Source organism: Aeromonas sp. S12(2024) (assembly GCF_041402305.1).
Taxonomy (GTDB): domain Bacteria; phylum Pseudomonadota; class Gammaproteobacteria; order Enterobacterales; family Aeromonadaceae; genus Aeromonas; species Aeromonas veronii.
In genome coordinates, this window is sequence record NZ_JBGLRB010000015.1 from 1 (window position 1) to 56,538 (window position 56,538).

Annotated in this window: 51 protein-coding genes; 29 read left to right on the forward strand and 22 right to left on the reverse strand. The window is 60.4% G+C overall.

Annotation, left to right across the window (positions count from 1 at the left end):
• A partial coding sequence (locus ACB035_RS14510; RefSeq protein WP_371167540.1) for a transposase occupies positions 1–408 on the forward strand: 408 nt, incomplete at its 5' end.
• A 67-nt stretch (positions 409–475) separates the two neighbouring features.
• Here the strand turns inward: ACB035_RS14510 and ACB035_RS14515 are convergent.
• Positions 476–919 carry a PliI family lysozyme inhibitor of I-type lysozyme gene (locus tag ACB035_RS14515; RefSeq protein WP_371167541.1) on the reverse strand — a complete coding sequence of 148 codons (444 nt, stop codon included), beginning with the start codon at positions 917–919 and terminating at the stop codon, positions 476–478.
• A gap of 58 nt (positions 920–977) precedes the next feature.
• Positions 978–3,011 carry a M13 family metallopeptidase gene (locus ACB035_RS14520; RefSeq protein WP_371167542.1) on the reverse strand — a complete coding sequence of 678 codons (2,034 nt, stop codon included), beginning with the start codon at positions 3,009–3,011 and terminating at the stop codon, positions 978–980.
• Between the two features lie 180 nt (positions 3,012–3,191).
• Here ACB035_RS14520 and tilS point away from each other — a divergent pair, with 180 nt between their 5' ends.
• Complete coding sequence (tilS, locus tag ACB035_RS14525) at positions 3,192–4,550, forward strand: tRNA lysidine(34) synthetase TilS (RefSeq protein ID WP_042079857.1); 1,359 nt, start codon at positions 3,192–3,194, stop codon at positions 4,548–4,550.
• An 89-nt stretch (positions 4,551–4,639) separates the two neighbouring features.
• Here the strand turns inward: tilS and ACB035_RS14530 are convergent, their stop codons facing one another.
• The gene (locus tag ACB035_RS14530) at positions 4,640–5,542 is read right to left on the reverse strand and encodes a GGDEF domain-containing protein (protein ID WP_005347848.1); all 903 of its coding nucleotides are present in this window, start codon (positions 5,540–5,542) and stop codon (positions 4,640–4,642) included.
• 118 nt (positions 5,543–5,660) lie between these two features.
• On the opposite strand from ACB035_RS14530, the gene ACB035_RS14535 reads away from it, so the two are divergent.
• Positions 5,661–7,613: a cation:proton antiporter gene (locus tag ACB035_RS14535; protein ID WP_335816722.1), complete on the forward strand. Its 1,953-nt coding sequence runs from the start codon at positions 5,661–5,663 to the stop codon at positions 7,611–7,613.
• A gap of 28 nt (positions 7,614–7,641) precedes the next feature.
• On the opposite strand, the gene ACB035_RS14540 is transcribed toward ACB035_RS14535, so the two are convergent.
• The 4 genes from ACB035_RS14540 to ACB035_RS14555 form a co-directional block, all read right to left on the reverse strand.
• Positions 7,642–8,787: a patatin-like phospholipase family protein gene (locus ACB035_RS14540; RefSeq protein ID WP_005347843.1), complete on the reverse strand. Its 1,146-nt coding sequence runs from the start codon at positions 8,785–8,787 to the stop codon at positions 7,642–7,644.
• Between the two features lie 112 nt (positions 8,788–8,899).
• Positions 8,900–9,778: an alpha/beta hydrolase gene (locus tag ACB035_RS14545; protein WP_371167543.1), complete on the reverse strand. Its 879-nt coding sequence runs from the start codon at positions 9,776–9,778 to the stop codon at positions 8,900–8,902.
• 82 nt (positions 9,779–9,860) lie between these two features.
• Positions 9,861–10,457, reverse strand: coding sequence for a TetR/AcrR family transcriptional regulator (locus ACB035_RS14550; RefSeq protein WP_204479920.1), 597 nt, complete (start codon positions 10,455–10,457; stop codon positions 9,861–9,863).
• A 113-nt stretch (positions 10,458–10,570) separates the two neighbouring features.
• Positions 10,571–11,215, reverse strand: a complete 645-nt coding sequence (locus ACB035_RS14555) for a response regulator transcription factor (protein ID WP_005338467.1) — start codon at positions 11,213–11,215, stop codon at positions 10,571–10,573.
• A gap of 171 nt (positions 11,216–11,386) precedes the next feature.
• On the opposite strand from ACB035_RS14555, the gene ACB035_RS14560 reads away from it, so the two are divergent.
• On the forward strand, positions 11,387–12,013 hold the full coding sequence (locus ACB035_RS14560) for a glutathione S-transferase N-terminal domain-containing protein (protein ID WP_371167544.1): 627 nt from the start codon (positions 11,387–11,389) through the stop codon (positions 12,011–12,013).
• A gap of 75 nt (positions 12,014–12,088) precedes the next feature.
• Here the strand turns inward: ACB035_RS14560 and ACB035_RS14565 are convergent, their stop codons facing one another.
• From ACB035_RS14565 to ACB035_RS14585, 5 genes are all read right to left on the reverse strand, one after another.
• On the reverse strand, positions 12,089–14,200 hold the full coding sequence (locus tag ACB035_RS14565) for an alpha-amylase (protein ID WP_371167545.1): 2,112 nt from the start codon (positions 14,198–14,200) through the stop codon (positions 12,089–12,091).
• A gap of 227 nt (positions 14,201–14,427) precedes the next feature.
• The gene (locus tag ACB035_RS14570; RefSeq protein ID WP_005338464.1) at positions 14,428–15,594 is read right to left on the reverse strand and encodes a hypothetical protein; all 1,167 of its coding nucleotides are present in this window, start codon (positions 15,592–15,594) and stop codon (positions 14,428–14,430) included.
• Positions 15,594–15,965 (reverse strand): GtrA family protein, encoded by a 372-nt coding sequence (locus ACB035_RS14575; RefSeq protein ID WP_005338463.1) that lies wholly within the window; start codon positions 15,963–15,965, stop codon positions 15,594–15,596. The genes ACB035_RS14570 and ACB035_RS14575 overlap by 1 nt, the downstream gene beginning before the upstream one ends.
• Positions 15,962–16,981 (reverse strand): glycosyltransferase family 2 protein, encoded by a 1,020-nt coding sequence (locus tag ACB035_RS14580; protein ID WP_149153388.1) that lies wholly within the window; start codon positions 16,979–16,981, stop codon positions 15,962–15,964. The genes ACB035_RS14575 and ACB035_RS14580 overlap by 4 nt, the downstream gene beginning before the upstream one ends.
• Positions 16,982–17,036: 55 nt before the next feature.
• Positions 17,037–17,582, reverse strand: a complete 546-nt coding sequence (locus ACB035_RS14585; RefSeq protein WP_041202288.1) for a hypothetical protein — start codon at positions 17,580–17,582, stop codon at positions 17,037–17,039.
• A 316-nt stretch (positions 17,583–17,898) separates the two neighbouring features.
• Here ACB035_RS14585 and ACB035_RS14590 point away from each other — a divergent pair, with 316 nt between their 5' ends.
• The 4 genes from ACB035_RS14590 (at position 17,899) to ACB035_RS14605 (ending at position 21,249) form a co-directional block, all read left to right on the forward strand.
• Positions 17,899–18,663 carry a substrate-binding periplasmic protein gene (locus ACB035_RS14590; RefSeq protein ID WP_371167546.1) on the forward strand — a complete coding sequence of 255 codons (765 nt, stop codon included), beginning with the start codon at positions 17,899–17,901 and terminating at the stop codon, positions 18,661–18,663.
• A 92-nt stretch (positions 18,664–18,755) separates the two neighbouring features.
• Complete coding sequence (locus ACB035_RS14595; RefSeq protein WP_005358830.1) at positions 18,756–20,240, forward strand: murein L,D-transpeptidase; 1,485 nt, start codon at positions 18,756–18,758, stop codon at positions 20,238–20,240.
• A 164-nt stretch (positions 20,241–20,404) separates the two neighbouring features.
• Positions 20,405–20,950, forward strand: coding sequence for a DUF882 domain-containing protein (locus ACB035_RS14600; RefSeq protein ID WP_278174142.1), 546 nt, complete (start codon positions 20,405–20,407; stop codon positions 20,948–20,950).
• A gap of 47 nt (positions 20,951–20,997) precedes the next feature.
• Positions 20,998–21,249 (forward strand): lipoprotein, encoded by a 252-nt coding sequence (locus ACB035_RS14605; protein WP_005338457.1) that lies wholly within the window; start codon positions 20,998–21,000, stop codon positions 21,247–21,249.
• A gap of 85 nt (positions 21,250–21,334) precedes the next feature.
• On the opposite strand, the gene ACB035_RS14610 is transcribed toward ACB035_RS14605, so the two are convergent.
• Together ACB035_RS14610 and cysZ are read right to left on the reverse strand one after the other, a co-directional pair.
• The gene (locus ACB035_RS14610; protein WP_371167547.1) at positions 21,335–21,949 is read right to left on the reverse strand and encodes a trimeric intracellular cation channel family protein; all 615 of its coding nucleotides are present in this window, start codon (positions 21,947–21,949) and stop codon (positions 21,335–21,337) included.
• A 146-nt stretch (positions 21,950–22,095) separates the two neighbouring features.
• Complete coding sequence (gene cysZ, locus ACB035_RS14615; RefSeq protein WP_005338455.1) at positions 22,096–22,860, reverse strand: sulfate transporter CysZ; 765 nt, start codon at positions 22,858–22,860, stop codon at positions 22,096–22,098.
• A gap of 213 nt (positions 22,861–23,073) precedes the next feature.
• Between cysZ and ACB035_RS14620 the strand changes: the two genes are divergently transcribed.
• The 4 genes from ACB035_RS14620 to ACB035_RS14635 all read left to right on the forward strand — a co-directional run bounded on the left by ACB035_RS14620 (position 23,074) and on the right by ACB035_RS14635 (position 30,397).
• Positions 23,074–26,448 (forward strand): AAA family ATPase, encoded by a 3,375-nt coding sequence (locus ACB035_RS14620; RefSeq protein WP_371167548.1) that lies wholly within the window; start codon positions 23,074–23,076, stop codon positions 26,446–26,448.
• Positions 26,449–26,463: 15 nt separating this feature from the next.
• Positions 26,464–27,633: a cell division protein ZipA gene (zipA, locus tag ACB035_RS14625; protein WP_371167549.1), complete on the forward strand. Its 1,170-nt coding sequence runs from the start codon at positions 26,464–26,466 to the stop codon at positions 27,631–27,633.
• A 99-nt stretch (positions 27,634–27,732) separates the two neighbouring features.
• Complete coding sequence (gene ligA, locus ACB035_RS14630; protein ID WP_371167550.1) at positions 27,733–30,096, forward strand: NAD-dependent DNA ligase LigA; 2,364 nt, start codon at positions 27,733–27,735, stop codon at positions 30,094–30,096.
• Positions 30,086–30,397, forward strand: coding sequence for an SWIM zinc finger family protein (locus ACB035_RS14635; RefSeq protein WP_371167551.1), 312 nt, complete (start codon positions 30,086–30,088; stop codon positions 30,395–30,397). The genes ligA and ACB035_RS14635 overlap by 11 nt, the downstream gene beginning before the upstream one ends.
• A gap of 63 nt (positions 30,398–30,460) precedes the next feature.
• Here the strand turns inward: ACB035_RS14635 and ACB035_RS14640 are convergent, their stop codons facing one another.
• The gene (locus ACB035_RS14640; RefSeq protein WP_371167552.1) at positions 30,461–31,435 is read right to left on the reverse strand and encodes an ABC transporter substrate-binding protein; all 975 of its coding nucleotides are present in this window, start codon (positions 31,433–31,435) and stop codon (positions 30,461–30,463) included.
• Between the two features lie 444 nt (positions 31,436–31,879).
• Between ACB035_RS14640 and nrdD the strand changes: the two genes are divergently transcribed.
• The 4 genes from nrdD to ACB035_RS14660 all read left to right on the forward strand — a co-directional run bounded on the left by nrdD (position 31,880) and on the right by ACB035_RS14660 (position 35,411).
• Positions 31,880–33,997, forward strand: coding sequence for an anaerobic ribonucleoside-triphosphate reductase (nrdD, locus tag ACB035_RS14645; protein ID WP_201972993.1), 2,118 nt, complete (start codon positions 31,880–31,882; stop codon positions 33,995–33,997).
• 100 nt (positions 33,998–34,097) lie between these two features.
• A complete protein-coding gene (nrdG, locus tag ACB035_RS14650) occupies positions 34,098–34,607 on the forward strand; it encodes an anaerobic ribonucleoside-triphosphate reductase-activating protein (protein WP_371167553.1) in 510 nt (169 codons plus the stop codon).
• 64 nt (positions 34,608–34,671) lie between these two features.
• Positions 34,672–34,842, forward strand: a complete 171-nt coding sequence (locus ACB035_RS14655) for a YqaE/Pmp3 family membrane protein (RefSeq protein WP_005338440.1) — start codon at positions 34,672–34,674, stop codon at positions 34,840–34,842.
• Between the two features lie 176 nt (positions 34,843–35,018).
• Positions 35,019–35,411: an energy transducer TonB gene (locus tag ACB035_RS14660; RefSeq protein WP_371167554.1), complete on the forward strand. Its 393-nt coding sequence runs from the start codon at positions 35,019–35,021 to the stop codon at positions 35,409–35,411.
• A 56-nt stretch (positions 35,412–35,467) separates the two neighbouring features.
• Here ACB035_RS14660 and ACB035_RS14665 read toward each other — a convergent pair whose 3' ends face one another.
• The 5 genes from ACB035_RS14665 to ACB035_RS14685 form a co-directional block, all read right to left on the reverse strand.
• Positions 35,468–35,824 carry an MliC family protein gene (locus ACB035_RS14665; protein ID WP_042079835.1) on the reverse strand — a complete coding sequence of 119 codons (357 nt, stop codon included), beginning with the start codon at positions 35,822–35,824 and terminating at the stop codon, positions 35,468–35,470.
• A gap of 142 nt (positions 35,825–35,966) precedes the next feature.
• Complete coding sequence (locus ACB035_RS14670; RefSeq protein ID WP_042079834.1) at positions 35,967–36,731, reverse strand: transporter substrate-binding domain-containing protein; 765 nt, start codon at positions 36,729–36,731, stop codon at positions 35,967–35,969.
• A gap of 174 nt (positions 36,732–36,905) precedes the next feature.
• Positions 36,906–38,003 carry a DUF2955 domain-containing protein gene (locus ACB035_RS14675; RefSeq protein ID WP_199252046.1) on the reverse strand — a complete coding sequence of 366 codons (1,098 nt, stop codon included), beginning with the start codon at positions 38,001–38,003 and terminating at the stop codon, positions 36,906–36,908.
• Complete coding sequence (locus ACB035_RS14680) at positions 37,993–39,048, reverse strand: HlyD family secretion protein (protein ID WP_159143256.1); 1,056 nt, start codon at positions 39,046–39,048, stop codon at positions 37,993–37,995. The genes ACB035_RS14675 and ACB035_RS14680 overlap by 11 nt, the downstream gene beginning before the upstream one ends.
• Before the next feature lies 1 nt (position 39,049).
• Positions 39,050–39,562, reverse strand: coding sequence for a MarR family transcriptional regulator (locus tag ACB035_RS14685; protein WP_005349886.1), 513 nt, complete (start codon positions 39,560–39,562; stop codon positions 39,050–39,052).
• Between the two features lie 298 nt (positions 39,563–39,860).
• On the opposite strand from ACB035_RS14685, the gene ACB035_RS14690 reads away from it, so the two are divergent.
• The 5 genes from ACB035_RS14690 to ACB035_RS14710 all read left to right on the forward strand — a co-directional run bounded on the left by ACB035_RS14690 (position 39,861) and on the right by ACB035_RS14710 (position 45,725).
• Positions 39,861–40,031, forward strand: a complete 171-nt coding sequence (locus ACB035_RS14690) for a hypothetical protein (protein WP_162838752.1) — start codon at positions 39,861–39,863, stop codon at positions 40,029–40,031.
• A gap of 518 nt (positions 40,032–40,549) precedes the next feature.
• Positions 40,550–41,866, forward strand: a complete 1,317-nt coding sequence (locus tag ACB035_RS14695) for a 2-hydroxycarboxylate transporter family protein (RefSeq protein WP_216951841.1) — start codon at positions 40,550–40,552, stop codon at positions 41,864–41,866.
• 23 nt (positions 41,867–41,889) lie between these two features.
• The gene (locus ACB035_RS14700) at positions 41,890–43,440 is read left to right on the forward strand and encodes an NAD-dependent malic enzyme (protein ID WP_371167555.1); all 1,551 of its coding nucleotides are present in this window, start codon (positions 41,890–41,892) and stop codon (positions 43,438–43,440) included.
• Between the two features lie 17 nt (positions 43,441–43,457).
• Positions 43,458–45,026 carry an ATP-binding protein gene (locus ACB035_RS14705; protein ID WP_371167556.1) on the forward strand — a complete coding sequence of 523 codons (1,569 nt, stop codon included), beginning with the start codon at positions 43,458–43,460 and terminating at the stop codon, positions 45,024–45,026.
• 3 nt (positions 45,027–45,029) lie between these two features.
• Positions 45,030–45,725, forward strand: a complete 696-nt coding sequence (locus ACB035_RS14710; protein ID WP_075115718.1) for a response regulator — start codon at positions 45,030–45,032, stop codon at positions 45,723–45,725.
• Between the two features lie 81 nt (positions 45,726–45,806).
• On the opposite strand, the gene ACB035_RS14715 is transcribed toward ACB035_RS14710, so the two are convergent.
• Positions 45,807–46,706, reverse strand: a complete 900-nt coding sequence (locus tag ACB035_RS14715; RefSeq protein ID WP_371167557.1) for a DMT family transporter — start codon at positions 46,704–46,706, stop codon at positions 45,807–45,809.
• A gap of 233 nt (positions 46,707–46,939) precedes the next feature.
• Between ACB035_RS14715 and ACB035_RS14720 the strand changes: the two genes are divergently transcribed.
• Positions 46,940–47,725, forward strand: a complete 786-nt coding sequence (locus ACB035_RS14720) for a helix-turn-helix transcriptional regulator (RefSeq protein ID WP_371167558.1) — start codon at positions 46,940–46,942, stop codon at positions 47,723–47,725.
• A gap of 80 nt (positions 47,726–47,805) precedes the next feature.
• On the opposite strand, the gene ACB035_RS14725 is transcribed toward ACB035_RS14720, so the two are convergent.
• Positions 47,806–49,323, reverse strand: a complete 1,518-nt coding sequence (locus tag ACB035_RS14725; RefSeq protein WP_042079825.1) for an aldehyde dehydrogenase family protein — start codon at positions 49,321–49,323, stop codon at positions 47,806–47,808.
• A gap of 236 nt (positions 49,324–49,559) precedes the next feature.
• On the opposite strand from ACB035_RS14725, the gene ACB035_RS14730 reads away from it, so the two are divergent.
• The 7 genes from ACB035_RS14730 to ACB035_RS14760 all read left to right on the forward strand — a co-directional run bounded on the left by ACB035_RS14730 (position 49,560) and on the right by ACB035_RS14760 (position 56,509).
• The gene (locus ACB035_RS14730; protein ID WP_371167559.1) at positions 49,560–51,239 is read left to right on the forward strand and encodes a sigma-54-dependent Fis family transcriptional regulator; all 1,680 of its coding nucleotides are present in this window, start codon (positions 49,560–49,562) and stop codon (positions 51,237–51,239) included.
• A gap of 129 nt (positions 51,240–51,368) precedes the next feature.
• The gene (locus ACB035_RS14735; protein WP_113738931.1) at positions 51,369–51,779 is read left to right on the forward strand and encodes a VOC family protein; all 411 of its coding nucleotides are present in this window, start codon (positions 51,369–51,371) and stop codon (positions 51,777–51,779) included.
• Positions 51,780–51,880: 101 nt separating this feature from the next.
• Positions 51,881–52,570: a phosphate regulon transcriptional regulator PhoB gene (gene phoB, locus ACB035_RS14740; protein WP_005338414.1), complete on the forward strand. Its 690-nt coding sequence runs from the start codon at positions 51,881–51,883 to the stop codon at positions 52,568–52,570.
• A gap of 8 nt (positions 52,571–52,578) precedes the next feature.
• On the forward strand, positions 52,579–53,874 hold the full coding sequence (phoR, locus tag ACB035_RS14745; protein ID WP_021229135.1) for a phosphate regulon sensor histidine kinase PhoR: 1,296 nt from the start codon (positions 52,579–52,581) through the stop codon (positions 53,872–53,874).
• Positions 53,875–54,052: 178 nt separating this feature from the next.
• Complete coding sequence (locus ACB035_RS14750; RefSeq protein ID WP_005338411.1) at positions 54,053–55,027, forward strand: PstS family phosphate ABC transporter substrate-binding protein; 975 nt, start codon at positions 54,053–54,055, stop codon at positions 55,025–55,027.
• Between the two features lie 181 nt (positions 55,028–55,208).
• Positions 55,209–56,015, forward strand: coding sequence for a M48 family metallopeptidase (locus tag ACB035_RS14755; protein WP_005358873.1), 807 nt, complete (start codon positions 55,209–55,211; stop codon positions 56,013–56,015).
• Positions 56,003–56,509, forward strand: a complete 507-nt coding sequence (locus ACB035_RS14760; RefSeq protein ID WP_005338408.1) for a GNAT family N-acetyltransferase — start codon at positions 56,003–56,005, stop codon at positions 56,507–56,509. The genes ACB035_RS14755 and ACB035_RS14760 overlap by 13 nt, the downstream gene beginning before the upstream one ends.
• The last annotated feature ends 29 nt before the right edge of the window (positions 56,510–56,538 follow it).

Sequence of the window (56,538 nt, forward strand, 5' to 3'; positions counted from 1 at the left end):
CTGGTGACGGATGCGTACTCACGCAAGATAGTGGGCCATCACGTGCACGAAGGAATGCATGCCGAATCGGTGGCAATGGCGTTCAAGAAAGCGCTGAAGCAACGGCGTGGCAGCGGGGAGCTAATCCATCACTCAGACCGCGGCGTGCAGTATTGCTCGGGGCTGTATCAGTCATTACATGAACGGTACGGGGTGAAGTGCTCGATGACGGATGGGTATGACTGTTACCAGAATGCGTTGGCGGAGCGGGTGAACGGGATTTTGAAAGGAGAGTTATTGCTGCAAAGCCCGCAGGATTTGACGCAAGCGCGGGAAATGGTGCGTGAAGCAGTGGATATTTACAACGCGGAGCGGCCGCATCATGCGTTGAAATACAGAACCCCCGATGCGGTACATAGGGGGTTCTGAGTAGAGAAATGCTAGTTGAAAATGTGTAAACCTATTTCAGGACTAGACACAGATTCGGGGAGAGGGCTTAGTCCTGCGGGCTTTTGAGCGCCTTGACCACATCCTCTTTGGGCTCCAGCTCCTTGACCTGGTTGAAGATCTCCAGCTCCCCCTGCGGGCTGACGGTGTAGGCATCGGCATCCTGATAGCTGCCGCTACCGGCGCTCTCGATGATGACCACCAGCTCGGGCTGCTTGTCGCCATTCAAGTCGACCAGTTTCAGCTCCCGGATAAAGCCGTTGCGAGCCATCACCTTGCCATCCTGAAACTCATCCAGTGGAAATTGGGCGTTCTGGCCCGAATAGAGCCGCACGTCATAGCTGCCGATGGAGGCGGGCTCACCGGCCCCCTGCGCCACCCGGATCACCTGCCCGGAGGGGAGGGTCAGTTGCTTGCTAAATCCCTCTTCGGCTTGTGCTTGTGCCGCCAGCGGCAGGGTCAGCAGCCCTGCCATCATCAATGCTTTGTTCATCTTGCAACCTCTTGCTGTCTCTTGAGTGCGGGCTCCCGGGGAGCCCGCCGTGATGTTGCTACCAGATCTTCACCCGCTTCTGGGGCGGCAGATAGAGCTTGTCCCCCGGCTGGATGTTGAATGCTTCGTAGAAGGCGGGAATGTTCGGCACCACGCCGTTGACCCGGTACTCGGGGGGCGAGTGGGGGTCGGAGCGCAGCAGCATCTGCATCAGCTCGGGGCGATACATCCCCTTCCACACCTGCGCCCAGCCGAGGAAGAAGCGCTGTTCGCCGGTGAAGCCATCCAGCACCGGCGCCTCCTTGCCATCCAGTGACAGCTCATAGGCCTTGTGGGCGATGGTGAGACCACCCAGATCGCCGATGTTCTCCCCCAGGGTGAACTGGCCGTTGACGAACTGGCCGTTGATGGGCTCGAAGCGGTTGTACTGGGCCACCAGACGGCTGGTGCGAAAGCGAAACTCCTTGAGATCTTGCGGCGTCCACCAGTCGCGCATCATGCCGTCACCGTCGGATTTGGCCCCCTGATCATCAAAACCGTGGCCCATCTCGTGACCAATGACCCCGCCGATGGCGCCGTAGTTGACCGCATCATCCGCCGTCATGTCGAAGAAGGGGGGCTGCAAAATGGCCGCCGGGAAGACGATCTCGTTGTTGCTCGGGTTGTAGTAGGCGTTCACCGTCTGCGGCGACATGTGCCATTCGTCCCGGTCGACCGGCTTGCCGAGGCGCGCCAGACTGTCTGCGTATTCAAAGGCTTGCGAGCGTTGCAGGTTGCCCACCAGATCATCCGGTTTGATGGTGATGGCGCTGTAATCCTTCCACTTGTCGGGGTAGCCGATCTTGGGGCGGAACTTGGCCAGCTTCTCGAGGGCCTGCGCCTTGGTCTCGGGCGACATCCAGTCGAGCTCCTTGATGCTCTGGCCGTAGGCGGTGCGCAGGTTCTCCACCAGCTGCTCCATCCGCTCCTTGGCCGCTGGCGGGAAGTAGCGGGCCACATAGAGCTGGCCGACCGCTTCACCCAGATGATCGTTCAGCACCCCGAGCGCCCGCTCCCAGCTGGCGCGCTGCTTGGGCGTGCCGCTCAATGTGGTGCCGTAGAAGGCGAAGTTGGCCCGGTCGGTCTCGCTGTCGAGATAGGGGGCGTAGTCGGTCAGCAGTTGCCACTTGAGGTAGGCCTGCCAATCGGCGATGGGGGTCTGGGCCATCACCTGATCCAGCGCGCTCAGATAGGTCGGCTGACCGATGATGAGCTCCGGCTGGCCAGCAATGCCCGCGGCATTGAGATAAGCCTGCCAGTCGAGATGGGGGGCGAGCCGTGCCAGTTCGCTGGCGGGGCGCTTGTTGTAGTTCTTCTCCCGATCCCGCAGGGCGACGTTGTCCCACTGGATGGTGGCGAGCCGGGTTTCGAGGGCCAGAATCCGCTTGGCCTTGCCGCTCGGGTCAGACTCACCGAGGCGGCTCAGCATGGCGGCGATGTGCTGCTGGTACTTCTGGCGCAGGGCCTGACTCTCGGGATCCTGCTTGAGGTAGTAGTCCCGATCCGGCAGCCCCAGTCCCCCCTGATAGAGGTAGACCGCATAGCGGTCGGGGGACTTGGCATCGGCGTCGATCCAGATGCCAAACGGCGCGCCGCCGCCCATGCGGCCACTTTGGGCAAAGGCGCGGGCCAGTGCTGCCTGATCACCGATCCGGTCGATATCGGCCAGCGCCGGTGCCAGCGGGGTGAGCCCCTTGGCGTCACGGCCTGCCTGATCCAGATAGCTGGCGTAGAGATCGCGGATCTGCTGGGTCGGCGTGCCGGTGGCGGCCTCCTGCTTGGCCAGCCCCTCGACCAGCACCCGCACATCGGCGAGGGATTTGTCCCGCAGCATGTAGAAGGCGCCATCGGCGGGGCGATCGTCGGGGATCTTGGCGGTGGCGAGCCACTTGCCATTGACGTAACGGAAGAAGTCATCGCCGGGTTTGACCTGGGTGTCCATATTGGCCAGCGCCAGCCCGGAGTGTTTGGGGGATTCTTGCGGTGCCTGACTGCAGCCAGCCAGCAGGGCCAGTCCAATCAGGCCGGCCAGTAAGCTTTTCTTATTGTTCATCTTGTTTGATTCCAATTCGGATTGTTTGCTTCCCTGCCCATCTTCCTTGCTCCAACCGGTTGTGCGACCGCTTTGCGGCCAGCCTGGTGGAGAGGGCGGGCGAGCCTCACTCTAGCAGCAGGGTTGCAGCTTGATAAGCCCGACTCTGCTAAGATCGGCCGGTCCGTTTTGGGGAAGCCTATGATTTCTCATCTTTATTCTCGCTTTTGTCTGACTATGCCAGCGCCGGAAGGTTCCACTGGTCTGCTGGTGGCCTTCAGTGGCGGCCTCGACTCCACTCTGCTGCTGGTACTGGCGGCGCAGTATGCCCGCGAGCACAGCCTGCCGCTTCGCGCCCTGCACGTGCACCACGGCCTCAGTCCCCATGCCGATGAGTGGGTCGCTCATTGTGAAGCCGTGTGTCAGCAATTGGCGGTTGAACTGCTGGTCGAGCGGGTGACTCTGGCCCGCGGCAATGGCGAGAGTCTGGAGGCGCAGGCGCGCACGGCGCGCTACCAGCAGCTGATGGCGCACATGACGGAGGGGGAGTGGCTGCTCACCGCCCACCATCAGGACGATCAGCTGGAGACCCTGCTGCTGGCCCTCAAGCGCGGCGCCGGCCTGCGCGGCCTGGCGGGGATCTTGCCAAGCCAGCCCTTTGCTGGCGGCCTGTTGCTGCGGCCGCTGCTCGATATGAGTCGCGCCGAGCTGGCCGGGGCGGCAGCGAGCCTCCCCTTTGGCTGGGTGGAGGATGAGAGCAATCTGGACGTGAGTTATGACCGCAACTTTTTGCGCCAGACGCTTATCCCCCAGCTCAAGGCGCGCTGGCCCGCCATGGCCCAGACCGCGGCGCGCAGCATGGCCCTGTGCGCCGAGCAGGAGGCGCTGTTGGAGGAGCTTGCCGAGAGCGACTGGCAGCTGGCGGGCGAGGGGGAGGCGCTCCATATCGGCCCGCTGCACGCCCTTTCACCCACCCGGCGCAACAACCTGCTGCGCTACTGGATCCGCCGTCAGGGGGGGGAGATGCCATCCCGTGAGCAGCTTGCCCGGCTCTGGCAGGAGGTAGCGCTGGCGCGCGGCGATGCCAATCCCCAGCTCAACTGGGGGCGCCAGAGCTGCCGCCGTTTTCAGGAGCGACTCTATCTGGTGAGCCCTGATCTGCAACCTTGCCATCAGGTGTTGCCGGTCACAGTGGGTGAGCCGCTGACCCTGCCGGACGGGTTGGGTGAGCTGGTGGTGCGCATGGCGGAGCACGGCGAGGATCTGTTGCGTTCCCCCCAAGCGGATGAGCCGCTCTCGGTGCGTTTTCAGGTAGCGCCCGGGATCCCCCTCAAACCGGTGGGGCGAAGCGGTAGTCGGCGGATGAAGAAGTTGCTGCAGGAGTATGGCGTGCCTTCGTGGCAACGGGGGCGCATCCCCATCCTCTACTATGGCGAGCAGGCGGCGGCGGTGGTGGGACTCTTTGTCTGCGACGGTTTTATGGCGCAGGGGGCCGGGTTGGTGTGCCACTGGCAGGGGAGCGGTGCAGCCCCGGTTTTGCCCGAGCAGGATCTTGCCTGAGGAGGTCTCGGCGTGAGAGGGAGTTAGCCCCAAAAAAAGAAGCTCCGGTCACATGGTGCGCATGTGCCGGAGCAAAGAAGAGTTCGCGATTATTCGTTAGGGCTGGCCTTGCCGGCTTTTTTGCGGGCGTAGAGGTGACTGTCGGCCGCCTCGTAGAGGCTCGGCACATCGACCCCGGATTGCCAGCTGGCGGCGCCAAGGCTGCATCCGACCGAGAAGGTGCTGAGCTCCTTATTGGTCATCAACATATGCTGCAGTCGCAGCCAGACCGGGCGCCACGCCTCGGGTTCGGCCGGTTGCAGCAGCAGGGCAAATTCATCTCCCCCGAGCCGGAAGGCTTGATCCGTGCTGCGGATACACCCCTTGAGCAGCTGGGCGAAGCGACTCAGCACCAGATCCCCCACCGGATGGCCCCAGGTGTCATTGATCTGCTTGAAGCGATCGAGATCCAGCAGCACCAGCACCAGACCGTGGGGCTCGCGGCTGTGCTGTTCGATGGCGCGGCCGATGGCCTCGTCAAAGTAGGAGCGGTTGCCAAGGCCGGTCAGGTGATCGAGCCGGACCAGCTGATCCAGTTTTTCCAGCCGCAGATAGAGGGGGAGCAGCAGGCAGAGCAGCTGATGGTATTGCATCAGTACCCGTTGCTGACTGCCGCTCAGCGGATGTTCCAGCTCGTAGTGGAGCTGGCCGAGCAGCTGGCCGTGCTGGCCGCGCAGCTCGAACGGATAGTTGTGCAGGTTGAGGGTGGCCAGCGGCGGGTGCTGGATCAGCACATGGGGCTGGCCACAATCGAGGTAGAGACCGTGGATCCTGACAATTCTTGCCGCACGATCGGCAAAAGTTGTCAGCAGACCGCCGAGATCGCTCTGCCCCAACAACTGCTCGAGCAACTGGTTGCGTTCAACGCTGGGCAACGGCGTGAGCCGCTCCATCTGGCGAACCCACTGCTCGATGCCATGGCTAAAGCCATTAAGTGACGACGTATTTTCCATGGTCTTCCACCTGTAACACCTGACTACTGTCTCCTCCCTGCAATTGGCATGCCCAATATATCTTTCCTGCCCGCCAGATCGACTGACTAAGCTTAAGTCGATAAAAGGAGAGGGAAATTTGTACACCGACCTGTTGATCCTGCTGTTCGCCGCCGTCCTGCTGGTGGCAATTTTCCGGCGCCTCGGCTTGCCGGTCATCCTTGCCTACCTGATTGCCGGCGTCTTGCTCGGCCCCCACGGGCTGGCGGTGATCACCGGCCAGTCGATCATGCAGACCATTGCCGAGCTGGGGATCGTCTTTCTGATGTTCTCGCTGGGGTTGGAGTTCTCCCTGCCGAAACTACTGGCGATGCGCCGGTTGGTGCTGGGGGTCGGGATGTTGCAGGTGCTGCTCACGTCACTGCTCTTTTTCGCCATCGGCTGGTGGTGGGGGCTGGGTCTGGCCCAGTCGCTGGTGGTGGCGGGGACGTTGGCACTCTCCTCGACGGCGGTGGTGATCAAGCAGCTCGGCGAGCAGAAGCAGCTCCATACCCGCCGCGCCCAGCTGGGGGTGAGCGTGCTGCTGTTTCAGGATCTGGCAGTGGTGCCCCTGCTGGTGATGATCCCCATCCTCGCCCAGCCGGAAGTGCAGGGGAGTGCGCTGGCCGCCGAGATCGCCTGGGCCACCCTCAAGGGGCTGTTTGCTCTCTTCACTCTGCTGGCGGTGGGCAAGTGGTTGCTGCCGCTGCTGTTTCACGAGGTGGCGCGGGCCCGCTCCGACGAGTTGTTCGTGCTGAGCGCCCTGCTGGTGGCGCTGCTGGCCGCCTACATGACCCATTCGCTCGGGCTGTCGATGGCGCTGGGGGCATTTCTGGCGGGAATGATGCTGGGGGAGTCCCACTACCGTCATCAGCTTGAGGTAGACATCAAGCCCTTTCGCGACGTGTTGATGGGGCTCTTCTTTATCACCATCGGCATGGCCATGGAGTGGGAGCTGGTGGCGCGGGCTTGGTGGCAGGTGCTGATCTGCGTGGTGTTGCTGGTGCTGTGCAAATCCCTGCTGGTGCTGCTGGCCGGGCGGCTGATGGGGGAGCGCAAGCGCGACAGCATGGCCGCCGGTATCATGCTCAGTCAGGTGGGGGAGTTCGGCTTCGTGCTGCTGGCACTGGCGCTGCACCACGGCTTGCTGGATCAGCAACTGGTCTCCCTGCTGATCGGCATCGGCATCATCTCCATCGCCATGACTCCCTGGCTGGTGACCCAGGCCCATTCGCTGGCTCGCAGCCTTACCGATCCGGCGCTGCTGACCCGCTCCGAGGTGGCACAGTCGGGCCTGAGCAAAAACCAGCACGTCATCATCGCCGGCTTTGGCCGGGCGGGGCAGACCTGTGCCCGCTTTCTCAAGATCGAGGAGATCCCCTTTCTGGCCCTCGATCTTGACCCGGAGCGGGTGAGCGAGGCCAAGCTGGCGGGGGAGCAGGTGGCCTTCGGCGATGCCAGCCGCCGCGATATTCTGCTGGCAGCCGGGTTGTTGCGGGCGCGGCTGGTGATCATCACCTTCGATGACCGCAAGCGGGTGGAGGCGATGCTGGCACTGATCCGAGAACTGGCGGGGGATCTCAAGGTGCTGGTGCGTACCCGCGATGACAGCTTTCTGGAGCAGTACAAGCAGGCGGGGGCCTTCGAGGTGATCCCTGAATCCCAGGAGGGGGCCCTGATGCTGGTCTCCCACTTGCTGCTCAATTGCGATATCCCCATCGGTCGGGTGATCCGCCGGATGGAGCTGGAGCGCAGCAGCCAGTATCGCTTCCTGCACGGCTTCTACTGGGGGGATCAGAGCGCCAGCAATCTGGAGGCAGATCAGTTGCTTGAACGCCTCCATCCGTTGTTGTTGCACGATCAGGCGTGGGCGGTAGGCCGTGAAGTGCGCGAGTTGCCGCTTGATGAGGTACGGATCAAGGAGGTGCAGCGCGGCGATCAGAGTCTGGAACCCAGACCCGAGCTGGTGCTGGCGGCTGGCGATCGGCTGATCCTGTTTGGTACCGTGGTGGCGATGGAGCAGGCGGAGCAGCGTTTGCTGGAGGGGCGCTGAGTCCCCTTGCTCTCATCGGCAGCCCCCTTTACTCACGCTCTTTTGGTAGCCCTTCGATATCGAGGAAGGCGACGACTCTCTCCCGCTCCCTCAGGGTGTCCTGATAGCCCAGCTTGATCAGCTGCTGGCAATAACCCGGATAGAACATCAAAAAGCTGGCCAGACTGCTGGTCTCATCCCCCTTCACGCCCAGCACCCGCAACAGGCGGCGCAACTTTAGCGGCAGTTTGCGCAGGTAGGCCAGTGCGATGGTGTCGAGATCCTGACTCGGTTTTAGCACGCAGGTCTCCACCCGCTTCAGCTTGAGGCGATTGCGCTCCCGCTCAGGGATAAGATCCAGAGTCTGGTTGATGCGCCACAGCCGCTCCAGATCGGAGTTGAGGGTGTCGGTAAAGACCGTATCGAGTAGATGGCTGGCAATATTGGAGCTGGTGAGATGGCCGTGATGATGGGTCGGTGCCGAGTGCGCTGGCGGATCCAGGGTGATCAGCAGGATCCGCTCCGCACCCAGATGGATGGCGGGGCTGAGCGGGCTCAGCTGGTGGATGGATCCGTCGCCGTAGAACTTCTCGCCGATCCGGGTGGCCGGAAAGACGAAGGGCAACGCCGAGGAGGCGAGCAGATGCTCAGATGTAAGCACGGTGCGTACCCCGCGCCGTCTGGCCCGCTCCCAAGGATGGTGGTCGGCCCGCCCCTGAAAGAAGGTGGTGGATAGGCCGTCATCGTAATCCGATGCCGTGATGGCCAGCGCCTCCAGACTGCCGTAGAGGATGTTGTCATCGATGCGGTGATAGTCGATGAGTTGATCCAGCAGGCGGTGCAGCGGCGCGTTGTCAAAGAGGTGAAAGGCGTGGTTGGTGTGGGGATTGATCAGCCCTGCCGACCCTTCGTACATCAACCGCCACAGCAGGCGCCCCGGGTGAAAATCGAAGATGTGGTGGGTCTCGAAACGGCGCCAGACCCACTCCAGCTTGCGCACCCCCAGATGGAAGCAGGAGGCGTAGCAGGCGAGCGCGGTGACATTGATAGCCCCCGCCGAGGTGCCGCAAAGGATGGGAAAAGGGATGCCGAGATTGCGCGGGTAGAGCTCCGCAATCGCCTTGAGGGCGCCGACCTGATAGGCGGCGCGGGCACCGCCACCGGTGAGCAACAACGCTGTATTGGGTCTGGCCATATGCTGGCGCCTTATCGTGTTCTGACAAGAATGTTCCCACTGACAAGTTAACTATAAGGCGCTGTATCAAATATAAAAACGGGCGCTCGCCCGTTTTTTTCATGGCCCCATGTCAAAGGGCGCGGTGAGGATTTTCCGGCCGCGCCAGCTGATCGAAGGCGGCGAATACCGGGGCACTGGCAAGAATGCGACCGTGGCCCAGACCCCGGGTGCTTACCAGCCGGGTATGACCATCCTGACTGGCCCGCAAGGAATCGCCGTGCGGGGCAAATCTGTCCTCCTCGTCATGCACGATTATTGCCGCACCGCTGCGACTGGCGAGGCGACCCAGCGGGTCGACCGTGCTCAAGGGGTGCTGGTACTCTTGCTCAATCTCCTTGACCACCGCATCGAACAACCGGATGGAGTAGCCGGAGCGCGCCACCATGCCGTAGAGCTGGGGCACATAGTCGAGCACCGGCGAAATCAACAGCAGCGGCAGGGTATCGATACCCGCCTGACGGCTGGAGAGGGTGACGGCGCCCCCCATGCTATGGGCGATGACCCCGTGCAGCGGGCCTACTTCGTTGGCCAGCTTGGTCGCTAGCTCGTCGAAGGCGCGCACGAAGCGGGGCAGGTGGCCTGTGTTGCCTGCACTCTGGCCGTGGGCCGGATGATCGTAGGCAATGGCGGTGAAACCCTGCGCGGCGATATGGCTCATCAGCGGATAGAACTGGCTAGCTCTGCCTGACCAGCCGTGCATCAGCAGCCACAGCGGCCCCTGACCGAGCCGATAGCTCATCAATACCCCTTCGCTGGTATGGACGGCCTGCTTCACCAGACCGGCAGGTTCGTGGCCACCCCGCTGGTTGCGCTGGGGGGTGAGCAGCAACTTGCTAGCGGTACGCTTGGCATGGGTGGGGGCGAGTCTGTGGTGCAACCGGGTGCCTATCCCCAGCAGCCATTTGCTCGGGCTGAAGCGGCGGGTGTTGAAGTAGATCTTGCTGCTCATGGTCATCCTGTGGTTTTTATGTGCGAACGGTCGTGCTTTTTTGTCGGTTTTTAAAAATTAGTTTTGAACGGATGCCAAAACATCAGCGCCAGCTGCTCAGCAGAGCGTCCACTTCGGGCCAGAAGTGGCGGGCCGGATCCTGACACAGTTCGAGATCGTTGAACACCTGATCCGCCAGATAGAGGCCATAGAGGCGATAAACGGCGCGCCAGGGATCCATCTCCCGTCGCCACTCACCAGCGGCCTGCCCCTGCACCACCTGACGTGCCAGATAGTCGAGCCAGAAGCGCACCAGTTGCCGGGCGGCTTGCTGCACCTGGCTCTTTTGCTGATGGCCATCCTGCACCGAGGTCCAGGCGTCGAGGAACATGCAGCGTCCGGCAAAGCAGTGGTTCCAAGCCTGCCAGGCACGCAGCAGGGCGATCAGCTTGTCGTGCTGGCTCTGGTGCTCCTGCTGGCGTACCGGCTGGATCACCCGCAGCCGAAACACCTCGGCGGCGTATTCCAGCACGGCGATCTGCAGATTGTCGCGGGATTGAAAGTGGGCAAACAGGCCGCTTTTCGACATCTCGCAGGCGCTGGCCAGCGAGCCGATGGTCAGGCTCTCCAGCCCTTGCTGGCTCGCCTGCTCAAAGGCGGTCTGCAAAATGGTTTCCCGGGTCAGGCGCCCCTTGCTCATCACTCTCTCCTCGTTGACGCTGGCAGCATAAAGTACGATCGTGCTAATTGTCGAGCAACAAATAGCCAGCATGGCTGGCTATCTCATCTGGACTGTGTCGCCGCGTTCGGGGCTCAGCTCTCCTTGATATCGAGCTGTTGCAGGGCGATAACCGCCTGAGTGCGGTTCTTGACCCCCAGTTTTCTGAAGATGGCGGTGATATGGGCCTTGATGGTGGCCTCGGAGACGTTGAGCTCCCAGGCGATCTGTTTGTTCAGGCTGCCGTCGCGCAGCATGATCAGCACCTTGTATTGCTGGGGGGTGAGGCTGGCCAGCTTGCTGGCGAAATCGGGGCCATCTTCCGATTCAGGATGGAGCGAGATGCCTTCCGGCACCCAGTTATCCCCCCCGATCACCGTATTGAGGGCGTTGACCAGCTCCTTCATCGGCACCGATTTGGGAATAAAGCCGAGCGCCCCGAGCCGCAGCACCTGCTGGATGATGGCCGCATCTTCCGAGGCGGAGACCACAACTATGGGCAGGTCGGGATACTGGCCGCGCAGGTGGGCCAGCCCCTCGAAGCCATTGGCTCCGGGCATCTTGAGATCGAGCAGCAACAGGTCGACCTCGGGGTGCTCGCCGAGCAGGCTGGTCAGGCTGTCGATGGAGTCCGCTTCCAGCAATTGAGCGTCGTTGATGGCCATGTGCACCGCTTGGTAAAGGGCGCCCCGAAACAGGGGGTGGTCATCTGCGATGACGATGGTAAATTGGCTGTCCATATTTCGGTTAATGGCTCACATTGTTGCTAACTGATTGTTTTGAAAAATCAAACTAGCATCGCTCACCAAGAGGGTCAAACCCGCCGGTGCGCAAATGTGAAGCGACCATCGGATGTTTTGCCATCAAGGGCAGACAGGCCGGTCGCAGGCAACACATGCAGGAGGCAACAGATGGGTTCCTTGGTATTGGCGGTGGGCACCGGCTCCACCTGGGCGATGCGGGCGGCACTGGTGCTCGCCATGAGCGGGTTGACGTGGCAGGAGCAGGTGTTCGATCTGGAGGATGCCAAGTCGCTGGCGCGGCTCAAGCGGTTGGCACCGGCCGGTCTGGTGCCCTGGCTCGAACACGACGGCGTGCGGGTTCACGACTCGCTGGCCATCGCTGAATATGTTCACGAGCTCTGTCCCGACCGCCAGCTCTATCCCGTTTCGCTGGCCGAGCGGGCACTGGCTCGCAGCCTCTGCGCCGAGTTGCACGCGGGATTTCGGCAGATCCGTTCTCTGCTCCCCTTCTTTCTTGGGGCGCCAACCCGTATCGATCCCCCGGTGGAGGCGGTCGGTGAGCTGGCCCGTTTGCAGGAGATCTGGTCGCAGGCGCGGTGCCCCTTCTACTTTGGCGAGGCGGGCATTGTCGATGCCTTCTATGCGGTGATGGCCTATCGGTTGGCCAGCTATGGCATCCTGTTGCCCGGTCAGGCCGGAGCCTATCAGCAGGCGCTGCTCTCTTGGCCTCTGTGGCAAGAGATGTTGGTCAAGGCGCGGTTGCAGTGGCCAGCGGCGGCGCGCCAGCCACAGTGAACCTTGGCAGATAGATAAACGAGAGAGGGGAGTCAGTGGCTCCCCTCTCTGTTGCTGGTCAATGTGGCTCAAGGGTTACTTCTGCCGACCGGCAAAGACCACCACCACCTTGTCATCCCCCTTCTCCCGCACGAAGGCGTAGGGGGCATCCGAGAGTTTCTGGTGGCTACCTGCCGCAATGGCCGGATGGGCGGCGCGGAACTGACCCAGTTGCTGCCAGTGCTTGACCAGCTCGGCCTTGTCGCCGCTGGCAAGCTCCTGCCAGTTCATGTCCGAGCGCAAGCCTTGATCGAACACTCCGCCATCCTTGGCGAGCCCCCGGCCTGACTCGTCGCCATAGTAGAGCTGGATGCCGCCCGGCAGCAGCATAAAGCTGTTGGCGACCCGGCGCTGTAGCGGCACATCCTGATAGTCGCCAAAGAACAGCTTGGTGTCGTGGGAGCTGATGTAGCTCAACACGTTGAACTCGGGATCCTGATTGATGCGGCTGGCGTAGCTGGCATAGTTGGGCTCGGCGCTGGCCATGCACTGGGCCTGTGACAGGGCGAACTCGCGCTGATAGTCAAAGTTGATCAGGGAATCGAAACCGTTCTGATACCAGAAATCCTTGGCCACCCCGTGATCCCACACCTCGCCCACCATGTAGAAGGGCAGATCGTCGAGCTTCTTGGTCGGGTTGGCGGCCTTCCACTCCTTGAGGGCAGCAGTGCCCGCCTGCTTGAGCTTGGCCCACACCTCGGGCTCCAGATGCTTGACGGTGTCGGCGCGGAAGCCGTCGATGCCAAAGCGACGCACCCAGTCGGTGTGCCAGGCGATCAGGTAGTCGCTCACGGTAGCGTCGGGCAGCGCCTTGGCGAGGGTATCCTTTTTCGCGGCCAGCAACGGCGGCAGCCCTACCGGTTTGGTCGATTCGGTCAGAAAGTCGGGCAGCCCCGCCACCGAGCCGGTGACATCGTCGGTGCCTGGCTGCGGGTAGCCGGGCAGACCGGCGCGCACCCAGTCACCACTCCACCACTTGTTCCACGTTGGTGATTGATAGTCGATGAACTGGTTGTAGCCATGCCAGTTGAGGCCGCCGCTCGGGCGCCACTGGTTCCAGACGGTCGGCAGCTTGTCTGTGTTCTGGGTCAGTTCGGTGAGCCCCAGATCCTGCAAGTCGGCGAGGGTGGCGTAGCCGGCGTGGTTCATCACCACGTCGAGGATGATCCGCATGCCGCGCTTGTGGGCCTCGTCCACCAGGATTTTCAGGCTCTCTTCATCGCCGTAGTTGGGGTCGATTTTGGTGAAGTCGAGCGCCCAGTAGCCGTGGTAGGCGTAGAAAGGGAAGTTGCCCTGCTCGCCACCGCCGATAAAGCCGTGCACCTGCTCCACCATGGGGGTGATCCAGATGGCGTTCATGCCGAGGCTCTTGATGTAGTCGAGCTTCTCGGTCAGCCCCTTGAAGTCGCCGCCGTGCCAGGTGGCCACCTCGTCCAGACCATCCTTCTGGCGGCCGAAACTGTGGTCATTGGCGGGGTCACCATTGTGGAAGCGATCGGTCAGCAGAAAATAGACGCTCGCCTGATCCCAGCTGAACGGTGCTGGCTTGGCTGCCTTGACCGGCTCGAGCAGCAGCAGGCCTCCGCTCTCTTTGCTCGGGGTCAGGGTCAGCTTGCCCTGTTTGACCACCGCCTCCTGTTTCGAGTAGGCATCCCGCAGTCGGGTGCCGTCGGGCCAGACCCCTTTTAGCGACACAGTGACCGGGCCGCCATCCCAGCTGATGCAGGGCTCTTGTGGTGGCTGGCGCTTGAACTCGCTCTTCTTGGTCGCCCGCAGCACCTTGAGGCTGGGGGTATCCGGATTGAAGGTGAACTGATACTCCCCGGCCAGCATCACCCGCAGGGTAAAGCTCTGATCCTTGCTGCATTTGTCCATGGGCTGGGCAGTGCCGAAGGGGAGCGGCTTGCTCTCGCTCGGGCCAAAGCTGGTACCGCAACTGTTGTCTGCGTCGCTGATGCGGATCTGGTGGCTCCCCTTGTCAAGGGGGTGGGTCAGCTCCACCGTGCCCTTGTCCAGCACGATCGGGGTCGCCACCGGTTGACCATCCACATAGAGGCGAACCTCGGGGGCGGCCATCGCCTGTTGGATGAACAGAGGGGCGGCCAGCAGGGCAAGCCAGAGAGGGGATAAGTGATGAGCACGACGCATAAGCCATTCCTTGAGCAGGGCAGTTCGGACAAGGGCCCATTCTAGGAGCAGCAAAGCGCGCCTTGGATCGGCAAAATGCCGATTTGTGACATCAGTTCAAATGGTTACGTTTTCAAGCCGAGGAAAGTGTGACGGAGAGGAGAGGGACGCTCTGTCGATAAAAATAGCGGCCATAAAAAATGCCGGTCAGGTGACCGGCATTTGGTGTATCAGGCATTGTCGTCACATCAGACGGTGAAGAACTTGAAGTTGACGAAGGCCACCGCGATGAAGGAGGCCACCATGCCGCTGATGCAGAGCACCGCCGGGCGGATGGCTGGCCAGCGATGGGTCAGCAGAATGATGGCCAGCAGGGTCGGGTAGAGCCCGAACATGTAGCGCGGCATGGCGTTGAGGCCGGTCATCAGCGGGATGGTGCAGCAGATGAACATCAGGGTCGCTTCGGCCCAGCGCTTCTGGCTGAACAGGTAACCGTTCAGGCACCAGCCGAAGATCACCATGATGGAGAGGTAAGCCTTGCGGCCGCCCAGCTCGAAACCGCTCAGCCACCAGTCCAGCGGGCTGTCCATGTAGCGACCCCAAGCCACCTGAATGTGTTTGAAGGCGAAGGCGTCGCCGGTCAGATGATAGAGGTAGACCATGTAGGCGAACAGGCCAAACGGGATCATCCAGAGGGTGAACACCACCTTGAAAGCGCGCTCGGTAAAGCGGAAAAATTCCCGCCAGCCGTAAGCCTGCAGCGCCAGGATCAGCACCGGGAAGACCATCATCACCCCCAGGTTGCGGGTGGCGGAGATACAGACCCCCAGCACGGCCACCATCAGCCACTGCTCCCGATAGGCGAACAGGAACATCCCCAGCATCAGCGCCATAAAGGTCGACTCGGTATAACCGGAGACGAAGTAGGCGGAGAAGGGGGAGAAGGCGAGCAGCCAGACGCCGAAGCGGGCGGTATCGTCCCCCAGCTTGAGCTGACGCAACACCAGCAGCATCAGCGGCAGGCTGGCGAAGAAGGAGATATTGGTAACAATGATGAGGCCGATCAGGCTCTCCACATTGAACAGGTTGGAGATGGCACCGGAGACCATCGGGTAGAGCGGCATAAAGGCCCAGTTGGCCGCATTGCCCTTGCTCAGCCAGCGCGGGTAGAGATCGTAGCCGTTCTCGATGATGCGCTGGAACCAGACGCAGTCGAACTGACAATAGGCCTGCAGCGGGCCGATGTCGGGGGAGCCATAGAGCTGGACACCGAAGTAGCCCATGCCATACAGCGCCACCCGGCTCAGCATGAAGGCGGCGATGATCATCAGCCAGTCACGGCCGCTGATGCGCAGTGACGGGCGATAGGGGAGTGCAGCCCCGGTTAGCGGGGCAGTATTGGTCATATCATTCATCAGGCAAAAACCCAGACGCGAGAGAGAACGTAAGTGAGGACGGTAACGGTCAGGGTGGCGATGACCACCGGCAGCAGACCGGAGAGTCCCGCAAACAGCAGGCCGCTCAGGATCAGGTTACGCACCGCCAGCGAGAAGAGGGCAACCAGCAGAAACTTGCTGGCGGCTCCCTGCTTCTGGAAGGTGATGTAGCGGTGACCAAAGAAGGAGAACCAGAACGCGATGGCAAAAGCCAACGTGGTAACCAGGTGCTCCGAGATGGTGGGCCAGGTATGAAACAGTGCGATGGAGGTGCCAAGGTCGACGAGGGTAGCCCCCCCGCCGACAAAACCGAAACGTACCAGCCGCCAGAATTCCTCGCGGGAGATCATTGAGGCGCTTGCTCCTGCTGCTCTTGCGGGTTGCTGTCAGCGCTCTGCAGTTTGGCCGCATCCTGCTTGGCATACTGGCCATAGACCCCTTCAATGAGGTAGACCGGGCGCTGTTTCACTTCCACGAACATGCGGCCGATGTACTCGCCGATGATGCCGAGCGACAGCAGCTGGATACCGCCGAGGAACAGCACTACGGACATCAGGGAGGCGTAACCGGGTACGTCGATGCCGAAGAAGATCACCTGGGTGATGATTTTCAGGATATAGAGGAAGGCCACCAGCGAGACGCTGACCCCCACATAGCTCCAGACCCGCAGCGGCCAGCTGGAGAAGCTGAGCAGACCGTCGAGGGCGAAGTTCCACAGTTTCCAGTAGTTGAATTTGGTTTCACCGGCGTGACGGGCCGGGCGCTCGTAGGGGACGCCAACGGCACGGAAACCGGCCCATGCAAACAGGCCCTTCATGAAGCGGTTGCGCTCCGGCAGCAGCTTGATCGCCTCGACCACGCGACGGTCGATCAGGCGGAAGTCACCTGCGTTCTCCGGCAGCTTGGTGCTGGTGGAGAGGGCGTTGAAGAAGCGGTAGAAGCCACCGGCAGTCAGGCGCTTCATCGGGGTATCGGCACTGCGATCGACTCGGATGCCGTAGACGGTGTCATAGTCACCGGTCTGCCACAGTTTGACGAACTCCAGGATCAGGGCGGGCGGGTCTTGCAGATCCACGTCCATCGGCACGATGGCATCCCCTTTGGCCTGATGCAGACCGGCGGTCAGGGCCGCTTCTTTACCGAAGTTGCGTGCCAGGTTGACCAGGGTCACGCGCGGGTCACGGGCGATGGCCTGCTCGACCACTTCACGGGTGCGGTCACGGCTGCCATCGTTGACGAATACAATTTCAAGCTGGTCTTTCAGCGGGGCCAGTTCGTTGTCTATCGCGTTGATGAAGGCATCGATGCTCTCTTCCTCGTTGTAAACGGGAACGACCAGAGAGAGTCGAAAATCTGGATGCGACATAAGAACGTCCTTATTTGGGATAGTTGTTTTTATAAAATGGTATTCGGAGCAAGGATCACTGGGCTACGGTCAAACGTACCGACTGCACATTGATGGGAGTAGGTGCCGAGAGCGCCAGAAAATTGGGGCGCTTGGGATCTGCCGTGAGCGAGTCGCCGGGCAGACTGAGGCGGATTTCGTTGATGCCCGCTTTGGCCAGTTTCACCGTGGTGGTGAAGTCGTGACCCAGCGCCACTTTCAACAGGGCACCGGCTTCCGGGCTGTTGATGCGGGCCTGTACGGTCAGCTGATCCGGATTGGCCGCCTGCTTGGGCAGCACAAAGTAGAGACCGCCCTGACCGCTGAGCAGGGTACCTTCGTCGCTCGGCTTCTTGGCCCAGCCTTCGCTGGAGAGGAAGCGGCTCGGCTTGGTCAGATTGAGTTCGTTACCAGGCTGATAGGTCATGCTGGAGTTGTGTTCCCAGAAGCGTGTCTTGCCTTCCAGATAATAGAGTTTGTAGGCCAGGCTCACGTTGGGGTGAGCAGCCAGATAGAGGGTGTAAAGATAAAAACCGCTTAACGCCAGAATGGCAGTCAAAAAACCGAACTTTTTGTACGTCATATCACTCTCTATGCCTGACAGAATGGGTAGGCCGATGTCGCGCATATGCTAATCCAATTGCAAAAAAAGCATAGTGGATCACAAAAAAATATTTGGTCACATATTAACCCCTTTTTACCCCTGTTCCAAACGTTGCTGTTTCCCGGTTAAACAGGTCTGGCGGGGCGCCGGTTGCCAATGGTGCTCCGGCAAGGTATTTGGCAAATAGCAGTGCTTTGCTGCGTCATTTTCTAGCGGATGCGATAGTCATCTGGCTTCTATCGCCATTTTGCAGGGGGCGATTTATGATGACTCACCTATTCGTCAAGGATGACATATGAAGTGGATCTCTTGCTGTCTGCTGCTTGGATTATGGGCGCCAATGGCATTGGCCAAGGCCCTGTGTCCCGAGCCCATTCAGGTCGGTTACGATAACTGGCCCCCCTACCATTATTACGAAGCCGACTCACCGCAAGAGGTGCGCGGTTATGCCGCCGAGGTGCTGACGGCTGTGCTCACTTCCATGCACTGCAAGGTCAACTATGTGGAGCTGCCCTGGAAGCGGGTACTGCACGAGATGGAGCATGGCGAGATAGACATGGCGATGGAGGCGAATATCAATGATGAGCGCGCTCGTTATGCCTGGTTTTCCGACTCCTACAATCCGGGGCGCACCTTGCTGTGGATCCGCAAGGGCAGCCATTATCCCGAACAGGATCTGGCGAGCTGGCTGGCCAGTGGTTACTCCCTCGGCGTTACCAAAGAGTACTTCTATGGTGATGAAGTGATGTCGCTGCTCACTCGCTATGCCAAACAGGTGAGTGCGGTGAGCGACCAGCAAAATTATGAGAAGCTGGCCCGCGGGCGGATCGACGGTTTCCTCGGTGACATGCTGGCTACCCCCAGCGCCCTTAACAAGGAGGGGATGAGCGGTCTGTTCACCAGTCACCCCATGGTGGTATCTGAATCGCCGAGCTTCTTTATGTTGGGCAAGCGCAGCTTTTCGCCGCAATTCTTGCAACAATTCAATCAGGCGTTGGCGCGGTTCAAGGAGACAGATGCGTATGACATTATCTGGCAGCGTTATGCCCCCGGGCGCTAGCAAAGTATTGGCCGTTCACGCATCATGAGCGGCCTGAGCATCGGGTCTGCTTGTCAGGCCCGACAGAGTGAACAAACCGTTTTGAGGTACCCATGGGGATGAAGTATTGGCTGGCCCTTGCCAATCTGGTGTGGCTGGGATGTTTGCCCGCCGGCGCGGTACATGCAACCGAAGCACAAGTCGTGGTGGCGGCCAGTGAAACCGGACACGACTGGTATCAGGGCAGTCAGGCCGAACAGGCCCGTGTCGAGCTGGAGCAGCAGTTGCAAGAGGCTGTGCTTGCCCAGCTGCATCCCGATTTTTTCACGCTGTGGAAGCGCCTGCAGGCCACCCCTGCAGACAAGCGTGGTGCCATCTATGACGACATTTTTACCAAGCTCAGTCGTTTCCAGCACGCCTGGCGGGGGATGGATCTGGTCTCTCGCGAGCAGATGAAGACCCTCAAGCTCGATTTGAACCGCCCTGTAGTGACCCAACCCAGCGATGATGACCTGCTCACCCAGGTGAAATCCCTGCGCCCCCAGGTGGCAGAATACGAGGCGGTGCGGGCCAAAGTGCACAAGCTGCTGGCGATGCCGATGGCCAGCAAGTGGCCGACCCTCGATATGCCAACCCTGCGTGCCGGAGAGAGCTCCGCCGAGCTTGGCCAGATCCGCGCCATGCTCAACGAGCTGGGCGACAGCGCCCCGAGCCATGGTGATCAGATTTACGATGGTGATACCGAGCAAGCCATCAAGCAGTTCCAGCGTCGTCACGGTCTCACCGCGGACGGCATCATCGGCCGTCAGACCCGCTCCTGGCTCAATACCGGCCCGCAAGTGCGCGCCAGCCTGCTGCTGCGTAACCTGTGGCGTCGCGATCTGGTGGATCAGCTCGCCGGTGGCCGCTACGTGCTGGTCAATATTCCCGACTACCGTCTGAGCGTGGTGGAGTCCGGCAACGAGGTGTTTACCAGCCGGGTCATCGTCGGCAAGGAGCAGCGCGCCACTCCCATTCTGGCCAGCGAAATTCGCTCCATCGTGCTCAATCCCTCCTGGCATGTGCCGCGCTCCATCCTGAGCAAGGACATCCTGCCCAAGCTGGGTCGTGATCCCGCCTATCTGAGTCGTGAGCAGTTCGAGGTGATCGACAGCGAGGGCAATCCGGTCCAGTTCACCGAAGAGGGGTGGCATCAGGCGCTGGCCGCCGGTTTCCCCTATCGCCTGCGGCAAAAGCCGGGGGATCACAATGCCCTGGGGCGCTACAAGTTCTACCTGCCCAACAATGACGCCATCTATCTGCACTCCACTCCGCGCAAGGCGCTGTTCGAGCAGGGGGCGCGCGCCTTCAGTTCGGGCTGCATCCGGGTGGAGCATGCCGACGATCTGGCCGAACTGTTGCTGGCGGACTCCCGCTATCAGCCGGACAAGGTGGCCAATATCCTCAAGGAGAGCCAGACCAAATGGTTGCCGCTCACCACGCCTATTCCGGTCTTTACCGTCTACTGGAGCAGCTGGATCGACGAAAATGGTCGCCAGCAACTGCGTAACGACATCTACGGATTTGATCGGGTCAGCTTCCAGAGCCGCCTGCTGTGATCCCTGCCACAGAGTGAAAAGCCCGGCCTGTGCCGGGCTTTTCTATGGGTGATTGAGGTTTGACAGGGCCCCCCGCCGGAGGGTAGTTTCAAGCGCCTGTATTACATTCAGTCAGTGATCTTATTCAACTATTTTCGCTTGAATCTGCGATGGACGAACCCCTTATGCTGGAACAAGAGATAAGTCGACGTCGCCTGTTGCTGGGAGCCGGTTGCCTGCTGGGCAGCTCGCTGATCTCCTTCCCTGCACTGGCCAGCCGCAGTACCACCGGGCGTGAACTCAGTTTCTTCAATCTCAATACCGGCGAGCGGGTGCGTGCCAGCTATTGGGAGAATGGCCACTATCTGAGCGACGGGTTGGCCGAGCTCAACCACATCTTCCGCGATTACCGGCGCAATGAAGTGTTCAACATCGACAAGAAGCTGTTTGATCAGTTGTTTCTGTTGCAGCACAAGCTGGGCCGGCGCAGCGAAATCCAGCTGATCTCCGGCTATCGCGCCCCGGCGACCAATCGTCAGAAGCGCCACAAGAGCCGCGGCGTGGCCAAGCACAGCTACCACACCCTGGGGCAGGCGGTGGATGTGCGGATCCCCGGCATACAGCTGGCCCATCTGCGCAAGGCGGCGCTCCAGCTCAAGGTGGGTGGGGTTGGTTACTATCCCCGTGATAACTTCGTTCACCTCGATACCGGCCCGGTGCGCAGCTGGTAAAGGGGTTGGCAAGCTGCCAAGCTCTTCCCACCAGAGAGGAGATAGTGATGAAAAAGATAGTGATTGGCGGCCTGATCGCCCTGTTGTTGACCGGTTGCAGCAAGCTCAACCGTGAAAATTACGACCAGTTGAAGATGGGGATGAGTTACGCCGAGGCCAGCACCATTCTGGGCAAGGCGGAGCGTTGTGATGATGCCTTGGGCACTACCAGCTGCCTCTGGGGCGGGGAAGGGAAGAACATCAAGATCCGCTTTATCGCCGACAAGGCGACCTTCTTCAGCTCGGAAGGGATTAACTGAGTCGCAGACCGTCCATGAAAAAAGCGCCGCTCGGGCGCTTTTTTGTTGCTCACAATCCAACCCGCCTCGCCAGAAGCTGGCGTACTCAGTGGGTCGCGTACTGGTAGTTGAAGGTGGGCAGACCCCACTTGAAGCGTACCGCCAGCAGCCGCAGGACAAAGCCGATCCCGATGGAACCGAACGCGGCCCAGTCGGTCGGCAAGCCCTGATCCAGCGCCAGACAGTAGAGGGCTGCGGTGATCAGCGAAATGGCTGCATAGAGCTCGCGACGAAATACCAGTGGAATCCGCTGGCAGAGCAGATCCCGCAGCACCCCGCCAAAGACCCCGGTCACTACCGCCATGATGCAGGCAATACCGGCGCCGTGGCCCATATCCAGTGCCCGGGCCGCACCGAAGATGGAGAAGACCACCAGTCCCAGGGCATCGAGGGCCATGAACAGCTTGCCGAGGTAGCGCATCAGGGGGGCGGAGACCACACCCGCCATCGCAGCTGCTGCAACCAGCAGCACGTATTCCGGATGTTCAATCCAGAGCAGCGGATAGTGGCCCAGCAGCACATCGCGAATGGTGCCACCACCGATGGCCGTCGCCGAGGCGATGATCACTACACCAAACAGATCCATCCGTCGCCGACCCGCGGCCAGCGCGCCGGTCATCCCTTCGGCCACCAAGCCAACCAAGAAGAGTGCATGTAACATGAGATATCCCAGGGAACGAGAAAGGCCAGAATCCTACCAACTCGTGTCATATGGGACAAGCTATCGAATGCATGCATTAATTTAATTCATGCTAAATGCGAAAAAGGCACCGTTTCGGGTGCCTTTTCCTAATCAATGTTCAAGGGTTAGCGCCCCAGCTGCTCCTGCCGGTAGTGATCGACCCACATGGCGGTGGCACCACAGATGGCGACCGGCATCACGAACAGGTTCACCACCGGAATGGCGGAGAAGAGGGTCACCAAAGCGCCGAAGCTCAGACACTTGCCACGGCGTTGCTTCAAGGCGTCACGCATGGTGATGAAGTCGATCTTGTGGTTGTCGAACGGATAATCCACATACTGGATCGCCATCATCCAGGCGCTGAACAGGAACCAGAGCACCGGCGCCAGGGTCTGGCCCACCACCGGGATCAGAAACAGGATCAGGCAGCCAATGGCCTTGGGCAGGTAATACTTCAGCTTGGTCCATTCGCGGCCGAAGGTGCGTGGCACATCCTTGACGATATCCAGCATGCCGCTGTCATTGGCGGGCTGACCGGTGAGGATCTGCTCCACCTTCTCCGCCAGCAGGCCGTTGAAGGGGGCGGCTACCCAGTTGGCAACCGAGCTGAAGATAAAGGAGAAGACCACCAGTATGGTGATGAGGGCGATGGGCCACAGCAGATAGTCCAGCCAGTCGAGCCAGGCGGGGATCTGCTGATGGAGCCATGCGAACAGGCCGTCCAGTTGCAGCAAAAGTGCATAGAAGGCCCCGGCAAACAGCACGAAGTTGACCAGCAGGGGGATCAGCACAAAGGTGCGGATGCCCGGTTGGCGAATAAGGGAAAACCCGCGCAGGAAATAGTCTGCACCGCTGATTGAATCTTTGACCATATGGGGTGATTGGCTCATGTGAGCTCCATCTATGCATGGGAGAACTGCCAGCATATTACAAACAAGCCTTTGATTTGGTAAAGTCGCCGACTATTCCTTATTTCGTGCCGTGGCGACCAAAAATCGGGCATGAATGGGGATGATGCCTGCATATTACAAACAAAGCCGGGTCTGGATTTGGTAAAGTCACCTGCCCGCATCCTCTTTATTTAGCCACTGATACAGGTCGCCATGCGTCTGAAACTGATCAAACTCGCCGGCTTCAAGTCGTTCGTCGAGCCGACCCGCATCGAACTGTCGGCAGACATGACCGCCGTGGTGGGCCCCAACGGCTGTGGCAAATCCAACGTCATCGACGCGGTGCGCTGGGTGCTGGGGGAGAGTTCCGCTCGCCATCTGCGCGGCGAGAACATGACCGATGTCATCTTCAACGGCTCCATCAACCGCAGTGCGCACGGGCGCGCCTCGGTGGAGCTGGTGTTCGACAATCCCCACAACCGGGTGCCCGGCGAGTTTGGCCGCTTTACCGAGATCTCGGTGCGCCGCGAAGTGCTGCGCGACGGCTCCAACCACTATCAGATCAACGGCCAGAAGTGCCGCCGCAAGGATGTCACCGACCTCTTCCTCGGCACCGGTCTTGGCCCCCGCAGCTACGCAATCATCGAACAGGGCACCGTCAGCCGACTGGTGGAGTCGCGTCCGGCCGATCTCAAGCTCTTTATGGAAGAGGCCGCCGGGGTCTCCCGCTACAAGGAGCGGCGCCGCGAGACCGAGCAGCGCATTCGCCACACCCAGGAGAACCTGGAGCGCCTCGGCGATATTCGCGGCGAGCTGGGTTCGCGCCTTGACCACCTCAAAGCCCAGGCCGAAACGGCCGAGCGCTATAAACAGCTCAAGAGTCGTTCGCGCGCAGCTCGAGCCGAGCTGATTGGCTCCGAGTTGTGGGCGCTGGAGACGCGCCTTGGCGAGGCTAAAACAGAGCTGGCGCAGGCCGAGCAGGCGCTGGCGGCGCTCGATGCCAAGCGCACCGCCGATGAGGGGCGCCACGTCACCCTGTCGGTCGCCAGACAAGAGGCGCAAGCCGAGCAGGCGAGCCGTCAGCAACAGATTTTTCTCGGCGGGCAGGCCATCGCCCGTCTCGAGCAACAGCAACTGCACCAGAGTGAACTGGGGCGCGACTGGCAGGCCCGTGCAGAGGCGCTGGGCGAGCGGATTGCTACCCGCAAGGCGCAGCTTGCCAGCCAGCAGGATCAACTGACCGAAGGGGTATTGCGCGCCGAGCAGGAGAGCGCCCGGCTGGAGCAGTGTGAGCAGTTGCTCACCGAGCAGCAGGAGGCCCGCCAGCACGCCAGCGAGCAGCTGGAGCAGGCCCGCCTGCGCCAGCAGCAGTGGCAGCAACAGTTGGCCGGGTTGCAGGGGCAGCTCAACCAGACCCGTACCCGGTTGGGTGGTTTGCAGGAGCTGCAGGCCAAGACCCGGCTGGCCCGCCTCAAACTGGAAGATGAACGCGCGGGCCCCCTCCGTACAGAGGCCGACGATCTGCAACCGGCCCTCGATGTCCTGAGTGGTGAGCTGGAGCTGAAGAGGGCTGCCAATGGCGAGCTGACCGAGCAGCTGGCGCAGGCGGTCGACGCCCATGAACAACTCAAGCAGCAGCATGGCCAGCAATTGAGCCTGCAGCGGGAGTTGGAGGCGCGGCTGGCGACCCTGGATCAGATCCTCGGCGAGCAGATGGAGGGGGCGACCCTGGCGGATCGACTGCAGGTTGCCCCCGAGTGGGCACAGGCACTCGACAAGGTGCTGGGGCGCTGGCTCACTGCAACGCCGGCGGACGAGTGTAATCTGGCGCAAGAGGGGCTCTGGATTGGCCCGGCGCAACCGGCGGTTGCCGGTACGCTGGCGGCGCAACTGGGCGGCGAGCATATTCCCTCCTTCCTCAATGCCATCTGGCTGGTCGAGAGCCGGGAGGCCGCATTGGCCCGCCAGCCAAGCCTTGCGGCCGGTGAGTCGGTACTGACTCCTGCTGGCGACTGGCTGGGGCCAAACTGGGCAGATCTGGGGCAGGGCGCGGCGATCGGCACCATGGCACTGCTCGGTGAGCGTGAGCGGTTGCATACCGAGCAGGAGAAGGTTGCCGCGGGGCTGGCACAGCTGAGCGAGCAACTTGTGGCTGCCGATGCCCGGCGTGCCCAGCTTGCCAGTGCGCAGGAGTTGTCGCAGCGAACCTTGCGCGAGCAAGAGCAGAAATGGCAACAACTGCGCGAAGCCTGGAGTCTGCAACAGGGTCAGCGGCAGGAGCGGTTGCAGCGGCTCGGTCAGCTCGGCGAAGAGCTGATCCGGCTCGATCAGGAGCAGGCCGAAGAGGCAGAGCGACTGGCCAGCGTCCGTGAACAACTGGAACTCGATGAGGCGCGCCTTGCCGAGTTGCAAGAGCAGGGGGAGCCGCTGACGCAAGGGTTGCAGGTTGCTCAGGAGCTGCTGACCCGCTGCGAGCGGGCGGTCGACGAGGCCCGTGTGCGCCGCGAGCAGCAACAAGCGACCTGCCAGCGTTTGCAACTGGAGTTGGGCAATCTGCGCCAACTCATTACCCTGGGCGAAGAGGAGTTGGCAAGGCTCGGGCTGGAGCTGGCCGGGCTGAAAGGGCCGGATAGCGAAGCGGTGCCGGATCTGGCGCCCCTGCTGGCCGAGCAGCGCAATCTGGAGGCGCAGCAGCTCGCCTGTCATCAACGGCTTGCGGAGCTGGAGCGCCAGTTGGGTGAGCTGGAACAGGCCAGAAGTGCCGATCACAAGCAGCTGGTGACGTTGCAGGAGAAGCTGGCAACCCTGCGCCTTGAGCGTGAACGCAACCTCACCCGTCGACAGGGGTTGCACGAGCAGTTCGAAGAGCTGGGGGTTCGACTGGTAGATCTCGAACAGGCGGTGTTGATCGCCGCTGATCGCGGCAAGCTGCGGCAGGAGATCCAGACCCTGGAGGCGCAAGTGGAGGCGCTCGGCGCCATCAACCTGGCGGCGCTGGAGGAGTACGAAGAGGCGAAAACCCGGGCAACCTATCTTGAAAATCAGTGCCAGGATCTCGAGCAAGCGCTGGAAACCTTGAGCCAAGCCATTAAAAGAATTGATAAAGAGACACAAATACGGTTCCGGGACACTTTCGATAAGGTCAACGAAGATTTAAAATCCCTGTTTCCAAAAGTGTTCGGTGGGGGCAGTGCCTGGCTTGAGCTTACCTCCGATGATCTTTTGGAGGCCGGAGTGAGCATCATGGCGAGACCTCCGGGTAAGAAGAATGCTACCATTGCCCTGCTTTCCGGGGGGGAGAAGGCGTTAACCGCGCTTGCGCTGGTTTTTGCCATCTTCAGACTCAACCCAGCACCTTTTTGTCTGCTGGATGAGGTGGATGCACCGCTCGATGAAGTGAACGTCGGTCGCTTCTGTTCTCTTGTCAAAGAGATGTCGAGCACAGTACAGTTCGTTTACATCAGTCATAATAAGGTCTCCATGGAGATGGCTGAGCAGCTGGTTGGCGTCACGATGCAAGAGCCCGGGGTTTCTCGCATTGTGTCGGTCGATATCGGTGAAGCCGTCGCTTTGGCTGAGCAAAACTAGAAAGAGAAGCAGCTAATGCAGGAATTGCGTTACATCTTGGTTGCCCTGGGCGGTATTGCTATTGCGGCATTGCTCATTCACGGGTTGTGGAGCAACAAAAAGAATCGTCAGGCACCGATCAAAGAGAAACCGATTGGACGGATGGACTCCAAGTCGCGGGATCGTGATAACGACGCCTTCGACAGCGATGGCATCGGCCAGGTACGTGTGGTCAGTGGTGGCCGTCGTGCCGAGCCCAAGCTGCGCAGTGAAGAGAGCCGCCAGCCGGAACTCGGTCGTCGCCCTGCCGTCCCCGCCTTTGATGATGAAGATGACGAGGACGATCTGCCGCCGCCCGTAGTGCGCAAGCCTGCTGCCCGCCCGGTTCCGCCACCTCCTGTCTATGAAGAGGAGGAAGCGTTCGACGAACCACTGCCCGAGGAGACCGACGAGGCGCCCGCCGCGCCGGTGCGCAAACCTGCTCAGGTCAATCGTCGTACCCCGGTCTACCGTTCCCGTCCCCAGCGCGATCCCATGATGCAGTCGCTGGATGACGAGCCGCTGGTCGAGCCCGCTTACGCGACCGCCCCGACTTTTGGTGCCCGTGCAGAGACAGTCCGTACCGCTGACACCGTTCGTGCCGAACCGGTGCGTGCTCCCGAGCCGGAATATCAGCCGCAGCCCCGTCATGTGGCTCCCGAGCCTGTGTATGAAGAGCCGGCCTATGTGGCACCTGCACCTGTGGTGGAAGAGCCGCGCATGGCGCCCCAACCGGTCGAGAAGATCTGGCAGGATGTCTATGTCATCAACCTGATGGGCCGTCCGGGTCACGACTTGCAAGGTGCGACCCTGCTCTCATCCCTGATGGCGCTGGGTTTCAAGTTTGGCGAGATGGATATTTTCCACCGTCACGAAGATCCCAACGGCAAGGGTGAAGTGCTCTTCTCCATGATCAACATGGTCAAGCCGGGCACCTTTAACCCGTACCGGATGGAACAGTTCACCACACCGGGTGTCTCCCTGTTCATGCAACTGCCGCTGCGCAGCAATGCCGCGTTTGCCTTCGAGGATATGCTGCAGGCTGCCGATCAGCTGGCCAGCGATCTCGATGCCATGCTGACAGATATGGATCGCAGCCCGCTGAGCGACGAGACCATTGCCCGTTACCGTCACGAGCTGGCTGCCTACGAGGCCAGTCGCGACTAATACGCCATGCGGGTCGAGTAAAGAAAAAGTGCGGTACCCAGGTACCGCATTTTTGTTTCTACCCCGGCCGTATGTTCAATCACACTTCGAGACTTTTTCATGAGCGACACCCTCTCCCGCCACCGTCAATTGTGTGAACTGCTTACCGAATATGGTCACCAGTATTATGTGCTGGATAACCCGACCGTACCGGACGCCGAATACGACCGTCTGATGCGCGAGCTGATCGCGCTGGAGGCTGACCACCCCGAGCTGAAAACCCCGGCTTCCCCCAGCGTGCGGGTCGGCGGTCAGCCGCTGACGGCGTTCAGTCAGGTGCGTCACGAGATCCCCATGCTCAGTCTGGATAACGTCTTTAGCTGCGAAGAGTTGCAGGCGTTCGAACAGCGCATGAGCGATCGCCTCAAGCGTGACGTGCGTTTCACCTTCTGCTGCGAGCCCAAGCTCGACGGTCTGGCGGTGAGCCTGCTCTATGTAAATGGTCAGCTGGTGCAGGCGGCCACCCGGGGCGATGGCGCCACCGGTGAGGAGATCACCGAGAATGTGCGTACCATCAAGGCCATTCCGCTCGCATTGCGGGGCTCTGGCTGGCCCGATCGGCTGGAGGTGCGTGGCGAAGTCTTTATGCCCAAGGCCGGTTTCGAGGCGATGAACGCCAAGGCACTGGCCGCAGGCGAGAAGGTGTTCGTCAACCCGCGCAACGCCGCCGCCGGCAGCCTGCGTCAGCTTGATTCACGCATCACCGCCAGCCGTCCCCTGAGCTTTTACGCTTACGGTGTCGGTGTTGGCGGCGAGCTGCTCGGTGACTCTCACTTTGGTCGCCTCCATCAGCTCAAGGAGTGGGGGCTGCCGCTTAGTCCCGAGGTGAAGCTCAAAGAGGGGGCCGCCGGTTGTCAGTCGTTCCACGACGACATTCTGGCCCGCCGTGGCGAGCTTCCTTACGAGATCGACGGCGTGGTCTACAAGGTGGATGCCATCGCTCTGCAGGAGGAGCTGGGCTTTGTGGCCCGCGCCCCGCGCTGGGCGACCGCCCACAAGTTCCCGGCGCAGGAGGAGATGACTCTGCTTGAGAACGTCGAGTTTCAGGTCGGCCGCACCGGCGCCGTGACCCCGGTCGCCAAGCTCAAACCGGTGTTTGTCGGCGGCGTGACTGTCTCCAACGCCACCTTGCACAACGCCGACGAGATCGAGCGCCTCGGCGTGATGATTGGCGATACCGTGATCGTGCGCCGGGCAGGGGATGTGATCCCGCAGATCGTCGCCGTGGTGGAGGCGCAGCGCCCAAGCGACGCCCGCGCGATCTTATTCCCGGCCGAGTGTCCGGTCTGTGGTTCGGATATTGTTCAAGAGAAAAAAATCGTCCAACAAAAAACCAAAACACTCGAAAAAATACTTGCGACTCGTAAATGTACGGGAGGGTTAAATTGTCTAGCTCAAGTCAAAGAATCTCTCAAACATTTCGTTAGCCGTAATGCGGTTGATATAGAAGGTGTTGGTGATAAAGTCATTGAACAGTTAGTAGATGGTGGATTAGTTAAACATCCAGCAGATCTATTTAGATTGAGTGTTGATGATTTTTTAAAATTAGATGGTTTTGCTGAAGTTTCAGCAAAAAATGCATTTGATGCTATTCAGGCTAAAATTGGTACAACATCCTCTATCGACTTTCTATTTGGATTGGGAATTCCATCTGTTGGTCAAGTTGTTGCAGAAAGACTGATTGTTGAGCTTGGATGCTTGGATAATATAATGTCAGCACCGAGAGGAATTATTAGTCAGATAAATGGTATCGGTTTAGATATTGATGCGGAAATATCAGACTATTTTAGTGCTGCTTCAGTAAGCGATTCGGTTATGGAACTAGCCGATGTAATGGGTGTGGAAAGATCTGGAATATCAATATCCAGAATGTATAAAAGAAAATTTTCAATGGCAAAAATCATTGAAGGTTTAAATATTGATGGCGTTGCTAAGACTTTCTCTGAAGCTATATCTAAAGAAATAACTTTGGATCAGTTGTGCAATGGTTTACAGCATGGTGATTTGGTTGGTATCACAACCACAGCCGGCACAAGTATCAGCAAGCAAAAAATTGATGCAGTTGTCAAAGGTATTAAAGAGAAGAAGCCCTTGCTTGATGCGGTCAAGATCTATGTTGATAAACATGCACTATTGGATGTTGACGATTCATTGGATTCTGAGCCAGCGGAAAAATCAGATAGCTTTATCGCGGGTAAGTCATTTGTAATCACTGGCAGTTTTACGTTCATGTCGAGGGATAAATTGAATTCAAAACTAAAGGAGCTTGGTGGTGAATCTAAAACTTCAGTGTCAAAAAATACAGATATGTTGATTATGGGTGATAAGGCTGGTAGCAAATTGAAAAAAGCGACCGAGCTAGGTATAAAAATCATCAATGAAGATGAATTGCGTTCTCTTCTGGAGTCTGAAAATGGAATTTAAGTATTCTGTTGATGGAAGTGAAGGTAATGTGTACACCGTTACTGTTAAAGAAAGTAATGGCGTATTAAATTTATATTGTGATTGTGCTGCTGGTTCTTATGGAAAGAAGTGTAAGCATAAATCAGGAATAATTGAAGGTATATTGAACGGCCAAATTAATGATGTTTTCAGGTCTGATTTTTTAGGTTCCGAGTTGTGTTCTCATTATCTTTCTTTGAAAGAGAGTGAAGCAGAGTTGGAGCAGATGAAGAAAGACGTTAAACGTAAGACCGCTCGTTTTGAAAGAGTCATGGCTGGATAAAAATTATTCATGTCTATGAACCCGGCCTTAGTGCCGGGTTCTTTTTTCTGGATGTTTAGGTTCTCACTCACGCCAGAGGATCTTGTGGCGCCATTTGTCGGGCACGGTGAGCTGCCAGCGGGCCAGCTCGCTCTTGCTGAAGACATATTCGCCGCGCAGGGCCGCGCGCGGGGAGATGGTACGGGGCAGGGTGCCCGCCAGTATGGTGTTGATGAGGCTGGCGGCCTGTATCCCCTGATCGTGGCCGTCCAGCACCAGCCCGCCGATGGCCATCCCCTTGCCGACGGTAAACTCCCAGAAACAGAAGATCGGCACCGGCGTGTTGGCGCTGGTCCACTCCAGCACCGTCTTTTCGCTCACATGCTTGCCATTGTCATCGACCAGCGTGTGGTAGAGGCCGAGGAAGATCGCCTGATAGCCGTTCTTCTTGGCGTTGAGCACCGCCTCCTGCCATAGGCTGTAATCCCCCATCAGCTGGCTGTTGATCCGGGTCTGGCCGACCCGCAGCTCGGTCTGGGTCTTGAATTCATCCTCGATGGCGGTGAGGGCCACATTGCTGGAATCAAACAGCACCAGTGCCTTGTCGAGCCCTCCCATCATCTGGCTTATTTCGCTGATGTTGCGTTTGAGCAGGGGGCGCTCCAGCACGCCGGTGATCTTGGGGTGGCCGACAAAGCCCTTGAGGCGCGGATTCTCGTTCATGCCAAGAAATACCACCGGGGTACCCAGCGAGGCGATCTCGTTGGCCAGATAGTTGATGGCGTTGTCATCCCCCAGTACTACCAGATCCGGTTTGCTCTTCAGATAAAAGGCGATGGCTTGCTGGGCTATTTCGTCGAACTTCTCCCGTGGATGGCGTTTGGTGTCCATGTAGAAGTGAGTGATCTTGTGCTCCCCCTGCAAGCCATTGAGCAGCCCTTTGTTGTAGCTTTGGTCCCACAGGTATTCGGGATGGTAGCTGCTGATCACCAGAATGTCTGCGGCCCAGAGCGGCAGTGAGAGGGTGGATAGCAGTAGCAACAGCAGGGAGGTGCGCATGGGTTGTCCCTTGTCGAGGGGGAGAGAGTTCTTGTTCAGTATGGGCGGTTTTGGTTGGCGCTGTCATCTCGAAACCTGTGCGGCGGGGGGCGATTTTTTTCGGGTGGGCGGATCGGACGCCAGCCCGCACCCTGCTTGAGATTGGATTTGAATGGGGCTCTTTTGGGTTGGTCGTGAACTGTCCCGCTCGCTGAAAAACCTGTTCTGGATCAAGAAATGAGGCTTCGCTTTGGTGCCTAATAGACACCACATATAGGGACGCATTCGTTTTTAATCCCTATATGTTGTGTTATTAAGCTGTGTATAAGCTGTTCCTCTCCTATCTTCAGCCCAGGCTTGTCAAGCCTCGGCTGAATTTATTTGCGTCCAGGACGAGATGCCGGGAGGGGGGCCCAACAAGGGTGAGCCAGAGGCAAAAGCCTGGCCTTTTAACGGGGAAAATCCATGAAACCGGTTGTGATCAAACGTGACGGATGTCGCGCACCATTCAATGCCCAGCTGATTGCAGAGGCGGTCAGCCGAGCGGCGGAAGCGGTCAATCAGGCCAATCCGGCACTCGCCTCCCGCATTGCCAATGCGGTGAGTCAGGAGCTGGAAGGGCGTGGTGAAGTTGATATCCACGAGATCCAGAACCGGGTCGAAAACCACCTGATGGCTTCCGACGACAAGGCCATCGCCCGTGCCTATATCGAATATCGTCACGACAGGGATCAGGCTCGCGAGGCGCGCGGCCGTCTGGCGCAGGAGATCCGCGGTCTGGTTGAGCAGACCAATGCCGCCTTGCTCAACGAGAATGCCAACAAAGACTCCAAGGTGATCCCGACCCAGCGCGACTTGCTGGCCGGTATCGTCGCCAAGCACTATGCCACCAGCCACATGCTGCCCCGTGATGTGGTTCAGGCCCACGAGAGCGGTGATCTGCACTTCCACGATCTCGACTACTCGCCTTTCTTCCCGATGTTCAACTGCATGTTGATCGACCTGAAGGGGATGCTGACCCACGGCTTCAAGATGGGCAATGCGGAGATCGATACCCCGAAATCCATCAGCACCGCCACGGCCGTGACCGCCCAGATCATCGCCCAGGTGGCGAGCCACATCTATGGTGGTACCACCATCAACCGCATCGATGAAGTGCTGGCTCCCTATGTGACCATCAGCTGGCAGAAGCACCGTGAAGTGGCCGAAGAGTGGGGCATTGCCGACGTAGAAGCCTACGCCATGGCCCGCACCGAGAAAGAGTGCTACGACGCCTTCCAGTCGTTGGAATACGAAGTCAACACCCTGCACACCGCCAACGGTCAGACGCCGTTTGTCACCTTCGGCTTTGGTCTGGGGGACAGCTGGGAGTCGCGGATGATCCAGCGCGCCATCCTCAGCAACCGTATCGCTGGCCTTGGCAAGAACAAGAAGACCGCCGTGTTCCCGAAACTGGTGTTCGCCATCAAGGATGGCCTCAACCACAAGCAGGGCGATCCCAACTACGACATCAAGCAGCTGGCGCTGGAGTGTGCCTCCAAGCGGATGTATCCGGACATCCTCAACTACGACCAGGTGGTCAAGGTGACCGGCTCCTTCAAGACCCCCATGGGTTGCCGCTCCTTCCTCGGTGCCTACGAGGAGAATGGCGAGCTGCTCCACGAAGGTCGCAACAACCTGGGGGTGGTGAGCCTCAACCTGCCGCGCATTGCCCTGAAATCCCGTGACGAAGCGGACTTCTGGGATCGTCTCGATGCCTCCCTGCGGGTCGCCAAGAAGGCGCTGATGTACCGCATCACCCGTCTGGACGGGGTGAAGGCGCGGGTTGCACCGATCCTCTATATGGAAGGGGCTTGCGGCGTGCGGCTGAAGGCGGACGACAACGTCAGCGAGATCTTCAAGAACGGTCGTGCCTCCATTTCCCTCGGTTATATCGGGGTTCACGAGACCATCAACGCCCTGTTTGGTGACAAGGTGCACCTGTTTGACAGCGCCGAGCTGCAACAGAAAGCCATCGCCATCATCGCCCGTCTCAGGGCGGCCATCGATGAGTGGAAAGAGGAGACTGGCTACGGCTTCAGCCTCTACTCCACCCCGAGCGAGAACCTCTGCACCCGCTTCTGCCGCATCGATGCCAAGGAGTTTGGCGTGGTATCCGGCGTGACCGACAAGGGTTACTACACCAACAGCTTCCACCTCGATGTGGAGAAGCAGGTCAACCCGTACGACAAGCTGGACTTCGAGGCGCCCTATCCGCCCATCGCCAGCGGTGGCTTCATCTGCTACGGCGAGTACCCCAACATCCAGCACAACCTGGAAGCGCTCGAAAACGTCTGGGATTACAGCTATGACAAGGTGCCTTACTACGGTACCAACACCCCCATCGACGAGTGCTACGACTGCGGCTTTACCGGCGAGTTCGAGTGCACCTCCAAGGGCTTTACCTGCCCGCGCTGCGGTAACCACGACCCGGCCAAGGTGTCGGTGACCCGCCGTGTCTGCGGCTACCTCGGCAGCCCGGATGCGCGCCCCTTCAATGCGGGCAAGCAGGAAGAGGTGAAGCGCCGCGTCAAACATATGTAAGCGCACAGGCGATGAAGAGCTGGCCCCTGACTCAAGGTGCCATTTTCATTGGAGGGCGACAGTTATGCCGCTGTCCAGTGAACGAGGCAGGAAACAAGCGATGCACTACCACCAATACTACCCGGTCGATGTGATCAACGGCCCCGGCACCCGTGCTACCCTGTTTGTCTCCGGCTGCGAGCACCAGTGCCCGGGTTGTTACAACCAGAGCACCTGGCGGCTCGATGGCGGCAAGCCGTTCGATGAGACGATGAGCGATCGCATCATTGCGGATCTCAACGACAGCCGCATCAAACGGCGAGGTCTGTCGCTTTCCGGCGGCGATCCGCTCCACCCTGCCAACGTGCCCCACGTGCTGGCGCTGGTGAAACGGGTGCGCGCCGAGTGTCCGGGCAAGGATATCTGGTGCTGGACCGGCTACCGGCTCGGCGAGCTGTCAGAGGCCCAGCGCGAGCTGGTCGCCCTGCTGGATGTGCTGGTGGATGGCAAGTTTGAAAAGGCGTTGGCAGACCCCGGCCTGCTCTGGCGTGGCAGCAGCAATCAGCAGATCCACGACCTCAACGCTTGGCGTGATGCGGGTGAGCGAATTCCCTGTCTGGTTTGCAGTTGAAGTCCGGGATGTTTATGGTTAGCTCATTCCAATCCTGATGACATTCATGAAGAGGAGAGCTGAGATGAACAATCTGCTCAAGATCCTGCTGGCCATTTTCCTGCCCCCTGTGTGCGCTTTTATCCAGGTGGGCTTTAGCCTGCACTTTTTAATCAACATAGTGCTGACCCTGATGGGCGGTCTGCCGGGCATGGTGCATGCGCTCTGGCTGGTGGTGAGCGACAAGCGCGGCTGATGCCAGCGGATGGTTAGTGAGCTTATTGACGATAAAAGGGCCAACCTCTCGGGGTTGGCCCTTTTGTTCATGTTCATACGAATACTTTTTCGTTAGGATGGGTGACTGACCAAGCGGGCCGCGTTGAGCGCCCTGCAGTCCGGCAACAAGCACCGGCAGAGAACAAGGAGCGTTACATGAAGTGGAAAGTCGCAGTATGGTCAGGTCTGGCAGTGACACTGTTGCTGGGGTGCTCATCCCATCAGGAGGTAGCGCACGAGCGCGCTCCGATCGCTATCCCTCTCGAGCAGTTGTCCAGCTACTGGGTTCAGGAGAAGCAGTGGTCATGGCTTGGCAATGACGAGCCCGCCCTGTCGGCCAAACCGGTCAAGGGGTATGTGGAAGTGCGCTATCAAATCGACGCCAGCGGCACGCCGGTCAAGCCGGAAGTGGTGGCGGCCGAGCCCCCCGGCGAGCTGGAGCAGAGCGCGCTGGCGACCCTCTCGCGGATCCGCTACAGCCCGGCAGAGGGCAACCCGGATGCCATTCCGGTCGAGGTGATCAACCGCTTCGAAATCGAGATCAACTGATCCCCCACCACTTCGATGCCAGAGAAACAGAGACCCCGGCCAGGCCGGGGTCACGTTTATTGCTGTTTGCAGTCGTTGTAGGCGGTCTGCCACTCGCCATCCTGATCCCGCAGTTCGACAAAGCCCTCATCCCCCTTGTTCCACCAGACGGCCTCATGTTCGTCCGTATAGCGGGCGCCGGAGGCCGAGACGGCTTGGGGCAGGGTGTAATCCTTGCCGTCCGGCAGTGACAGCTTGATAAAGTTGAGGCTCTCGTCGGAGAGGGAGAAGTAGCGCACCTGCACCTTCTTGCCCTGCTCGCACTGGTAACTGACCGGTTCGCCACCAGTGACTGAGAGGGTATTGCCCTGATTGCAGCCAGCGAGCAGGCTGAGGGCCAGCGCACCAGCGGCCATCATATGTACCTTATTCATGATTACAGCTCCATTGGTGTCATACGAGCGTGAGCCTAACAGGTTGCCGTTATTGTGCAATCCGCACAGCCATTCGGTGCGTCGCTGGCTGTCCGGCATACCGCGCGAGTATGAGGGGGCGCTATCAGGAAGGCATCGTCAATCAGTAGAGGCCAAGTCTGGTTTCAAACTGGCGGATCAGCGTCTCATAGATGCCGTTGTTTTTGATCTTCTGCAGCCCCTGCTCGAACTGTTTGGAGAGCGCTTCCCCTTGAGGGTGGTGGCGGGAGAAGGCGAGCCAGAAGCCATCGGTGGAGAGCTTGCCAACCTTGACCACCTTGCCGGTCAGCTGTTTTTGCTGGATCTTGAGGTAGCCCGGCATGCCGTTCATCAGGATGTAGTCGACCCGGCCACGTACCAGCATCTCGAGGATCTGGGCATCGGATTTGGCCTGAAAGCGGGTGATCCTGGGGTTCTCCATAAAATCGGTGGGGTAGGTGTAACCGAGGGTGATGCCCACCCGCTTGCCCTCCAGCGAGGTGAGCTTGAGATCCCGTTGCGGGTCGCTGGCAAGGGCGAAGATGGCAAGATCCTCCTCGAACATGGGGGTATCGTGCCAGTGGTACTGGTAGCGGTTCTCTTCGGTGATGGTGGCGTTGAAGCACCCCGCAAGTTTGCCGCTTTTCGCATCGTGCATGCAGCGGGCGAAGGGGAGGGTGCGAAAGACAATCTCGATCCCTTCGGCGGCGAACACCGCCTTGACCAGCTCAGGCGCCAGTCCGTGGGGCTGGTCATCCTCATTGTCCTTGTCGCGCTCGCAGTAGGGGGCCCAGTCATCTTCGGCACCTATGACAAGCGGGGTGGCCCCGAGCGGGCTGGTAGCCAACAGCATCAGACAAACCAGCCATTTCTTTAACAACGGAACCATAAGTGTGCACCTCATCGACAGCAGCCTTACAAGCATAGCCACACTTCTGCGCTGACTTGTAGTTGCAGGAGTATTGGTGAGGGAGGTAAACGAGGGCGAGAAAAAAAGCCCCGGCAGGCGACGGGGCGAAAGAGAGCTCATCCATGGGCTGACAACAGTGCTTACAACAGGAAATCAATAACCGAAGCGGGTTGCCTCGAAGCGATTGAGCAACCGGTGGACGAGGTAGCAGGCCAGCAGGGTGACCACGATGGCAAACAGTATGCTGCTCACCCGGTAGAGGGCGCTGAACACCAGATCGTTGCCCGGGGTGAGGTACTGGCCAAACAGGATGCCGAGGGTAGTGAGGGCGCCAAAGCCGACCCCGGAGCCACCAGCCTCCTTGACGTGGGCATGGCTGAACAACATGGCGCCGAGCCACAGCAGTGGAGCGACAAGCAACAGTTGCCCTGACCAGTCATAGAGCAGCAACTGGCCGAGCAAGCCGAAGGTGACCCCCAGCAAGGTGCCCATCGCCCGTTTGCGGGCATAACTGAGGGCGCCGTTCCAGTGCATGGGGAACAGCACCAGCAGGGTCGTAGCCTGGGCAGACATGGAGTCGCGCAGGTCAAACACCTGAAATACCAGAAACGACAGGGTGGCCACAGTGGCGCCCAGCAGGGCTTCATGGCGCATCCGGTGCGGCGCCTTGGGGGCCGAGGCGGGCTTGGGTCTGGCCTCCACATCCGGGATCAGCATGGTCATCAGATAGGCGATTAGTACCGACAGCATGCTCGCCCAGATATTGTTGAGGATCAGGTCGTTGAGGTCGGTCTGCGGATAGCTGGCAAAGTGCAGCATGATGCTGAGGCTCAGCACCCCGTTGGCCCCGAACAGAAACAGGCTGCCCCGCGACATGGCGGCGAAACGGTAGAGAAACAGCAGAAAGGCGATAGGGGTCATCAGCGCCGGATGGCTGCCAAACAGCCCCCCCAGCAGCCCGACCTCCACCCCACAGACCACCGCCGCCGCGATCAGCTGGCGTGCGGCATGGCCATTCATCACCGGCACCATTCCCAGCAGCAGCACCGGTGTAACCGTATAGAAGACCCCGTAATTCCAGCCAAACAGTTTGCAGAGCAGAAAGCCCGTGGTGCAGCCAAAGGCGATGCGCAGGCACTGGCGCAGCTCGTTGCCGGTGAGGGGCCGATACCAGAGGTGGGTGGCAGCACCACCGGCGGGGTGTGCTGGGGCAGTATTGGCCGACGGGTGAGTGGCGTGGTTAGTAGACATAATGGAGCAGGCTGAGCAGGTGGATCTGGCCCCGTGCCAGCATGGCAGTCAGGGCATTGTCCGGCAGCAGTTGCACCGTGGCCCGCGCCCCGGCTGGCAGATGGTCGGGGAGCTGCTCCAGCTCGAGGTGCAGCCGCATCCGCTGGGCATCCCGTACCCAGCGATCAGACTCCACCGGCGCGGCCAGTCGACCATTGGCATCAAACTGACCGGCACTCACCCCGGCATCCAAACTGCTCACCCGGGCAGGATAGAGCTGACCCGGTTCGCCATCGAAGGCGACCAGTGCGCGGGTTTGCTCGCCAACATGGCGCAGGCTCTTCTCCCTAAAATCGGCAATGACATCTACCTGTTCCGACACCAGCGCCAGCAGCGGGCTGCCAGCACTGGCGATACTGCCCGGCTTGAGCTGCAGGTTGGTGATGGTGCCATCCTGATCCGCGTGGACCTGGCTGTAAGAGAGGGCCAGCTGCGCTTGCGCCAGCTTGTTGCGGGCCTGGCGCAGCAACAGATTATCCTCACCGGTCACGCCACGACTGGCCTTGATCTGGGCCAGTTTGGCCTGACTGGCGCGCAGGTTGGCCTGGGCGCTGCGCAGGGCGCTGTCAGCCTCATCTTTTTGTTGCAGCGAAACCATGTGACGTTGGTACAGCGCATCGATCCGCTCAGCCTCGCGCCACTTCTGGCTGGCCAGAGTCTCCTTGGCGTTGATCTCGGCAACGGCGACGGTCAGGGCGGCATCCAGTTCACTGTTCTGCTGCTCTGCCTGCGCCAGCGCAAGGCGGGCCTGCTCCACTGCCAGTTCAAAAGGGGCCGGATCCAGCCTGAACAGCAGATCCCCCTTCTTGACCTGCTGGTTGTTGTGAACGGCGACCTCGATCACCTTGCCGCTCACCTGGGGGGCCAGCTTGGTGACCACCCGGGTCGCCATCGCCTGCGGTGTGAGGGGCATCAGCAGGTCGGCTATCAGAAAATAGGCAAACAGGGTGGCAAAGCCCGCCATGGACCATTTGATCCAGCGGGTAAATTGTTGATCCGGGGTCATCTTATTCTCTCTCTGTGTCGGTCTCGGGAGGGCTTGTATCGCCTCCGGCTTGTCGGTCGTGGTGTTGTTCAATTTTGCTGAGGGCGTTGGCCGAGATCCGCTGCACCGTGGCTTCAAACAGTTGCAGGGTCTGCTCGTCGATGCCCCCCAGCAGCTCCCGGCGAATATTCATGATGCGGTCGGCGATCTGATCGAGCAGGGTCTGGCCAGCCGGGGTCACGCAGACGATGCGGGCCCGCTTGTCCTGACTGCAGCAGTGGCGCTCAATCAGTCCCTGCTCTTCCAGCTGGCCCAGGGTGCGCATCAGGGATGGGAGCTCTATCTCGAGGGCTTCGGCCAGGGTCTTCTGGCTGACATGGTTCCCCATGCGGGAGAGCTTCCACAGCGCGGTCCAGCGGGGATGGGTGAGGCCAAGGGGAGCCAGCTCCAGGTCGGCGGCAGTACGCCATAGCCGGTGCATCCGCGCTATCTGCTCGGCGAGCGACAGCTCGCGCAACCTTTCCAGATCCGTCATCTTCTCATCCTCAATGTACTTAGCCTGCTAACTATCATACTTGTTTAGCAGGCTAAGTAAATAGTGTGATGCGGGTCATGTTTCTGGTCGGATCTTTCGCTGGTGCGAGTTGGCAGCATTCGAGCCCCTGATATTATTTTCGGGGCTGATCCACTCGAGGCTCTCTTGCCGCTTCGGATATTGCGCCGTGAATGGAGGATATCCGGCGATTATTTTCATGAAATTTTCAGCTTCAGCGAGCAGCTCTTTTTTTATCCGCTAATATTGATGGGGTTATAAAACAAGGGGGAAACGGGTTGTGGATGGATATGACAGTGGATGTGTGTATCTGGCAATTGAAGCGCTGTTGAGTGATGGAGAATATGGTGCAGAGTCACACCATGGCGTGAATCGGGAAGGCGCTATCAGAAGTACCGATATCAGTCATGATTTTGACCCCGCCAATATTCCATTGCTGTTGGCAGAATAGACCTTACCATGTGTGATCCTTGTGAGTTCAAGCCAGTGCTCTGGTATTCGCTGGCTTGACTCATCACTATTTCAATCTCCCCTTTTTGCATCTTTCTCCTCACCATTTTTCATCGTGCGTGCTTCCTGCACGCCGACTCAAACCCTGATGTGGCACGCCGTGGCACTCGCGTCATGGTGATGACATTGCCCGCTGATTATCACTCACAGGAGCTGTGGCGATAAATGGTCGCAGAGCTTGTCATCTGGCTCTGTTATTTCCCCGAAGGGGGAGAGATCATCGCATCGTTATTACTGCTGATCATTCCAATATCCGCCATTGGGCTCGCTCGTTTTATCGCCCAATTTCCTGGTCGAGCAGGGCATCGATGGTCTGGTGTTCTATTGTGCTGCGCACGTTAGCGGCACCATGATGTTTAAGTTTTTAATGTTTTTATATGGCTTTGCAGTCTGGCTAACCGACAGGAGTGAGGGGGATCAATAAAGTAGCGGTCACAATCACACGCAGAGTACATAACAATGAAAAACCTCTCTCCCCTACAAACCACACAAGAAAAGGCCGCCTTTATGGGCGGCCAACAAATTGCCGGTATGCCGCTCTTTATATTTCTGGGGTTGGCAACCTGTGTTCTCTTTTCCGGCTGGAATGGCTCGCTGCCGCTGGGCATGGTCGGTGCGCTGGCACTGATGTTTGTGCTGGGCACCCTGCTGACCGAGTTGGGTGAGCGGATCATGCCAATCCGTGAATATCTTGGGGGCGGCACCATCCTCGCCATCTTTGGCGGCGCCGCCCTGTTCGAATATCAGCTGCTGCCGGTGCAGGCGGGGCAGGTCATCACCAACTTCATGAAGGAGGGGGGCTTTCTCAACTTCTTTATCGCCAGTCTGGTGACCGGTTCTGTGTTCGGTATGAGCGGCGCTTTGCTGAAAAATGCCGCCATGCGCTATCTGCCGGTCATTCTTGGCGGCGTCGCGCTGGCACTGCTGAGCGTGGGGCTGGTCGGCTCCCTGATGGGGTATGGCTTCAAGAATGCGGTGCTTCTGATCGGCTTGCCGATCATGGGTGGTGGCATGGGGGCGGGGGCTGTGCCTCTGGTGGAGATCCTCTCCGGCCCGATGCAGATGTCCAGTGCGGATCTCTTGTCGCGCATGGTGCCGGCGGTGGTGATCGCCAATACCCTGGCCATTCTGGTGGGCTCCCTGCTGGCGCGGCTCGGTCGTCGTTACCCCTCCCTGACCGGTAACGGCAAGCTGATGATCAAGGAAAGTAGCCAGAGCATTGCTGACGAGCAGGCCGAAGCGCCGACCCTTCAGAGTCTGGGTATGGGCCTTTTCATCAGCTCCAGCATGTTTGTGCTGGGCTCCCTGCTTGGCAACTTTATCCCGATGCACCCCTTTGCCCTGATGATTTTGGCGGTCGCTTTTATCAAGGTGAGCGGCCTGCTGCCGCGCCGTTATGAGCAGGCGGCGGCCGACTGGTATCAGTTTGTGGTGAGCAACCTGACCCCCTCGCTGCTGGTGGGGATCGGCGTCGCCTATACCAGTATTCCGGAGCTCATCAGCGCCTTCTCAGTCAGCTACTTCGTGCTGGTCATGGTCACCGTAATCGGTGGCGCCCTCGGCGCGGCGCTGGTGGGCCGGATGATCGGCTTCTACCCCATCGAGGCGGCCATCACCGGCGGACTCTGCATGGCCAACATGGGCGGCACCGGTGACGTAGCCGTGCTCTCGGCGGCCCAGCGGATGAAGCTGATGCCCTTTGCCCAGATCTCCTCTCGCCTCGGCGGCGCCGTGATGCTGATCCTGGCCACCGCCCTTATCTCCCTGCTTGCCTGATACCGGATTGAGGAACACATAAGATGAACGACATCATGATGGGCACCAGCCTGCCCTATGCAGAACGCAAGCGTCAGGGCGTGCGGGGGCGTATGCCCCACAAGGAGGAGTCCCTCTCCCAGCAGCGGCGCCGGATCTACCGATTGGTCAGCGCCATGCAGAGTCCGTTTGACCAGCATCTGCTGCTGCGTCAGCTGCAGGAGGACAATCCTGTTCTCTTCTACGATCTGGTGCGCCACCACCTGCCGGAGCTGCTGCCGATCATCTACACCCCGGTGGTGGGGGAGGCGTGCCAGCGCCACAGCGATCTCTATCTGCGCAGCCACGGGCTCTATCTCTCCTGGCATGACAGGGACGATCTCGACGATATTCTCGAGTCGGTGGAGCAGGAGGTGGATGTGATCGTCATCTCCGACGGCGAGCGGGTGCTGGGGCTTGGCGATCTCGGTATCGGCGGCATGGGGATCTGTATCGGCAAGCTGGCTCTCTACTCCGCCGCGGGTGGCATCAACCCGGCGCGTACTCTGCCGCTCTGCGTTGATGTGGGCACCAACAACCCCGAGCTGCTGGAGGATGACTCCTACCTTGGCTGGCAATCCCCGCGCATCGACGGCGAGAGCTACTACCACTTCATGGACAAGGTGGTGGCCGCCATTCGCAAGCGCTGGCCGCAGGTGGTGCTGCAGTTTGAAGACTTTGCCGGCAAGCACGCCGCCAACCTGCTGACCCGTTATCGCGACGAACTCTGCATGTTCAACGACGATATTCAGGGCACGGCGGCAGTGGCTTCTGCCTGCGTGTTGGCTGGGTTGCAACAGGCGGGGACCGCCCTCAGTGATGTCCCGGTGCTGATCGTCGGGGCGGGCTCTGCCGGTTGCGGCATTGCCGCCATGTTGGCCCAGTTGGCGGGGAGTCACGACGGCGTCTGGCTGTTTGATCAGGACGGGGTGGTCTGCGCCGATCGTCCCAACTTGACTCGCGCTCAACAGCCGTTTGCCCGTGCCGTGGAGGAGGGGAGCAGTTCGCTGCTGGAGACCATCCGTCAGGTGCGCCCGGCGGTGCTGATCGGGGTGAGCGGTCAGGGCGGCCTCTTTACTGGCGAGGTGTTGCAGGCGATGGGGGAGGTGTGCGATCAGCCGGTGATCCTGCCACTCTCCAACCCGACCCGCAGCGCCGAGGCTACCCCCGAGCAGGTATGGGCTGCCACAGATGGCCGCGCCCTGCTGGCCACCGGCAGCCCCTTTGCGCCGGTGACGTTGGCGGGGGAGCGGCGGGTGGTCTCCCAGTGCAACAACGTCTATGTCTTTCCGGGGATTGGTCTCGGAGCCTGCGCCGTCAAGGCGCGCCGCATCAGCGATGGCATGTTGCTGGCCGCGGTGCGGGCGGTCGGTGCCTATCCGCTGGTGGCGGGCCGGCTGCTGCCCCCGATTGAACAGGTGGGAGAGGTGGCCCGCGCCGTCGCCAGAGCGGTGGCGCTCTGCGCCCGCGAGGAAGGATTGGCCGATTTTGTCGGCGATCCGGCACCTTTGATTGACCAGACCTGGTGGCATCCGCACTATTGGGCAGCGTCCTGACGTTTTAAGGTATGTGCATGAAACTTCGCCACCAGTTGGTCACCCTCTCTCTCGGGCTCTCCCTGCTGCTGATCCTCATTCTGGGTAGCCTGCTGGCTCTCTTTATCCGCCATCTGCTGGAGAGCAATCTGCAGGATAAGGGGAGCGATCTGGCACGGGTCATGGCGGCGGACACCCGGGTGGTCGAGGCTCTGCGTCAGGGGAGTGATCCTACCCTGCGCGACTATGTGGAGGCGGTCTGCAACCGCACCGATGCCACCTATATGGTGGTGACCGATGAGCATGGTCGCCGCCTCAGCCACCCCAACCCCGAGCTGGTGGGGGAGAAGTTTCGCGGCGAGGATATCTGGCCCGCGCTGCAGGAGCGGCGCAGCTACTGCTCCAAGGATCGGGGTACCATGGGGCCGGCGATCCGCTGCTTTTCCCCGGTGGTAGGCGGAGACGGGCGCGTCATGGGGGCCGTGGTGGTGGGCTACCTGATGCAGCAGGTGGAGGGCATCTATATGGAGCGGGTGGCCCTGCTCATCAGCGCCATCGTTGCAGTGCTGGGGTGCGGCCTGCTGTTGGCACTCTGGGTGCAATACCTGCTGCGCAAGACCCTGCTCGATCTGGAGCCGGAGGCAATCGTGCGCCGCTTCACCCTGCAGGATCTGGTGCTTGAGCACATCACCGAAGGGGTCATCGCCCTCGATGGCCGCGGCAACATCAACATGATCAACAGCACCGCCAGCTATCAGCTGCGGCTGCCGGTCACCGGGCGCCACGCCCTGCAGGGGCAGTCGCTGGCGGAGCTGGTGCCGCCCCTCGCCCCCTGTCTGGAGCAGGAGGGGGGCGAGGTGAGCTTCACCATTCAGGGGGAGTCCTTCGTCGGCCGCTGGCAGGCGGTGCAGGGCAAGGCGCCGGGGCGGCTGCTGATTTTCAGCCGTCCGGAGGTGGCCGCCAGTCTGGGGGTGCAGGTGACCCACCTGCGCCAGTATGCCGAGATGCTGCGGATGCAGAGCCACGAGTTCGCCAACAAGCTGAGCAGCCTCTCCGGCCTGTTGCAGCTGGGCCATGTGGATCAGGCGGTGGAGCTGATCCAGCAGGAGAACGAAGCGTGCCAGACCATGCTGCAGGAGCTGCTGCGGCTGATCGACAACAAGCCGGTGGCGGGGCTTATTCTCGGCAAGTTCAGCCGGGCCCGCGAGCTGGGGGTGACCCTGGAACTCGATCCCGATTCGGCGCTGGCGGAGTATCCGGCCTCGGTCTCGGCCGATCTCATTACCCTCATTGGCAACCTGCTGGACAACGGCCTGCAGGCGGCCTGGCGCAATCGCCAGCAGCGGCCGCCGCGGGTGCTGCTCTCTCTGTGCGATGTGGGGCGGCGACTGGTGATCGAGGTGGAGGATAGCGGCGAGGGGGTCGACGAGGAGTTGGCCGATCATCTGTTCGATTACGGGGTGAGTCGTCAGAGCGGCGATCACGGGGTGGGTCTGTTCCTGGTCAAGGAGACCGTGGGTCGGCACGAGGGTGTGATAGAATGGCGGCGAACCGCCGAGCAGACCACCCTGTTTGGTATCTACTTGAATAAAAACCAATTAATGTGAGCCATGGACCCAATAATCACGCTTGTTATTGAAGATGACGATCGGATCGGTGCCATCTTGTCAGAACTGGTGGCGGCGACACCCGGTTTCTCCCTGCTGGGGCGGGCTGGCACCCTGGCCCAGGCCGATGCCATGATGGCCGGTGTGGTGCCCCAACTGCTGCTGGTGGATGTCTCCCTGCCCGATGGCTCCGGCCTTGAGTGGGTGAGCCGCCTGCGCAGTCACAACCGCGAAGCCTATGTCATCATGGTGACTGCCTCGCGGGATGTGGAGACCATCCAGCAGGCCCTCAATCTGGGGGTTCATGACTACGTCATCAAACCATTGCGGCTGTTTCGTATTCAGCAGAGTCTGGACGAGATCCTGCAACTGCACAGCCGTCTGTGCGAGCGGGGTCGGCTGGAGCAGGAAGATCTCGACAAGCTGCTGGGCAAGGGGGGGCGCTCCCAGATTAAGGAGATGCGCGTCACCCCCAAGGGGATCGACAGCATCACCCTGCGTCAGGTGCTGGACCTGCTGGCGGGTGAGCCGGAGAGCGTCTTCTCCACCGACACGGTGGCGCTGCGACTCTCCCTCAGCCGCACCACGGCGCGCCGCTATCTGGAGTATCTGGAGTCGGAAGACCGGGTTGATGTGGATCTCAACTATGGTCAGCGGGGGCGGCCGGAGCGGCGCTACCGCTGGCGCCGGGCGGGGTGAAGTCGGTTCACCGTCGCCAGAACACGATAGAAATGAACAAGGGAGCCAGCGGCTCCCTTGTTGTTTTTTGCATGTTGCCCGTCAGGCCGCATTGCGTTCCGGCAGTGGGACACGCTTTTTCAGCTGGGAGATCATCACGCCCCCCAGAATAAGGCCGCCCCCCAGCAGGTGGTAGCCATGGATCGGTTCACCCAGGCCGACGACGGCTATCAGCGCCGTACAGAGCGGCATCAGGTTCATAAAGACCGAGGTGCGCTCTGCCCCCATACAGGCGAGGCCGCGCATCCAGCAGTAAGCCGCCAGCAGAGAGGAGGCGAGCCCGGCGAAGAGCACCAGTCCCCACCCTTCTGCCGGCACCGCCATCGAGTCGGCACTGAGAGCGAGCGGCACCAGCAGCAGTACCGCCAGCAGGATCTGCATGTAGAGGTTGAGCCAGGGGCCAAACGGCAGGTGCCAGCGGCGGATCAAGAGGCCGTAAAGGGCGTAGCTGGCGGAGCCCAGCAACATCATGCCATCCCCCGGGTTGATGCCGTTATGGAGCAGGGCGAGCGGTTCGCCCTTGCCAAGCAGCCAGAGCACCCCGAACAGGGAGAGACTCATGCCGAGCAGTGCCTGTTTGCCGGGACGCTGGCCGAAGAAGAGCGCCCCTTGCAGCAGAGTGAGCAGCGGAATCAGGGAGCCGATCACCCCCATATTGGTAGCCGAGGTGCTGTGGGCGGCGTAATAGGCCAGACACTGGTAGAGCACCATACCGAGGGCCGCCAGCACCAGCAGCTTGCCGAGCCAGGGGCGAACCTCACTGCGTCGCAGCCAGAGGGTGGGCAGACAGAAGGGGGTCAGCGCCAGGGCGGCAATCACCCAGCGATAGAAGGAGATAGCCGCGGGGTCGAGCACGCTGGCGGCCGCCTTGGATACCACGGTATTGGTAGCCCAGATCAGCACCGCCATCAGCGGAAAGAGAAGAGGGGAAAAGATTCGCATCAGAGGCTCCTTATTAACAGGGGGCCAAGTCTACCCTTGTCTTTATATTATCAAGTAGCGTAAAACAGACAGATGACCCAGCAGAAAAGACAACTCTTTCTGATGTACCTTATTCCGGCCCACACGGGCTGCGTCAGCCCGCAACTGATAGCTGCTTTTGGCCTGTGCCGGAGACCGAGCCAACAGGGCGTTGCATCACGCCTGCTCCTCTCTCTCGCTGACAAGGGGCGCTGATGGCCACTCACCAGTTTCAGCCGATAGATGTCGTTCTGCCCGCTCCGAATCCGCTCTATTTCAGTTACCAGCAGATGCTGGCCGACAGCGCGACCGTGCTGCACTCCCACCCCTGGGGCCAGCTCAACATGATCAGTCTGGGGATCATGGAGATAGAGCTGGGGGATCAGCGACTGGTGGCCCCTGCCGACTACCTTATCTGGGTACCGGCGGATCTCGACCACACCTCCTACAACGAGCAGACCCTCGACTACACCTCCATCTACGTCAGCCACGAGCTGGCGGCCAAGCTGCCGCCAGAGCCCAGATTGCTGCTGCTAACCCCACTTATTCGCGCCCTGCTGAGCGACTTTTGCGAACGGCGGGTGAGCCATATGGCGGATGAGTGGGATCAGCGCCAGGCCGAGTTGCTGGTGGAGCGGCTGGCGCGCACCCGTTGTCAGGAGAGCTACCTGCCGATGAGTCAGGACAAGCTGCTGGCTCCCATGCTGGCGGCGTTGCACAGCGATCCTGCCGATCCCCGTACTCTGGCCCAGTGGGCCGGACAACTGCACACCACAGAGCGCACCCTGGCGCGGCGCTGCCTGCGGGAGCTGGGGATGAGCTTCGGTCAGTGGCGGGCGCGGCTGCGGTTGCTCAAGGCACTGGCCTGGCTCAAGGGCGACATGCCCATTCAGGAGATCAGCTGGCGGCTCGGTTACGGCTCCACCTCGGCCTTTATCGCCATGTTCAACCGGGAGCTGGGCTGCTCCCCCCAGCGTTATCGCCTACAGTCAGCCCGATAACAAATTGCCGGACATGTCATCTGATGAAGCAAAACAAGGAGGGCGCCCGCAGGCGCCCTTTCTGATGACATCTGCTTGCGCTAGAAGAAGCCGAGCGGGTTGATGTCGTGACTTACCAGCAGGTTCTTGGTGTTCTGGTAGTGGTCCAGCATCATCTTGTGGGTCTCACGGCCGATCCCCGACTTTTTGTAACCGCCAAAGGCGGCGTGTGCCGGGTAGGCGTGGTAGCAGTTGACCCAGACCCGGCCAGCCTGAATGCCACGCCCCATGCGCCAGGCCAGATTGCTGTCGCGGGTCCACAGGCCTGCCCCCAACCCGTACTGGGTGTCGTTGGCAATGGCCAGAGCATCGGCCTCGTCCTTGAAGGTGGTGACCCCGAGCGCCGGCCCGAAGATCTCCTCCTGGAACACCCGCATCTTGTTCTGGCCGGAGAAGATGGTGGGCTGGATGTAGAATCCCCCCTCCAGCCCGCTCACCTTGGCTGGGCCGCCGCCGATCAGCATCTTGGCCCCTTCGCCGCGGCCGATCTCCATGTAGCCCAGGATCTTGTCGAACTGCTCGCGAGACGCCTGCGCACCCACCTGAGTGGCGGTATCGAGGGGGTTGCCCTGCACTATGGTGCGGGCACGGGCCAGCACTCGGTCCATGAAGTCGTCATAGATGCTGGCTTGCACTAGCGCGCGGGAGGGGCAGGTACACACTTCCCCCTGGTTGAAGAAGGTCATCAGCATCCCTTCTACCGCCTTATCGATGTAGCTGCTCTCGTGCTGCATCACGTCGGCGAAGTAGATATTGGGGGACTTGCCGCCCAGCTCCACGGTGGAGGGGATCAGCTTGTCGGCGGCGCAGCGCAGGATATGGGCGCCCACTTCGGTCGAACCGGTAAAGGCCAGTTTCTGGATCCGGTTGCTGGTGGCCAGCGCCTGACCTGCCTCGGCGCCGAAGCCGTTGACCACGTTGACTACGCCGGGGGGCAGGATGTCCTTGATGAGATCCATCATCAGCATGATGGTGACCGGGGTCTGCTCGGCGGGCTTGAGCACGCTGCAGCAACCGGCCGCCAGCACAGGGGCCAGCTTCCAGGCGGCCATCAGCAGCGGGAAGTTCCACGGGATGATCTGGCCGACCACGCCGATGGGCTCCTTGAAGTGGTAGCTGACGGTGTTCTGATCCAGCTCGGCGGCCGAGCCCTCCTGAGCGCGAATGCAGCCAGCGAAGTAGCGGAAGTGATCCACCACCAGCGGCAGGTCGGCGGCCAGGGTTTCACGCACCGCCTTGCCGTTCTCCCAGGTTTCGGCGATGGCGAGCCGTTCGATGTTCTGCTCGATGCGATCGGCGATGCGCAGCAGCAGGTTGCTGCGCTCGGTGACGCTGGTTTTGCTCCAGCTGGTGAACGCCTTGTGGGCGGCATCCAGCGCCAGCTCGATATCGGCGGCGTCGGAGCGGGCGACCTCGCAGAATACTTTGCCATCCACCGGCGAGATGTTTTCAAAGTAGCGGCCGGCGCGAGGAGCCACCCACTCACCACCGATGAAGTTGTCGTAACGGGACTTGAAGCTGACCAGGGCACCTGCCTGACCGGGAGCGGTATAAATCATCTCATCATCCTTTATGTGTGTGATCCTGACCGGACTGGCTGACAGACCGGTTGCCAGCTGATATCGCAAGGGGCGTGCCAAAGGGTCTGACCAGCAGACAAAAGGTTACAAAAACGTTATCAAATGGGGTGTGGCAGCGTATCTTGGTTAACCAATGACGACGGCTATTGCGATAAAACTGTACCGTTTCTGGACAGTGGCCGAGACAGTCGTGCTGTTTGTGAACAGGAGGCGTGATGAGTGAGTCACTTCAACCCGGTCCCGGTCCGATCCAGCGTTCCTGGCAGCGTTGCCTGCATCAGGGGCTGAGCCGCCAGCAGAGCGCCGATCTTGACTTGCTGCCCCATGGGGAGCTGTCGGCCCGTCAGGAGCAGCACAGGGCGCTTATCGCCTGCTTCCAGCGCTTTGTGCTGCCGCTGTTTGCCCAGTTGCTGGCGGGTCGCCCCTGTCGCCTGTTGTTGTGTGACGCTGAGGGGGCCATTCTGGCCGCCAGCGGTGATGAGGGGTTCGCCCGCCATGCCGAGCGTATCTTTTTGCGCAGTGGCGCCCGCTGGGGTGAGGCGAGCAAGGGCACCAATGCCATCGGTACCGCGCTGGCCGAGCAGAGTGAAGTGCAGGTGCTCGGCAATCAGCACTTCTTCGCCCAGCACAGCTTTCTCAGTTGTAGCGCTTGCCCGTTGCTCGGGCCGGATGGGCAATTGCTGGGGGTGCTCGATATCTCCACCGATGCGGCCCATCACGATGGCGACATGCTGGGCACGGTGCGGCTGTTGGCCATGACCCTCGAAAACGCGCTGTTGGCACGCCAGCCGGGCTGGCTGGTGGATCTCGATCCCCAGAGCCTCTGGTCCGCTCGCCTGTTGCTGGGAGAGGAGGGGGAACTGCTCGGCGCCAACCGGGCAGGCCGACTCTGGCTCGGCCAGCACCCTTTCGATGGCAGACAACTGCTGCGCGAGGGGCGTGGCTTACGGCTGGTGCCAGAAGCGGACGAGACCTTTTCCCGCGCCGTCCTGCCTGGTCACTCAAGCCCGATGCCACATCCGCAGCAGGTGCCGCTCAAGATGCTGGAGCGCGGCATTTCGCTGCTTATCGAGGGGGAGACCGGCAGCGGCAAGGAGCATCTGGTGCGGGCCCTGCACCGAGCGTCGAGTCGGCGGGATGAGCCACTGGTGTGCGTCAACTGTGGCGCGTTACCAGCAGATCTGGTGGAAGCCGAGCTGTTTGGCTATGTGGGCGGGGCCTTCAGCGGTGCCCGCAGCCAGGGTAGTCAGGGTTATCTGCGTGCAGCCCATGGCGGCATGCTGATGCTCGATGAAATTGGCGAACTGCCGCTGCAGGCTCAAACCCGACTGCTGCGGGTATTGCAGGAGCGCAGCGTGACGCCGGTTGGCAGTCACAAGCCGGAGGCGGTGGATTTCTGGTTGGTCAGTGCCAGCCACCGGGATCTGGCGGCCATGGTGCAGAGTGGCGCATTTCGCGAAGACCTCTATTACCGGATCTGCGGCTGGCGCCAGCAGCTGATGCCGCTGCGCCGTTGGCCTGCCGCTGAGCGTCTTGAGCTGATCCAGCGACTGTTGGCGGAGATGGACCCGACCCTGCGTCTGACCCGCGATGCGGAGCAACAGCTGCTGGCCCATCCGCTGCCCGGCAACGTGCGCCAGCTCAAGCAAGCACTGGAAGTGGCCTGTGTGCTGGCAGAGGGGTTGGGTTGGATAGAACCCGCCCACCTGCATCTGCCCAGTGTGGCCACAGAGCCCGGCGCCTTGCCGATGGGGGAGGCGACCAGCTTGCGTGAACAAACCCGGCGGCAGGTGCAGCAAACGCTGGCGGCATGCGGCGGCAACGTCAGCGAGGCCGCGCGCCAGCTGGGGATCAGCCGCACCACCCTCTACCGGGCGCTGCGTGAGGCGCCCTGAGTTTTCGATTCCTCTCACCGGTCGTTTTCAAGACGCACATGACGGCTGGAGCCCTGCCCATCCAGCCGCTATGATGCGCCCTTGCCGGGGCATTGCGTCCGTTGACTCATCCGTTGAGGATTTTCTGCCATGTCACAACACATAGGGGCGCTGACCCTGCTGGTGGCTGATTACGATCAGGCCATTCGCTTTTTTACCGAGGGACTTGGCTTTGTGCTCCTGGAGGACACTCGGCTCGATGAACCGGGCAAACCGGGCAAGCGCTGGGTGCGGGTTGCCCCCAAAGGCGCCTCCGGTTCTGCACTGCTGCTGGCACAAGCGGCCAATGCGCAGCAGCAGGCCGCCATCGGCCAGCAGGGCGGTGGCCGGGTATTTCTGTTCCTCGAGACCACTGATTTCTGGGGGGATTACCAGCGCATGCAGGCGTACGGTGTGCATTTTTGTGAACAGCCTCGCGATGAACCATATGGCACTGTGGTGGTGTTTGAGGATATCAGCGGCAACCGGTGGGACTTGTTGCAACGTACTGCTGCCAACTGAATCTGAAAACGTTTATCATCCCGCCTGTCATAAAGTCATAAAAGTGTCACAGAAAATTCTAATAATTGGCGCACCCATCTTCACAGAGGAGAGAGAAGGGAATGGCTAAGCGAATTCTGGTGGTCGAGGACGAAGCACCGATCCGCGAAATGCTCTGCTTCGTGTTGGAGCAGAAGGGATATGAGACGATTGAAGCGGAAGATTACGCCGATGGACTGGCGAAGGTGCGCGAACCCTACCCCGAACTCATCGTGCTCGACTGGATGATGCCGGGCGGCAGTGGCATCCAGTTTATCAAGCAGCTCAAGCAGGATGAGGTGACGCGCCAGATCCCGGTGGTGATGCTCACCGCTCGCGGTGAAGAGGAGGACAAGGTGCGTGGTCTGGAGGCCGGTGCCGACGACTACATTACCAAGCCGTTCTCGCCCAAGGAGCTGACCGCTCGCCTCCATGCTGTGATGCGCCGCGTGTCGCCCACCTCGGTAGACGAGGTGATCGAGGTGCAGGGGCTGAAACTCGATCCTGTCTCCCACCGGGTCAGTGCCGAAGAGAAGGCGCTCGACATGGGGCCGACCGAGTTCAAGCTGCTTCACTTCTTCATGACTCACCCCGAGCGGGTCTACAGCCGTGAACAGCTGCTCAATAATGTCTGGGGTACCAATGTGTACGTCGAGGACAGAACCGTGGATGTGCATATTCGTCGCCTGCGCAAGGCGATTGAAGAGACAGGGCACGACAGATTGATCCAGACGGTGCGTGGAGCCGGATACCGCTTCTCAACCCGTCTCTAGAGGCAGTTATGTTGCAACCTTACGCCTGGCGGCGACAGTTGTGGCGAATGGCGTTTTTTTACGCCCCCTTCGCATTGGTTGGCTGGTTGATTGATCATCTTGCCCTCTGCCTGTTGGTGGCGGCCGTGTTGCATCTGGGCTGGCACTATCGCTTCCAGAAGCGGCTCTCTGACTGGCTGTGGCATGACCGCAGCCTGGTGCCCCCCAGCGGCAATGGCAGCTGGGAGTACATCTTCAACGGTATCTACAAGCTGCAGCAGCGTCACCGTGCCCGTCGCCGCGAGCTGGCGGGGCTGATCCGCCGCTTCCGGGAGGGGGCCGAGGCGCTGCCCGATGCCGCCGTGGTGTTTCGCACCGATGGCAGCATCCTCTGGTGCAACCGGCTGGCGGAGCAACTGCTCGGTTTTCGCTGGCCGGAGGATGCTGGCCAGCATATCGGCAACCTCATTCGCAATCCGGCCTTTAACGCCTATCTGGGTAAGGGAGCGTATGACGAGCCCCTCGAGATGCACTCCCCGGTCAACGAGGAGAAGTTTCTCGAGTTTCGCATCATGCCCTACGCCTCGGATCAGGCGATGCTGGTGGTGCGGGATGTCACCCGCTTGCGCAGTCTCGAGAAGACCCGCAAGCACTTCGTTTCCAACGTCTCCCACGAGCTGCGTACTCCGCTGACCGTGCTCAAGGGCTATCTGGAGATGACCGAGGAGCCGCCCCCGCCCGCCATGTGGGCCAAGGCGCATCGGGTGATGATGGAGCAGACCATCCGGATGGATAATCTGGTCAATCAGCTGCTCACCCTCTCCCGTATCGAGGCGGCTCCGACCGTGGATCTCTCCCATCTGGTGGACATGCCTGCCATGCTGGGGCTGCTGGAACAGGAGGCGCGGGCGCTCTCGGGGGAGCGGGCCCACCAGATCGAATTTGTGGTGCAGCCCAATCTGCTGGTGCGCGGGGATCAGGAGCAGCTGCGCAGTGCCGTCTCCAACCTGGTCTATAACGCCATCCACTACACCCCGGCGGGGCGAAAAATTACCGTGGAGTGGCGCAAGCAGGGGGCGATGGCGCTGTTTGCCGTGAGCGATGAAGGGGAGGGGATTGCCCCCGAGCATCTGGCGCGGCTCACCGAGCGGTTCTATCGGGTCGACAAGGCCCGCTCGCGCCACACCGGCGGCTCAGGCTTGGGCCTTGCCATCGTCAAGCATGCCCTTAGTCATCATGACTGCCAGCTCGATATCGAGAGCCGGGTCGGCCTTGGCAGCCGCTTCAGCTTTCTCATCCCGAGCCGTATGGTGGTGATTAAATAGTCTTTTATGGCAATGGGTTAGCTGCAAAAAGAGGGCCTTTGAACGGGCCCTCTTTTCATTTGTTCAAATCTGTCGCCATGTCATTAAAGTGTCACATTAAATCCATAAATTTGTCACTGCCAGGTCAGATACTGGCGCCGTCTTAAGAACGGACCTTCTGTAACTTTGGAGAGATTGGATGAAACTCAACAAACTGGCTGGTGTAATCGGATTCACCGCAGCAACCCTGTTTTCTGTCAGCGCCCTGGCTGCCGGTGTGGATAAAGACCTGCCGGATTACACACCGACCAGCGGCATTTCGGGCAACCTGTCCTCTGTCGGCTCTGACACCCTGGCCAACATGATGACCCTGTGGGCCGAAGAATTTAAGCGTTTGTACCCCAACGTCAACGTGCAGATCCAGGCCGCCGGTTCTTCTACCGCCCCGACTGCCCTGACCGAAGGTGTTGCCCAGTTCGGTCCGATGAGCCGTGCCATGAAGGCTGGTGAAGAGGAAGCATTCGAGAAGCGTTACGGTTACAAGCCGACTGCCATCCGCGTTGCAGTCGATGCCCTGGCGGTGTTCGTCAACAAGGACAACCCCATCAAGGGGCTGACCATGCCGCAGATCGACGCCATCTTCTCCAGCACCCTCAAGTGCGGCGAAGCCAAAGCTGCCACCAAGTGGTCTGATCTGGGTCTGGATGGCAACTGGTCCAGCAAGGATCTGCAACTGTTCGGTCGCAACTCCGTATCCGGTACCTACGGTTACTTCAAGGAGCACGCCCTGTGTAACGGCGACTTCAAGAGCGGCGTGAACGAGCAGCCGGGTTCTGCCTCCGTGGTGCAGTCTGTCTCTGCCTCCCTGAACGGCATCGGCTACTCCGGTATCGGTTATGTCACCTCCGGCGTGCGTGCAGTACCGCTCTCCAAAGATGGCAAGACCTTCATCGAAGCGACCTCCGATAACGCCATCACCGGCAAGTATCCGCTGTCACGCTTCCTGTACGTTTACGTGAACAAGCATCCGAACAAGCCGCTCTCCCCGATGGAGCAAGAGTTCGTCAAGATGATGCTCTCCAAAGCAGGCCAGAACATCGTTGCCAAAGATGGCTACGTGCCGGTGCCAGCCAAGGTGGTACAGGCTGACCTGAAAAAGCTGGGTATCATGTAACTGCCCGCAGTCAGCATGCCCTGATAAAACGAGCCCCAAGCGGGCTCGTTTTGTTTTTGTCGGCTGTCAGTTTTGTTAATAGAGCAGGATGGATATTTTTCCGCCAGCCGGGGGCTGGCTCCCTTGCGCAGCAGGGCGGCATTTCCGAGAATAGGGCAACGTTATGGCAAAGGATCCCTTCATGATTGCGTCCCTCACCAAGTTTGGCCTGGTAGCCCTCTGTAGTTCCCTGCTGGTCGCCTGCGCCCAGTCGCCGACCGGCCGCAGCCAGATGCTGCTCTACTCTCCCCAGCAGATGAACCAGCTGGGCGCCGACTCCTTCGAGCAGATGAAAAAGCAGGAGAAAGTGAGCAAGGATGCCAAACTCAACGCCTATGTCTCCTGTGTCGCCAAGGCGGTGACCGCCCAGGTGCCGGCCAGCTATGGCATCACCAACTGGGAAGTGGTGGTGTTTGACTCCAAACAGGTCAACGCCTTCGCCCTGCCCGGCGGCAAGATCGGGGTCTACAGCGGCCTGCTCAAGGTGGCCAAGAATCAGGATCAGCTGGCGACCGTCATCGGTCACGAGTTGACTCACGTACTGGCCCAGCACTCCAACGAGCGACTCTCGCGTAGCCAGCTGGCGGGGATCGGTCTGGCGGCCGCCGACATTGCCATGGGCACCAGCGAGTATCGCGGCGCCACCATGGCCGCCCTTGGCCTCGGGGTCGAGGTGGGGGTGATGTTGCCCTACGGCCGTACTCAGGAGAGCGAAGCGGATCGGCTGGGGCTTGAGCTGATGGCGCGCGCCGGGTTCAATCCGGCCGAGGCAATCCCCCTGTGGCAAAACATGAGTGCCGCCGCCGGTGGCAACACGCCGCCGCAACTGCTCTCCACCCACCCGAGCAACGAGAACCGGATCGCCGAGTTGCAGGCGCAACAGGCGCAAGTGCTGCCGCTCTATGAGCAGGCCCGCGCCAACGGTCTGGTGCCCCAATGCAAGGCATAAGCCTGCGCATGGCGCGCAGCGACGATGCCGCCGCCATGACGGTGATGCAGCGAGCCAGCTGGCTCGCTGCCTATGGCCAGGTGCTCGGTGCCGACCTGCTGGAGCAGCTGGACGTCACCGCCCATCTGCAGATTTGGCAGAGCCGTTTGGCCGAGCCGGGCCCAAGGCCCATGCTGCTTTGTCTCGATGAGGTGGTGATTGGCCTGCTCTACTGGCAACCACAGCAGGAAGCGGGACAGAGTCATGCCCTGATCCGCGCTTTTTACCTCCATCCCGACCACTGGCGACAAGGTTATGGTAAACGGCTGTGGCAGGCGGTGGCGATGCAGATGCGCCGCGCCGGTTGCCATAGCGTCAAATTGTGGCTGCTCGATGGCAACCACATCGGCGAGGGGTTCTACCTGCGCCGTGGCTTCGTTTTTGATGGCGAGGAGCGCACCCTGATAAGCCTCGGGCAGCCCTGCCTGCAGCGACAAATGAGCCGTTTGCTCTGATCACTCTCCCGTTTTTCGCCTTCGGTCAC

Bases quoted from the DNA above. Each gene is read 5' to 3' on its own strand.
- ACB035_RS14515 (WP_371167541.1), bottom strand. From the start codon at position 919: ATGAACAAAGCATTGATGATGGCAGGGCTGCTGACCCTGCCGCTGGCG.
- ACB035_RS14520 (WP_371167542.1), bottom strand. From the start codon at position 3,011: ATGAACAATAAGAAAAGCTTACTGGCCGGCCTGATTGGACTGGCCCTG.
- tilS (WP_042079857.1), top strand. From the start codon at position 3,192: ATGATTTCTCATCTTTATTCTCGCTTTTGTCTGACTATGCCAGCGCCG.
- ACB035_RS14530 (WP_005347848.1), bottom strand. From the start codon at position 5,542: ATGGAAAATACGTCGTCACTTAATGGCTTTAGCCATGGCATCGAGCAG.
- ACB035_RS14540 (WP_005347843.1), bottom strand. From the start codon at position 8,787: ATGGCCAGACCCAATACAGCGTTGTTGCTCACCGGTGGCGGTGCCCGC.
- ACB035_RS14545 (WP_371167543.1), bottom strand. From the start codon at position 9,778: ATGAGCAGCAAGATCTACTTCAACACCCGCCGCTTCAGCCCGAGCAAA.
- ACB035_RS14550 (WP_204479920.1), bottom strand. From the start codon at position 10,457: ATGAGCAAGGGGCGCCTGACCCGGGAAACCATTTTGCAGACCGCCTTT.
- ACB035_RS14555 (WP_005338467.1), bottom strand. From the start codon at position 11,215: ATGGACAGCCAATTTACCATCGTCATCGCAGATGACCACCCCCTGTTT.
- ACB035_RS14560 (WP_371167544.1), top strand. From the start codon at position 11,387: ATGGGTTCCTTGGTATTGGCGGTGGGCACCGGCTCCACCTGGGCGATG.
- ACB035_RS14565 (WP_371167545.1), bottom strand. From the start codon at position 14,200: ATGCGTCGTGCTCATCACTTATCCCCTCTCTGGCTTGCCCTGCTGGCC.
- ACB035_RS14570 (WP_005338464.1), bottom strand. From the start codon at position 15,594: ATGAATGATATGACCAATACTGCCCCGCTAACCGGGGCTGCACTCCCC.
- ACB035_RS14575 (WP_005338463.1), bottom strand. From the start codon at position 15,965: ATGATCTCCCGCGAGGAATTCTGGCGGCTGGTACGTTTCGGTTTTGTC.
- ACB035_RS14580 (WP_149153388.1), bottom strand. From the start codon at position 16,981: ATGTCGCATCCAGATTTTCGACTCTCTCTGGTCGTTCCCGTTTACAAC.
- ACB035_RS14585 (WP_041202288.1), bottom strand. From the start codon at position 17,582: ATGACGTACAAAAAGTTCGGTTTTTTGACTGCCATTCTGGCGTTAAGC.
- ACB035_RS14590 (WP_371167546.1), top strand. From the start codon at position 17,899: ATGAAGTGGATCTCTTGCTGTCTGCTGCTTGGATTATGGGCGCCAATG.
- ACB035_RS14595 (WP_005358830.1), top strand. From the start codon at position 18,756: ATGGGGATGAAGTATTGGCTGGCCCTTGCCAATCTGGTGTGGCTGGGA.
- ACB035_RS14600 (WP_278174142.1), top strand. From the start codon at position 20,405: ATGCTGGAACAAGAGATAAGTCGACGTCGCCTGTTGCTGGGAGCCGGT.
- ACB035_RS14605 (WP_005338457.1), top strand. From the start codon at position 20,998: ATGAAAAAGATAGTGATTGGCGGCCTGATCGCCCTGTTGTTGACCGGT.
- ACB035_RS14610 (WP_371167547.1), bottom strand. From the start codon at position 21,949: ATGTTACATGCACTCTTCTTGGTTGGCTTGGTGGCCGAAGGGATGACC.
- cysZ (WP_005338455.1), bottom strand. From the start codon at position 22,860: ATGAGCCAATCACCCCATATGGTCAAAGATTCAATCAGCGGTGCAGAC.
- ACB035_RS14620 (WP_371167548.1), top strand. From the start codon at position 23,074: ATGCGTCTGAAACTGATCAAACTCGCCGGCTTCAAGTCGTTCGTCGAG.
- zipA (WP_371167549.1), top strand. From the start codon at position 26,464: ATGCAGGAATTGCGTTACATCTTGGTTGCCCTGGGCGGTATTGCTATT.
- ligA (WP_371167550.1), top strand. From the start codon at position 27,733: ATGAGCGACACCCTCTCCCGCCACCGTCAATTGTGTGAACTGCTTACC.
- ACB035_RS14635 (WP_371167551.1), top strand. From the start codon at position 30,086: ATGGAATTTAAGTATTCTGTTGATGGAAGTGAAGGTAATGTGTACACC.
- ACB035_RS14640 (WP_371167552.1), bottom strand. From the start codon at position 31,435: ATGCGCACCTCCCTGCTGTTGCTACTGCTATCCACCCTCTCACTGCCG.
- nrdD (WP_201972993.1), top strand. From the start codon at position 31,880: ATGAAACCGGTTGTGATCAAACGTGACGGATGTCGCGCACCATTCAAT.
- nrdG (WP_371167553.1), top strand. From the start codon at position 34,098: ATGCACTACCACCAATACTACCCGGTCGATGTGATCAACGGCCCCGGC.
- ACB035_RS14655 (WP_005338440.1), top strand. From the start codon at position 34,672: ATGAACAATCTGCTCAAGATCCTGCTGGCCATTTTCCTGCCCCCTGTG.
- ACB035_RS14660 (WP_371167554.1), top strand. From the start codon at position 35,019: ATGAAGTGGAAAGTCGCAGTATGGTCAGGTCTGGCAGTGACACTGTTG.
- ACB035_RS14665 (WP_042079835.1), bottom strand. From the start codon at position 35,824: ATGAATAAGGTACATATGATGGCCGCTGGTGCGCTGGCCCTCAGCCTG.
- ACB035_RS14670 (WP_042079834.1), bottom strand. From the start codon at position 36,731: ATGGTTCCGTTGTTAAAGAAATGGCTGGTTTGTCTGATGCTGTTGGCT.
- ACB035_RS14675 (WP_199252046.1), bottom strand. From the start codon at position 38,003: ATGTCTACTAACCACGCCACTCACCCGTCGGCCAATACTGCCCCAGCA.
- ACB035_RS14680 (WP_159143256.1), bottom strand. From the start codon at position 39,048: ATGACCCCGGATCAACAATTTACCCGCTGGATCAAATGGTCCATGGCG.
- ACB035_RS14685 (WP_005349886.1), bottom strand. From the start codon at position 39,562: ATGACGGATCTGGAAAGGTTGCGCGAGCTGTCGCTCGCCGAGCAGATA.
- ACB035_RS14695 (WP_216951841.1), top strand. From the start codon at position 40,550: ATGAAAAACCTCTCTCCCCTACAAACCACACAAGAAAAGGCCGCCTTT.
- ACB035_RS14700 (WP_371167555.1), top strand. From the start codon at position 41,890: ATGAACGACATCATGATGGGCACCAGCCTGCCCTATGCAGAACGCAAG.
- ACB035_RS14705 (WP_371167556.1), top strand. From the start codon at position 43,458: ATGAAACTTCGCCACCAGTTGGTCACCCTCTCTCTCGGGCTCTCCCTG.
- ACB035_RS14710 (WP_075115718.1), top strand. From the start codon at position 45,030: ATGGACCCAATAATCACGCTTGTTATTGAAGATGACGATCGGATCGGT.
- ACB035_RS14715 (WP_371167557.1), bottom strand. From the start codon at position 46,706: ATGCGAATCTTTTCCCCTCTTCTCTTTCCGCTGATGGCGGTGCTGATC.
- ACB035_RS14720 (WP_371167558.1), top strand. From the start codon at position 46,940: ATGGCCACTCACCAGTTTCAGCCGATAGATGTCGTTCTGCCCGCTCCG.
- ACB035_RS14725 (WP_042079825.1), bottom strand. From the start codon at position 49,323: ATGATTTATACCGCTCCCGGTCAGGCAGGTGCCCTGGTCAGCTTCAAG.
- ACB035_RS14730 (WP_371167559.1), top strand. From the start codon at position 49,560: ATGAGTGAGTCACTTCAACCCGGTCCCGGTCCGATCCAGCGTTCCTGG.
- ACB035_RS14735 (WP_113738931.1), top strand. From the start codon at position 51,369: ATGTCACAACACATAGGGGCGCTGACCCTGCTGGTGGCTGATTACGAT.
- phoB (WP_005338414.1), top strand. From the start codon at position 51,881: ATGGCTAAGCGAATTCTGGTGGTCGAGGACGAAGCACCGATCCGCGAA.
- phoR (WP_021229135.1), top strand. From the start codon at position 52,579: ATGTTGCAACCTTACGCCTGGCGGCGACAGTTGTGGCGAATGGCGTTT.
- ACB035_RS14750 (WP_005338411.1), top strand. From the start codon at position 54,053: ATGAAACTCAACAAACTGGCTGGTGTAATCGGATTCACCGCAGCAACC.
- ACB035_RS14755 (WP_005358873.1), top strand. From the start codon at position 55,209: ATGATTGCGTCCCTCACCAAGTTTGGCCTGGTAGCCCTCTGTAGTTCC.
- ACB035_RS14760 (WP_005338408.1), top strand. From the start codon at position 56,003: ATGCAAGGCATAAGCCTGCGCATGGCGCGCAGCGACGATGCCGCCGCC.